Here is a 57,671-nt window from a genome sequence, read left to right on the forward strand (position 1 = left end):
TATCCGGCACCCGCGAGCTCGTCGAGGAGCTCCTGCACGAGCTCTTCGGGCACCGAGGCGCCGCTGGTGACGCCGACCGTCTCGACCCCGTCGAGCCACTCCTGCTTGACCTCGCTGGCGTAGTCGACGCGATACGCGGCCTTGGCGCCGTACTCGAGCGCGACCTCGACGAGGCGCACCGAGTTGGACGAGTTCGAGGATCCGACGACGATCACGAGGTCGGCGTCGCGCGCCACCTTCTTGATGGCGACCTGGCGGTTCTGGGTGGCGTAGCAGATGTCGTCGCTCGGCGGGTCCTGAAGGTTCGGGAAGCGCTCGCGCAGGCGGCGGACCGTCTCCATCGTCTCGTCGACCGACAGCGTGGTCTGCGACAGCCACACCACCTTGTCCGGGTCCTTCACGACGACGGTGTTGACCTCGTCGGGCGACCCGACGAGTGTCACGTGATCGGGTGCCTCCCCCGCGGTCCCCTCGACCTCTTCGTGGCCCTCGTGGCCGACGAGCAGGATCTCGAAGTCGTCCCGCGCGAATCGCACGGCCTCGCGGTGCACCTTGGTGACGAGCGGGCAGGTGGCGTCGATGGCGTGCAGCCCGCGGTCCGCGGCGCCCTGGACGACGGCGGGCGAGACTCCGTGGGCGCTGAAGACGATGTGCTCGCCCTGCGGCACCTCGTCGACCTCGTCGACGAAGACGGCGCCCTTCTTCTCGAGCTCGGTGACGACGTGGATGTTGTGCACGATCTGCTTGCGCACGTACACCGGCGCACCGTAGTGCTCGAGGGCCTTCTCGACCGCGATGACCGCCCGGTCGACGCCGGCGCAGTAGCCGCGGGGCGCGGCCAGCAGCACCCGCTTGGAACCGGTGACGGGGGTGTCGACTAATCTGTTCCGCGAATCGGGCCCGCTCGTGACGCCGGAATCCGGTGCAGCCGTCGCCGGGACGCGCGGCATCCCGAGTCCGATCGTGGCGTTGCTCACCCCTCGATTGTAAGTGCCGTGGGTGATGAGCAGCCTGGCAACGACAGTCGCCCCGCACGGGGCGCTCACGAGAAAGCGGCACCGATGACCGACGCCCCTCCCACCGCCGACGCCCCGTGGCCGGTCGGCCTGCTCGCCGCCAAGCTCAAGGGCTATCTCGACCGGCTCGGCTCGGCATGGGTCGAGGGCGAGATCACCCAGTGGGGCATCTCGGGCGGCAACGTCTACGGCAAGCTGAAAGACCCCGACGCCGACGTGACCGTCGGCTTCACGATCTGGTCGTCGGTCAAGTCGCGCATCCCGTCGGACCTGAAGCAGGGCGACCGGGTGGTGGCGCTGATCAAGCCGAGCTACTGGCTCAAGGGCGGCAGCCTCACCATGCAGGTCTTCGACATGAAGCACGTGGGGCTCGGCGACCTGCTCGAGCGGCTCGAGCGCCTGCGCGCCACTCTCGCGGCGGAAGGGCTTTTCGCGGCGGAGCGCAAGAAACCGCTGCCTTTCCTCCCCGGCGTCGTGGGCCTGGTCACGGGTCGCGACTCCGACGCCGAGAAGGACGTGCTGCGCAACGCGCACCTGCGCTGGCCCGCGGTCACCTTCCGCACCGTCTACGCGGCGGTGCAGGGCGATCGGTCGGCGCGCGAGGTCGCGGCCGCCGTCCGCCGCCTCGACGCCGATCCCGAGGTCGAGGTCATCATCGTCGCGCGCGGCGGCGGCGACTTCCAGAACCTCCTGCCGTTCAGCGACGAGGCGCTGATGCGTGCGGTCGCGGAGTGCTCGACGCCGGTGGTCAGCGCCATCGGTCACGAGGCCGACCGTCCCCTTCTCGACGAGGTCGCCGACCTTCGCGCTTCCACGCCGACCGACGCGGCGAAGCGGGTCATCCCCGACGTCTCGGAAGAGCTGGCGCGTGTCGAGCAGGCGCGGGCACGCATCCGCAGCCGCGTCACCCACCGCGTGTCCATCGAGGTCGACCGCATCGCGGCCCTCCGCTCCCGCCCCGCGCTCGCGCGCACCACCTGGATCGTCGACACGCGCGCCGACGAGCTGACCCGTTGGGTGGCCCGCGGCTCCGAGCTCGCTACCCGCGCGATCGAACGAGCCGACAACGTGACGAGCGAGCTGAAGGGCCGCCTCACCGCGCTCTCACCGCACAGCACCCTCGCGCGCGGCTACGCCATCGCTCTCACCGACGAGGGGCACGTGGTCCGCGGGGTGTCCGACGCACCGGCCGGGGCGGCCCTGCATCTGCGACTCACCGACGGCACGATCGGCGCGACCAGCACGGGCGCCGTCGACAGCGGCTCGGCGACCGACGCGGCGCAGGCCGGCGTCGGTGGCGCTCGTTAAGATGGAGGCCATGCCCGCAACGCCCCCGGTTCCCGTCGAACAGCTCAGCTACGAGCAGGCGCGCGACGAACTCGTGCACGTGGTCGGCGAGCTCGAGCAGGGCGCCGAGACCCTCGAACGCTCCCTCGAACTGTGGGAGCGCGGCGAGGCGCTCGCGCGCCGGTGCGAGGAGTGGCTGATCGGTGCGCGTCAACGCCTCGACGCCGCTCGCGCCGCGCAGCAGGGCACCGGTTCCGGAGACGGTCGCTGATGAGCCGCCGCGAGCGTCCGCCGGCCATCGTGGCCGAGCTCGGTCGCCCTGAGACTCCCGACGAGACCGCTGCGCGCAAGGCGCAGAACAGCCGCAACCACCGCGATCGCCAGACCACTCGCAATCTCGTCCTCGCGTTGGTCGCGAGCCTCGGCATCGTGGTCCTCCTGGTACTCATCGTGCCGCGCGGCGATGTCGAACAGCTCCGCGATGTCGACTATCGGGCGACGGCCGAGCAGGCTTCGGCCGATGTGGGCGAGCCCCTCGTCGTGCCCGACGTGCCCGACACGTGGTCCTCGAATGTGGCAGAGCTGCGCACCGGGGCCGCCGACGGCGTGACGAGCTGGTACGTCGGCTTCATCACGGCCGAGCGCGACTTCGTGGGATTCTCGCAAGGCCTCGACGCGAACCCGAGTTGGCTGTCGGCGGTGCTCGACGGCTCCCTCGCCACCGGCACCACCGACATCGGCGGCGCCGAATGGACCGTGTACGACCACCGAGACGAAGACGGGCGCGGCAACCTCGAGTACGCACTCGCGCTCGAAGACGGCGGCGACGTGTTCGTCATCTACGGAACCGCAGACCCATCCGAAGCCGAGGAGCTCGCAGAAACCGTGACGAAGCAGGTGCGCGCATGACCAAGCCCACTCCCGCCGACGCGTGGACCCAGATGAAGTCGGGCAACGAACGATTCGTCGACGGCGTCCCCGCGCATCCGCGTCAAGACGTCGAGCGCCGCACCGAGATCGCCGTGGCACAGACACCCGCAGCGGCTCTGTTCGGGTGCAGCGACTCGCGGCTGGCGGCCGAGATCATCTTCGACCTCGGACTCGGCGACCTCTTCGTCGTCCGCAACGCGGGACAGGTCATCTCGAGCTCGGTCATCGGCTCGCTCGAGTACGCGGTCGCCGTGTTGCAGGTGCCGCTCATCGTCGTGCTCCGTCACGACGAGTGCGGGGCGGTCCGCGCCGCTGTCGACTCGCAGGGGCCGAACGCTCCCCTGCTGCCGGCGCACATCAAGAGCCTCGTCTCCGAGATCGTGCCCGCCGTGAGGGCGGTCGGCGTCACGGCCGAAGACGGCACCATCGACATCGAGCACCTCGACGTAGACCTGGTCGGCCGCACCCACCTGCGCGACACCGTCGCGGCACTCCTCGCCGGGTCCGAGCTCATCTCCGAGGCGGTCGCCGCCGGTACCCTTGCCATCGTCGGAGCCGACTACCACCTGGCCGACGGCCGGGTGGAAGCCGATGTCGTGCTCGGCGACGTCGCCTGAAACAGCCCCCTCACGAAAGGCCACACAGTGGTGGATTCCCAGTACCGCATCGAGCACGACACGATGGGCGAGGTGCGGGTTCCGGTCGACGCGCTCTACGCCGCTCAGACGCAGCGCGCCGTCGAGAACTTCCCGATCTCGGGTGACCGCCTCGAGGACGCGCAGATCGTCGCGCTCGCGCGCATCAAGCGCGCAGCGGCGCTGACCAACGCCGAGCTCGGTGTGCTCGACCGCGACAAGGCCGACGCGATCGTCGCGGCCGCCGACAAGGTGATCGCGGGCGGGCACTTCGACGAGTTCCCGATCGACGTGTACCAGACCGGCAGCGGCACGTCGTCGAACATGAACATGAACGAGGTCCTCGGCACCCTCGCCACCGCCGGCCTCGGCTCCACGGTGCACCCGAACGACCACGTCAACGCGTCGCAGTCGTCGAACGACGTGTTCCCCACCTCCGTGCACATCGCGGTGACCGACGCGCTGCTGCGCGACCTCGTCCCCTCGCTCGAACACCTCGCAGAGTCGCTCGAGACGAAGACCGCCGCCTGGTCGCAGGTCGTGAAGTCCGGCCGCACCCACCTGATGGACGCCACCCCGGTGACCTTCGGGCAGGAGTTCGGCGGATACGCGCGCCAGATCCGACTCGCGATCGACCGCATCCAATCGGCCGTGCCGCGCGTCGCCGAGGTGCCCCTCGGCGGCACCGCGACCGGCACGGGCATCAACACGCCCGCCGGCTTCCCCCAGCGCGTCATCGCGATCCTCGCCGAAGACACCGGCCTGCCGATCACCGAGGCCGCCGATCATTTCGAGGCTCAGGGCGCCCGCGACGCGCTCGTCGAGGCGTCCGGCGCGCTGCGCGTGCTCGCCGTCAGCCTCACCAAGATCTGCAACGACATCCGGTGGATGGGCTCGGGCCCGAACACGGGTCTCGGCGAGCTGCACATCCCCGACCTGCAGCCGGGTTCGTCGATCATGCCGGGCAAGGTCAACCCGGTAATCCCCGAGGCCGTGCTCATGGTCGCGGCGCGGGTCATCGGCAACGACGCGACCATCGCCTGGTCGGGCGCTTCCGGCCTGTTCGAGCTCAATGTGGCGATCCCGGTGATGGGCACTGCGCTGCTCGAGTCGATCCGTCTGCTCTCGAGCGCGTCGCGCCTGCTCGCCGACAAGACCGTCGACGGGCTGGTCGTGAACGAGGAACGCGCCCGCGCCCTCGCCGAGTCGTCTCCGTCGATCGTCACCCCGCTCAACCGGGTCATCGGTTACGAGGCGGCGGCGAAGGTGGCGAAGCACGCGGTCGCGACGAAGCAGACCATCCGCGAGGCGGTCATCGACCTCGGCTACGTCGAGCGCGGCGAGGTCACCGAGGAGCAGCTCGACAAGTCTCTCGACGTCCTCAGCATGACCCGCCCCTCCTCCTGACCGAGTAGGGCGTTCCGGGCGAGCGCGCACCACACGCTCGCGACGAGATCCGATATTGCGGGCATAAACGCACGTTCCGGCTCGGCGTGTCAGCCGGAACGTGCGTTCTCGTGCATGTCCGAACGCTCACCATCCAGCGGTGCCCGGCTCGCCCTTGAACGGTCCGACGACTCTGTCCGTGATCCAGCCTCCGTAGAACCCGCCCGCTTGCGGTCGGACGACTTCGCCGCCGACCGTGACGCGGTCCACTTTTCCCGGGTACACGGCGACCATGCCTTGCAGCCGTTCGAAGCCATGACTGGGGTCCGGGTACGTCCATCCAGCGCCCGCGGCGACGACGTCACCTGCCACGACGTCGAGATACCCCGCCTCGCCCTTGTATTCGCACCACGAGGCACCGGGCGCCGTCCGGAGCGCCCCGTCGGCGAAGTCGTCGGCGGGGAGGTAGTAGACCGGCGGATGGCTGGTTTCCAGTACCCGGACCGCGCGGTTCGAGCGGGCGACCACCTGGCCGCCGAGAACGATCACGATCTCTTCAGTGGTCGGCTCCACTCGAGGCGGGCGTGGGTAGTCCCAGACGGACTCCTGTCCAGAGCGGATGGGGTCGGGCTTCGGGTGCCGAGTGCGCATGCCGACAGGGTGCCTACTCAAGCTGAAAGTGGCACGGCTCCGTACCCGTCCATCGCGCACGGACGCAATGCGTTACGAGAACGCACGTTCCGGCCGACACGCCGTGCCGGATCCCTCGCCGCGAACGGGCGACGAGGGGCCCAGTGCGTTCATGCCCGCAATATCGGATCTCGGCGGTTAGTTGAGTTCGTTCTGCTCCAGCATCTCCGTGACCAGGGCGGCGATCGCCGAGCGCTCACTGCGCGTCAGGGTGATGTGACCGAACAGCGGGTGCCCTTTCAGGGTCTCGATGACGCTCGCGACACCATCGTGGCGGCCGACCCGGAGGTTGTCGCGCTGCGCGACGTCGTGCGTCAGCACCACGCGCGAGTTCTGGCCGATGCGCGACAGCACCGTGAGCAGCACATTGCGCTCGAGCGACTGAGCCTCGTCGACGATGACGAACGCGTCGTGCAGCGAGCGTCCGCGGATGTGCGTGAGGGGAAGCACCTCGAGGATCCCCCGTTCGACGACCTCCTCGAGCACGTTCGGCGACACCAGCGCACCGAGGGTGTCGAAGACCGCCTGACCCCAGGGGTTCATCTTCTCGCCCTGGTCGCCGGGCAGGAATCCGAGCTCCTGGCCACCGACTGCGTAGAGCGGGCGGAACACCATGATCTTGCGGTGCTGCTGCTTCTCGAGCACCGCCTCGAGGCCGGCGCAGAGCGCGAGCGCCGACTTTCCGGTTCCCGCGCTGCCTCCGAGGGAGATGATGCCGATCTCGGGGTCGAGGAGCATGTCGATCGCGAGCCGCTGCTCGGCCGACCGCCCGTGCAGGCCGAAGAGTTCGCGGTCGCCGCGAACGAGCCGCAGCTCGTTCTTGCCGGTGACGCGGCCGAGCGCCGAGCCGCGCTCGGAGGTGATGACGAGTCCTGTGTTGATCGGCTCCCCCATCACCGCGTCGGTGACGAGGGTCTCCTCCTCGTACAGATCGTTGATCTGGCTGCCGCTGAGGTGCAGCCCGGCGAGGCCGGTGTATCCGGTGTCGGGCGCGAGCTCCGCGCGGTACTCCTCGGCGGCGAGGCCGATCGATGCGGCCTTGACGCGCATCGGCAGATCCTTCGACACGACCACGACGTCGAGGCCGTCGTTCTTGAGATTCATCGCGACCGCGAGGATGCGCGAGTCGTTGTCGCCGAGCTGCAGACCCGACGGCAGCACCGCCATGTTGGAGTGGTTCAGCTCCACCCGTATGGTGCCGCCCTGGTCGCCGATCGCCATGGGCAGGTCGAGGCGTTCGTGCTCCACGCGGAGGTCGTCGAGGTTGCGCAGCGCTTTGCGCGCGAAGTAGCCGATCTCGGGGTCGTGGCGCTTGCCCTCCAGCTCGGTGACGACGATGACCGGCAGGACGACCGCGTGCTCCGCGAACCGGTGCAACGCTCCCGGATCGGAGAGCAGCACGGAGGTGTCGAGGACGTACGTCCGCTCCCCCTGCTGAACGCTCGTCGGCGATGAGGCCGAAAGGGAGGTGCCGGACGAAGGACGGGCGATAGCAGCCACTTTTCACTCCCACCCGGGTGCGGAAGAGGCGCACCCGAATCAGCGATCCGGCCACGGTGGGACGTAACGAAACGTACTTATGTGGCCGTTTCGATCAGGTTCCCTACCTGATGGCCACACGCTACGACCGACGCGCCTCGGCGGAGGCGTCTGACACGCGCCCCATTCGTTACGGGGAGGTAAAGAATCGAACAACCCCGCCTGGGGGCGCCGAGCCGTCAGTAGACGCGGACGGTGCTGGCGTAGCTCGTGAACGCGGCCTTCAGCATGTCGAAGGTGTCCTCGGATGTCGCGGCGTGCACGGAGACGCGCACGGTGCCCCCGCGCACCGTCGTCGAGACGCCGTGGTTGAACAGCGACGCGGTGAGCGCCGACAGCTGCTCGGTCGGCGGCTCGAGCACGACGATGCCGGCCCGTTCGCTCTCGTTGCGGGGTGAGACGACGGGCAGCGCGAACTCGTCGGCGATGTCGATGACCCGGCTGACGCCGATGGCGACGGCGTCCCGGATCTCGGTGACGCCGACGCTCGCGATGTCCTCGACGGCCGCGGCGAGGCGCGCGGCGGCGATGGGATCGTGGTTCGAGACGCGGAACGCCATCGGCGAGCGGAGGGGGCCCGGCACCTCATCGAAGATCTGCCCCTCTTCGACGAGTCCGGTGAAACCGGACACGACCGGGGTGAGCCGCTCGATCGCGCGGTCGCTCAGGGCCAGATAGCCGGTACCCCAGCCGGCGCGCAGCCACTTCTGGCCGCCTCCGGCGACGACGTCGGCCAGGGCGAAGGGCGCGTCGACGACACCGGCGCCCTGGATGGCGTCGACGATGAGCAGGCGGTCGCCGATGACCTGGCGGATGCCCTCGATGTCGGCGAGGTAGCCGGTGCGCGAATCGACGAGGCTCACCGCGACGGCGGCCGTCGTGGAGGTCAGCTGATCGCGGATCTGCCCCGGGGTGACCATGCCGTGGTCGGTGCTCAGCCAGATCGGACCGGTGGATCCGAGGGCCTGCTCCGCGCGGACGGCGGCGACCGGAAGACTCGGGAACTCGGCGGGCGAGAGCAGCACGGGCCCGGTGAGACCGAACATCGCGTGCATGAGCCCCATGCTCGTGTTCGGCTGCAGGACGACCTGATCGGCGCGGAACGCCAACAGGTTGGCGACAGCTTCACGTGCACGGCGGTCCTGCTCGAGCAACGCGTCGACGGCGCCGAATCGGGCGCGCGAGACGGAGTTCATCCACCCGTCGCTCTCGGCGGTCACCGCGTCGGAGATCGGACCGAAGGAGGCGTAGTTGAGGAAGCCGGGCTCTTCGGGGAAGCCGGCCGTGAAGCGTTCGAGAGGTTCCATCTGACTTCTGAGCCTACGGCGCGTCGCCCGCCACGGCTGGGAACACGGCGGATTCGGGGCCGCGGATTCAGTGCTCGGTCGCGCGTTCCGGACGCGACGAAGGCACCGAGAACGCACGTTGCGGGCTTGTGCGCCCGCCGGAACGTGCGTTCGTGCCCGCAATATCGGATCGTGGGTGGAGCGTCCTTGTGGTCAGCCGCCGTAGCGGCGGTGGCGCTTGGCGTAGTCGCGGAGGGCGCGGAGGAAGTCGACCTCGCGCAGGTCGGGGCCGAGGGCCTCGACGAAGTAGAGCTCGCTGTGCGCGCTCTGCCACAGCATGAAGTCGGACATCCGCTGCTCGCCCGAGGTGCGGATGACGAGGTCGGGGTCCGGCTGACCACCGGTGTAGAGGTGCTCGCTGATCAGCTCGGGAGTGAGCACGGCGGCGAGGTCCTCGATGGTGCCGCCCTGCAGGTGGTGGGCTTCGACGATCCTGCGCATCGCGTTCGCGATCTCGTGCCGACCGCCGTATCCGACTGCGAGGTTGATGTGCAGCCCCTTCTTTCCCGCGGTCCGCGCCTCGGCGGCGCTCAATGCCTCGACGAGCTGCTCGGGAAGCCCCTCGTCGGATCCGACGTGCTTCACCCTCCAGTCGCGGTAGCGCGACAGGTCGTCGGCCAGCTCGGCGATGATCTCGATGAGCGCCGACAGCTCCTCCGCATGCCGGGCGCTGAGATTGTCGGTCGACAGCAGATACAGCGTGACGACCTCGATGCCGAGGTCGTCGCACCACACCAGGAACTCGCGGATCTTGTCCGCCCCCGCGCGGTGCCCGTGCGCTGCCGACTCGAGCCCCAGCTGACGCGCCCACCGGCGGTTGCCGTCGAGGATCATCGCGACGTGCTTCGGCAGCGATTGGCCTCGCAGGCTGCGTCGCACCTCGCGCTGATACAGCGAGTACAGCGGGTTACGCGATGAGCTCCTGCGGTCGGTCGACACGTGAACACGTTAGTCGAGTCGAGTCCTCGAAGAACTCGAAGAACCGCCCTCGGGAGGCTGTCGTACGCTGAGCACCGTGACCCCTCGCGACGACACGAACTCCTCCCGGAAGGGCCCGCTCGAGGCGCAGGCGGCGCAGGCCGTCGCCGAGGAGAACGCCGCGTCGGAGGCCGATCGCGAAGACGCCTCGGGCCTTCCGAACATCCCGCTGCTCGACGACGCGATCGATCACCCGACCGAGGTGCGTCCGACGTGGCGCGGATGGATCCACGCCGGCACCTTCCCGCTCGCCATCGCGCTCGGCGTCGTGCTGATCTGCCTCGCCCAGGGCGGTGTGGCGAAGGCGGCGTCGGCGGTCTTCATGGCGACGTCGCTGCTGCTGTTCGGCAACTCGGCGCTCTATCACCGCTTCGACTGGAAGCCGCGGACCAAGCGCCTGCTGAAGCGCATCGATCACGCCAACATCTTCCTGCTCATCGCCGGCACCTACACCCCGCTCTCGCTGCTCGCGCTGCCGCCCGAGAAGGGGCTTCTCCTGCTCGCGCTCGTCTGGGGCGGCGCGCTCGTCGGCATCGGGTTCCGGGTCTTCTGGATCTCGGCGCCGCGCTGGCTGTACGTGCCGATCTACGTGGCGCTCGGTTGGGCCGCGGTCATGTATCTCGGCGACTTGCTCGCCGCGAGCGTGCCGATGATGGTGCTCGTCCTCGTCGGCGGCATCCTCTACACCGCGGGCGCCGTCGTGTACGGCTTGAAGCGACCGAACCCGTTCCCGGGACGGTTCGGCTTCCACGAGATCTTCCACAGCTGCACCGTGCTGGCGTTCGGCTGCCACTGGGTGGCGACGCTGCTCATCGCCCTCGCTCCCGCCTACAACGGGTGACGCGGGGAGCCCACGGCTTCACGCCGGGAACTCCCGCGGGAGCACCCGACTCCGGTGCTCAGCGCCGGTCGGTGTCGCCGCGCTCGGGGCGGTCATCGTTCAGGGGGCGCTCGTTGATGTCGTCGTCCGTCGCAGCATCGGCACCGAGCTGCTCGTCGGCGATCTCGGCGCGGATCTCCTCGCGATACCGCACACGACGCACGCGCCTCGTCATGTCGAGGATCAGCAGCAGCGCGGCGACGGCGAGGACGAAGATGAAGACGAACCCGAGCGGACCGGGGGTCACGAGCGTCTCGTCGAACTCGGTCGTCGGCCCGGGGGTGGGGGTCATCGAGGCGGCGAGAAGCTCAGCGAGAGGCACCGGCGAATTCCTTGTCCCCCGCGTTCGGGCGCGGGTGGGTAGCGTTGAGTCCAGGATAGGCCCGGTCGAATCGAGGAGTGAGAGTGACCACCAGTAGCGGGAGCACCCTCCCGGCTCCCGATCTCGACGAGCGGTACGGCCGCACGCCCGACTCGCGTCGGCGCGGGCGACTGATCGCCTGGGGAGCCGGGATCGCCGTCGCGCTCGTGTTCCTCGCCTGGGTCGTGTGGGCGGGGCTCGACGGCACGGCCCCGAAACTCGAGGTGCGCGACACCGGCTACCAGCTCACCGAGAGCACCGCGACCGCCCGCTTCCAGGTGACCGTCGACCCGGGTACCGCGGTCCGTTGCGCCGTGCAGGCACTCAACGAGCAGTTCGAGATCGTCGGGTGGAAGGTCGTCGACCTGCCCCCGTCCGACGAGCGGACCCGCGGTTTCGTCGAGACGGTGCGCACCACCATGCAGCCCAACACCGGCTTGATCTACCGCTGCTGGCTCCCTTAGTCTGGGCTATCCGCCTCGCGAGCGAGCATGCAGCTGTCCCTGGGGCACTCGCACCAGGAGCCCCGCGGAGGCGACGGAACGACGCACACCGATAGGCGTCGCGAGAACAGCGCCGGACGGCGACCCGCCACCCGACTCGGGTGGCACCTGATCAGTTGAGGAGATGCTTTGTCTCAGGAAACCCCCACGACCTGGCTGACCCAGGAGGCGTTCGACCGCCTCACCGCCGAGCTCGAGCACCTCTCGGGCGAGGGCCGCACCGAGATCGCGAAGAAGATCGAGGCGGCGCGCGAAGAGGGCGACCTCAAGGAGAACGGCGGCTACCACGCCGCCAAGGAGGAGCAGGGCAAGATCGAGGCGCGCATCCGCCAGCTCACCCAGCTCCTGCGCACCGCCGAGGTCGGGCAGGCCGAGGCGAGCGACGTCGTCGGTCTCGGCACCGTCGTGACCGCGGTGATCGCGGGCGACGAGAGCGTCTTCCTCGTCGGCAACCGCGAGATCGCGGGCGACAGCGACCTCGACGTCTACAGCGAGCAGAGCCCGCTCGGCCAGGCGATCCTCGGTCAGAAGGTCGGCTCGAAGACGAGCTACACCGCACCGAACGGCCGCGACATCACCGTCGAGGTCACGAAGGTCGAGCCCTACCAGGCCTGAGCAGCCGGAGTTCCGACCGACCGCACGATCGTCGGCGGTCGTTCACCTTCTTCATAGCGTTCGTCGATACCGTCGTCGGGTGGGATCCAGAACCCTCGCCCGACTGGGCGCCGGTCTTGCCGCCGGTGCGCTCGCTGCTGCCGCCGCACTGACGACCGTCTCGCCCGCGTGGGCCTCGGCGCCCGTCGACTTCGCCGGCTCCGACATCGTCGACTCGGTCGGCGCCATCAGTGGCGACGAGTCGCGTGTACAGGATGCCCTCGACGAGCTGCAGCAGACGACCGGCGTCACCCTGCTCGTCGCCTTCATCGACGAGCCGTCCGACCCGTCGGACTTCGACGCCTGGTTCGACGAGACCGCCGCGAGCAACGGGCTCGGCGCGCGCAACGGGCTGTTCGTCGTCGCTGTCGATGCGCGCGAGTACCGCTTCCAAATCGGCACCGGAGTCGACATCGATGAGAGCGGCTTCGCGTCCATCGAGAACGATCGGGTCATCCCCGCGCTCGGGCAGGACCAATGGGCCGACGCGGCGATCGGTGCTGCAGAAGGCATCGCCGACGAACTCGGCTCCCCGCTCTCGAGCGATGAGGAGGCCGCGGCGGCCGCGTTCAGCTGGGTGCCCGCCGTGCTCATCATCGGCGGGTTCATCGCCCTCGTCATCGTCGTCGTCCTGATCATCCGCGCCCGCAACCGGTCCCGGTCGCGGGCGAAGGCCGCCGAGGAGGCGCGTCGCCTCGACGTCGAGGCGGGCGGGATGCTCGTCGCCCTCGACGACGCGGTCGAGAAGAGCGAGCAGGAGCTCGGTTTCGCCATCGCCGAGTTCGGCGACGAGCAGGCGAAACCGTTCCGAGCCGCGCTCGACGGCGCGAAGGCGAAGCTGCGGCAGGCATTCACCCTGCGTCAACAGCTCGACGACGTCCATCCCGACTCCGACGACGAGCGCCGGGCGTGGACGAACCAGATCATCGAACTGTGTCGCGCCGCCGATGCGGAGCTCGACGACCAGTCCGACGCGTTCGCCGCGCTGCGCGAGCAGAGCAGGAACGCACCCGGCGAGATCGACGCCGCCGCTCGCGAGGCGCAGGCCCTCGAGAGCCGACTGGCGGCCGCTCCCCCGATGCTCGCGGCCGTCACCGCCCGCTACTCCCCCGACGCCGTCGTCACCGTAGCGGAAGCTCCCGAACAGACCCGTGCCCTGCTCGACTTCGCGGGCGAGCGCATCGTCGCGGCGCGGTCCGCGCTCGAGGCGGGTACGGCGGGACTCGCGATCGGCGAGGTGCGAGCCGCGCGGAAGTCGCTCACTCAGGCCGCCGCCCTGCTCGACAAGCTGGACAACATCGGCGGTGAGCTGGACGCTGCGGCGCAGCGCATCGACTCCGCCGCCGACTCCCTCCGATCGGACGTCGCCGATTCGACGAGGCTCGCCGACCCCGCCGACTCCGAGACCGCGGCGCGCACGCGGGAGGCCCAGACCCTTCTCGCCGAGCTGACGCCGTCGGGGCCTCGCCGCTCCGATCCGCTCGGCACACTGTCGGTCCTCGCCGAGACCGAACGACGGCTCGATGCCGCCCTCGCACCGGCACGTCAGCGCGAGGAGCAGGTCGCCCGCGCCCGCGCGACACTCGAACGCAGTCTCGCCAGTGCGCGCGGACAGGTCGACTCGGCGGAGTCGTTCATCGGCGCCCGACGCGGTCAGGTCCGCGATGGTGCCCGTGCCCGACTGTCCGAGGCGAAACGGCACCTCGCCGAGGCATCGATGCTCGCGGCCGCCGATCCCGTCGCGGCGCTCGACGAGGCAGGATCCGCCGCGACCCTCGCCACCAGTGCGATGAACCTCGCGCGCAGCGACGTCACCGACCAGTACTCGGCCGGCTACCCCGGCGGCGGTTACAACACCGGCTCGTACGGCCGTGGCGGATCCTCAGGCGGGGACCTTGCCGGTGCCATCCTCGGCGGCATCATCGGCGGCATGCTCTCCGGCGGCGGACGTTCGAGCGGCGGCTTCGGCGGCGGCGGTTTCGGCGGAGGCTTCGGAGGCGGCGGCGGACGCAGCGGCGGCTTCGGCGGCGGGCGCAGCGGCGGTGGCCGCAGCGGCGGCTTCGGCGGTGGACGGCGTGGAGGCGGCCGGTTCTGACCCGGCACGACAACGACACTCGGATCCAGACGTGCAACACCCAGTGAAAGGTAGGAAGTCAATGACTCAGAAGCAGTCCATCTTCGGCCGTATCGCCCAGCTGGCGAAGGCCAACATCAACGCGCTCCTCGACCAGGCCGAGGACCCTCAGCTCATGCTCGATCAGCTGGTCCGCGACTACTCGAACAGCATCTCCGAGGCGGAGAGCGCCATCGCTCAGACGATCGGGAACCTGCGGTTGCTCGAGGACGACTACCGCGAGGACGTCGACAACGCTCGCGAGTGGGGCCAGAAGGCTCTCGCGGCGAGCCGCAAGGCCGACGAGCTGCGCGCGGCCGGCAACAGCGGCGACGCCGACAAGTTCGACGCGCTCGCCAAGGTCGCGCTGGGTCGCCAGCTGCAGTCCGAAAGCGAGGCGAAGGGGGCCGAGCCGACGATCGCGTCGCAGACCGAGGTCGTCGACAAGCTGAAGTCGGGCCTCGACAAGATGCGCGAGAAGCTCAACCAGCTGTCGGCGAAGCGTGACGAACTGAACGCCCGCCAGAAGACCGCGCAGGCGCAGTCGCAGGTGCACGATGCCCTGAAGAGTATCGACATCATGGACCCGACCAGCGAGGTGAGCCGCTTCGAGGACAAGATCCGTCGCGAGGAGGCGAAGGTGCGCGGCCAGCAGGAGCTCGCCGCGTCGAGCCTCGACGCCCAGTTCGAGAGCCTCGAGGACATCGGTGAGCAGACCGAGATCGAGGCCCGCCTCGCTGCCCTGAAGTCCGGCGGCACCGCCGCAATCACCTCGTAGGGCTACTCCGGCGCGGCGGCGCTCTGGTCTCGATGCGCTTCGCTTACTCGACCCGTTTCGATACGCTCCTCCGTCGCTACTCAACGACCGGGTTGGGTCCCGCTCGTTGAGCGCAGCGATACGAAGGACACGGCTCCCGATTCCGGTCGTTGAGTAGGCGCGCCAGCGCCGTATCAAGACGGCTCGAGTAAGCGAGGAACGAGCGTATCGAGAGCGCACGCGCTGTGGTCTCGATGCGCTTCGCTTACTCGACCCGTCTCGATACGCTCCTTCGTCGCTACTCGACGACCGGTGGAAAGCCCGCCCGTTGAGTGCAGCGATACGAAGGGCACGGTCTCATACCGGTCGTCGAGTAGGCGAAGCGCACCGAGACGGCTCGAGTAGCGAGGAACGAGCGTACCGAGAGCACCGTTGCGGACCTCGGAGCTGTGGTCTCGATGCGCTTCGCTTACTCGACCCGTTTCGATACGCTTCTTCGTCGCTACTCAACGACCGGGTTGGGTCCCGCTCGTTGAGCGCAGCGATACGGAGGGCACCAGCGGACTCCCGGTCGTTGAGTAGGCGCGCCAGCGCCGTATCAAAACGGCTCGAGTAGCGAGGAACGAGCGTATCGAGAGCGCAGTTTCGGACGTCGGAGCTGTGGTCTCGATGCGCTTCGCTTACTCGACCCGTTTCGATACGCTTCTTCGTCGCTACTCAACGACCGGGTTGGGTCCCGCTCGTTGAGCGCAGCGATACGGAGGGCACCAGCGGACTCCCGGTCGTTGAGTAGGCGCGCCAGCGCCGTATCAAAACGGCTCGAGTAGCGAGGAACGAGCGTATCGAGAGCGCAGTTTCGGGCGTCGGAGCTGTGGTCTCGATGCGCTTCGCTTACTCGACCCGTCTCGATACGCTCCTCCGTCGCTACTCGACGACCGGGATACCGCCCCGCTCGTTGAGCGAAGCGATACGAAAGACACGACGCCTGCTCCGGTCGTCGAGTAGGGTCGCCAGGCCCGTATCGAGACGGCTCGAGTAGCGCGGGACGAGCGTAACGAGAGCGCAGTTCGGTTAGTGGCCGGTGCGGGGGTCGTAGCCCTCGGCGCGGAGGCGGTCGATGACCTGCTGCGCGTGCTCGTGTCCGCGGGTCTCGACACTGATCTCGATCTCGACCTCGGTGATCTGCAGGCCCTGACCGTGCCGAGTGTGCAGCACCTCGACGACGTTGGCTCCGGCATCGGCGATGAGCGTCGAGATGATCGCCAGCTGGCCGGGGCGGTCGGGCAGGCCGATGCGGAGGCTGAGGTACCGGTCCCCCGCCGCGAGGCCACGGCTGATGACCCGCTCCATCATGAGCGGGTCGATGTTGCCGCCCGACAGCACCACGACGGTGTTGCCGAGGTTCTCCGGAAGCCGCCCGGCGAGGATCGCGGCGACACCGACGGCGCCCGCCGGTTCGACGACCAGCTTGGCGCGTTCGAGCAGCACCACGAGGGCCTGCGCCGTCTCGTCGTCGGTGACGGTGACGACCTCGTCGACCGCGTCGCGGATGATCGCGAAGTTCAGGATGCCGGGCTTCGCGACCGCGATGCCGTCGGCGATCGTCGGCCGGGTCTCGATGACGGTCGGCTCCCCCGAGGTGAGCGACGGCGGGTATGCGGCCGCGTTCTCGGCCTGCACCCCGATGACGCGGATGTCGCGCCCGTACTCCGCCGCCTGTTGACGGATCGCGCTCGCGAGTCCCGCGATGAGTCCGCCGCCACCGATCGGGACGACGACCGTGTCCACATCGGGCCGCTGCTCGAGGATCTCGAGCCCCAGGGTGCCCTGACCGGTCACCACGTCGGGGTGGTCGAACGGCGGGATCAGCACCGCGCCGGTCTCCTCGGCGTACTCGGCGGCCGCGCGCAGCGGCTCCTCGACGGTGAGACCCTGAAGGCGCACCTCGGCGCCGTAGTTCTTGGTGGCCTGCAGCTTCGGCAGCGGGACGCCGATCGGCATGAAGATCGTCGCCTTGATGCCGAGCTCGCGGGCCGCGAACGCGACTCCCTGCGCGTGATTGCCGGCGGACGCGGCGACGACGCCGCGGGAGCGCTCCTCGGAGGTCAGCTTCGACAGGCGGTTGTAGGCGCCGCGGATCTTATACGACCCCGTTCGCTGCAGGTTCTCGCACTTCAGATAGACGGGGCTGCCGAGCACATCGGCGAGATACCGCGAACTCTCGAGCGGGGTGACTTCCGCCGCCGAGGCGACCACCTCGCGTGCCGCGACGAACTCGGCGAGAGTCGGGCCGGCGAACGCGGGCGCGCGCGTCGTGGCAGCGGTGTCAGTCATTCTCGTACGACGTCCTTGAGCGTGGGATTCGGGTTGGTCCTCCACCGGCCTTCGACGATGTACTTGATCATCACGTTGGCGACGGCGACAACGGGCACCGCGAACAGAGTCCCGGGGATGCCCGCCAGTATTGCACCGCTTCCGACCGCCAGCACAACCGCGAGCGGGTGCACCTTCACGGCGGTGCCCATGATGAGCGGCTGCAGCACATGACCCTCGATCTGCTGCACGAGCAGGACGACGCCGAGCATGATGACGGCGGGCCAGAGGCCGTTGTAGACGAGGGCGATGAAGACGGCGAGCGCGCCGGTCACCACTGCACCGAGCACGGGCACGAACGAGCCGAGGAAGACGAGCACGGCGATGGGGATCGCGAGCGGCACCTGCAGGATGAAGGCGCCGAGGCCGATGCCGACCGCGTCGATGAATGCGACGAGGATCTGGACGCGCACGAAGTTGCCGAGGGTCAGCCACCCGGCCTGCCCTGCGCCGTCGACCGCGGTGCGGGCGCGCCTCGGGAAGAGGCGCACGATCCACCGCCAGATACCGCGGCCGTCGATCAGCAGGAAGAGGGTGGCGAACAGGGTGAGCAGCACCCCGGTCAGCACGTGGCCGAGCGTCGAGCCGACGGACAGCGCCCCGGAGACGACGACCTGGCTGTCCTGCTGGATCGCCGCGACGATCGACTGCACCCAGTCGTTGATCTGCCCCTCGGTGAGGTGCAGGGGCGAGTCGAGCAGGTACTGCTTCAACTGGTCGTACGACTCGATGGTCTGCTGCCGCAGGTCGTCGAAGCCGCGGATCACCTGGGTGACGACGAGCCAGACGAGCGCGGTGACGGCGGCGATGGTGCCGAGCTCGGCGATCGCGATGGCGAGCCACTTCGGCCAGCGGTGCCGGACGAGGAAATTCACGAGCGGCACGAGCAGCGCCGCGAAGAGCATCGCGATGAGCAGCGGGATGACGATGAGCCGGAGCTGCACGATCAGGAAGGTGACGATCGCGAGCACCCCGGCGATGGCGAGGATCCGCCACGACCACGCCCCCGCGATGCGCACCCCGTCGGGAAGGGTGTCGGGCGGCACCTCACCGGTCGGCTCGTCCGGGGTATCTCCGGAGCGGCCGACCCTGCCTCTGCCTCTCAGCACCATCGGCTCAGTTTAGGAGCAGCGACTGTGCGCGGTGCCCGACCGTTACGCGGGGCGCACCGCCACAGGGGTGCCGCGCAGCGCGACCCGCACCGACTCCCCGACCGCGGGCGACACGGCGACGTCGTGCTGCACCACCAGTTCGACCCCGCCGACCACCGCGACGGTCGTCCGCCGCGACGATCCGAGGAAGCTGCTCGCGACGACGGTACCGTTCCAGCCGGTCGAGCCGAGCAGCAGATCCTCGGGTCGGACGCTCGCGAGCACGGGCCCGTTCGGCTCGGTGGGGTCGATGAGCGGCAGGGTCTCGCCCAGCAGTTCGACCCGGCCGCCGTCGACGATGCCGGGGATGCGGTTGCTGGTGCCCACGAAGTCGGCGACGAACGCGGTCGCCGGCCGCGAGTACAGCTCTTCCGGGGCACCGAGCTGCTCGATGCGGCCCGCGTTCATGACGGCGACCCGGTCGGCGACGGCGAGCGCCTCCTCCTGGTCGTGGGTGACGAAGAGGGTGGTGATGCCGAGCTCGAGCTGGATGAGGCGGATCTGTTCGCGCAGCTGCACGCGCACCTTCGCGTCGAGCGCCGACAGCGGTTCGTCGAGCAGGAGCACGCGGGGACGGGTCACCAGGGCGCGGGCGAGAGCGACGCGCTGCTGCTGCCCGCCCGAGAGCTGGTGCGCGAACCGCTCCCCCTTGTCGCCGAGGCCGACCAGTTCGAGCGCCTCGAGCGCGCGCTGACGTCGCTCGGCCGAGGCGACCTTGCGCATCCGCAGCCCGTACTCGACGTTCGCAATCGAGGTCATGTGCGGGAACAGCGAGTACGACTGGAAGACCATGCCCATGTCGCGCTTGTTCGTGGGGATGCGCGCCACATCGTCGCCGTCGATGAGGATCTCGCCCGAGTCGATGCGCTCGAGCCCGGCGAGGCTGCGCAGCGCGGTCGTCTTGCCGCAGCCGGAGGGGCCGAGCAGGGCGATGAACTCGCCGGGGGCCAGCCGGAGGTCGATCCCGTCGAGCGCACGAGCTGCGCCGTAGGTCTTGACGACGCCGCGCAGCTCGACGGCGGCAGAGCGGCTCTGCGACGGCGCGGCCGAAGGGGTGGGAGTGAGAGTGGTCACGATGTCCTTCGAGAGGTGCGGCCCGCGCCGACGCGGCCGATGACGATGAGGAGGAGGAATGCGAACAGCAGCGCCAGGAGCGTGAAGATCACGGCACCGAACGGATCCTGCTTGCTCACCACGAGCAGCGAGGTCTGCAGGTTGACGCGGCTGAGCAGCGAGGCGAACGTGAACTCGCCGAGCACGACGGCGACGGAGATGAGCGCCGCGGCGAGCACCCCGCGTCGCAGGTTCGGCAGGATCACCCGCAGCAGCGTGGTCACCCACCCCGCGCCGAGCGAGCGCGACGCCTCGGCGAGGGTGGTGACATCGACCGCGTCGAGGTTCGCCTGGATGGCCCGGTAGGAGAACGGCAGCACGAGGACGACGTAGGCGAGCGCCAGGGTCCAGATCCCGGAGCCGAAGGTGCGCGACAGCACCTGGTAGATCGGCGCCAAGCCGACGACGAGCACGATGGCCGGCACCGAGATCGGCAGCAGGCAGAGGAACTCCATGATCGGGCGCACTTTCGGGAAGCGCAGCCGCACGAGCACCATGGTCGGCACGAGAAGCAGCAGCATCACGAGCACCGTGACAAGAGCGAGCACGAGCGAGTTGCCGAGGCCGCGGAAGACCGGCGTGTAGGCGCGCGCCTCCTCCGGGTCGAAGAGCGCGAGCCAGCGGTCGAGGGTGAGACCGCCCTCGAGGCCGCCGCGGAGGGTGAAGGCGATCATCCCGACGATCGGGATGGCGAAGACCAGGCCGACGAGGCCGAGGATGGCGATGCGGGTGACGCGCGAGGGGTTCATCGCTGCCACCTCGACGCCCGGCGCTGCAGCACGGCGTAGAGCGACATGACGATCGCCATGATGACGATCATCCCGAGCGCGAGTGCGCCCGCGAGGTTCGCCCGGCCGAGCAGGACCTCGCTCGACAGGGCTCCACGGATCTGCAACGGCACGATCGGCGATCCCTGGCTGATCAGCGCGGCGGCGGTGCCGTAAGCCGAGAAGGCGTTCGCGAAGAGCAGCAGCAGGCTGCCGAAGAACGACGGGGCGAGGACGGGCATGCCGATCTTCGTCCAGAAGGCGAGACGGGATCCGCCGAGCGTCGCGTTGGCCTCGGCCCACTGCGGCTTCAGCGCCTCGAGAGCGGGGAGGAACGTGATGATCATGAGCGGAATCTGGAAGTACAGGTACGGCAGCACGAGGCCCGGCAGGTCGTAGAGCCAGATGCCGCCCTCGTAGATGTCGAGGCCAGCGTCCCGCAGCAGCAGGGTGAGCACGCCCTGGGCGCCGATGACGGCGATGAAGGCGAAGGCGAGCATGACGCCCGCGAACTGCGCGAGGACACCGGATGCGGCGTCGACGAACGAGCGCAGCGCGCCGGCGGGTCGGGTGCCGACCAGTGCGTAGCAGACGAGGGCGCCGACGATGGCGCCGACGACGGCGGTGACGGCCGAGAGGAGGAGGGTATTCGAGAAGGTTTGGACGATGACCGGGTCACCGAGCGCCGCGACGTTGTCGAAGGTGAAGGCGCCCTCGGCGTCGAAGAACCCGGTGCCGACCGCCAGCAGGGTCGGCAGGGCGAGGAAGATGACCACGTAGGCGCCGAACGGCAGCAGGCCGAGGCTCGCGAGCCAGCCGCGGTTCTTGCGCGAAGCGGGAACGTCCCCGGAGGCGGGGACGTGTGCGGGCGACCCCGAGACGGGGGCGCTCACTGTGAGCACCCCCGCCGCGGTCGCGTCGGTGTTCGACGTCACTTCGTTACTGACCGGCTCGTTACTGAACGGCCGAGGCCCAGTTCTCGCCGAGCAGCGTTGCGGCCGCCTCGGACTGCTCCTGGGTGGGGACGACGGTCTCCTCGGGAACCTCGGGGAGCGCGTCGTAGAGGTCGGAGTCGATCGTGCCGGCCTCGACCATGGCCTCGGCGCGGACGGGACGGGCGCCACCCTTCAGCCAGAGGTTCTGCACCTCATCGCTGTAGAGGAACTCCTGCCAGAGACGCGCGGCCGCGGGGTGCGGGGCGTTCTTGTTGATGGCCTGGTTGTAGTAGCCGGCGTAACCGGTGCCGGGCAGGACCACGACCTCCCAGTTGCGCTGACCCTCGAGCTCGGCCGTGAGACCGGCGTTCAGGTAGTCCCAGTCGAACACGACGGGGGTCTCACCCGAGGTGATCGTCGAGGTGTCGGGGTCGACCTTCAGGAAGTTGCCCGCGGCGTTCAGCTCGCTGAAGAAGTCGATTCCGGGCTGGAAGTCGTCGACCGATCCACCGTTCTGCACCGACGCGAGGCCGACGGCTGCGAAGGCGGAGCCGGCCTGGGTCGGGTCGCCGTTCAGCGCGACCTTGCCCGCGTACTCGGCGCCGAGGAGGTCCTCGAGCGACTCGGGGGCCGGCACGGCGTCGGGGTCGTAGCCGATCGACATGTAGCCGCCGTAGTCGCCGACCCAGAGGCCCGACTGCTCCTTGAGGGCGTCGGGGATGTCGTCCCAGGTCTCTACCTGGTACGGCGCGAACATGTCGGTGTTGGCGAGCGCGACGGCGGCGCCGAGGTCGAACACGTCGGGCGCGGTGTCCTGGCCCTCGAGGTTGGTGGCGGCGTCGATCTCGTCCTGGCTCGACCCGTCGGGGTTCGCCTCGTTGATGGTGATCTCGGGGTACTTCTCGGCGAACAGGTCGAGGATCTCGCCGTAGTTCGCCCAGTTGCGGGGCAGCGCGATGACGTTGAGCGCGCCTTCGGCCTTGGCGGCCTCTTCGAGGGCGGCCATGTCGCCGAAGTCGGCGAGGCTGGTGGCCGTCGCCGCGGCGGTTCCGTCGGTGCCTTCGGCCGGGGTCGCCGAGCAGCCGGCGAGGGTCAGGCCGGCGACACCGAGGACGGCGAGAGAAGCGAGCGCGGTGCGCATGCTCTTCACGGGGTTCTCCATTCTTGGCCGGCGGCTGCCCGTGCTGTGGTCGGGACGCGAACCACCGGCGGACCGAACGTAGGACCGCTCCGCTACGGCAGAGCGACGGAGAGGTGAACACCGGGTGCACGCTGGCGGAGCACTCGAGGCGGGGCGTCAGGGAGCGGTGTCGGGCGTCGGGTCTAGTGTCGAGCGCGATGGCGACCGCAGCGGTGGAGACGATGACGGCGGCTGCCGCGCGGCGCACCGCGCTCGCGGCGCAGGGCTTCGGCAGGCCCTCCGTGCCGCATCCGGGCACCCGTCAACTGAACGGGCTCATCGACCGACTGGGGCTGCTGCAGATCGACTCGGTCAACGTGTTCGAGCGCAGCCACTACCTGCCGGTCTTCGCCCGTCTCGGCGCGTACGACCGCTCCCTGCTCGACCGTCAGCTGTTCTCTCCTCCCGGGCGGTACGTCGAGTACCTCGCCCACGTCGCCTGCTTCGTGCCGGTCACGAGCTGGCCGCTGTTCCGGTGGCGCATGGAGCAGTACCGCGAGAAGCACACGGCGACCGACCCGTGGGTCGCCGCGAACGGGGACATGCTCGACTGGCTGCGCGCCGAACTCGCCGCGAACGGGCCGATGGCGGCCAGCGAGATCGAGCACGACGCGAACAAGCGCCGCGGGCCCTGGTGGGGCTGGAGCGACGTGAAGGAAGGGCTCGAGTACCTCTTCTGGTGGGGCGAGGTCGTCTCCGCCGGCCGCACGCGGTTCGAGCGACGGTACGGACTGGCCGAACAGGTGCTGCCCGCAGACATCCTCGAAGTCGACATCCCCCGCGAGGACGCGTTCCGCGAACTGCTCCGCCGCGCGGCGATCGCCCACGGCGTCGGCACCGCGAAAGACCTCGCCGACTACTACCGGCTCAAGGGTCCGGCCGTGAAGACGGCGCTGCGCGAACTCGAAGACAGCGGCGAGCTGATCCCGATCGCGGTGAAGGGCTGGGAACGCGGCGGCAAGCCGCTCGAAGCCTGGCGTCACCGCGACGCTCGCGTACCTCGACGCATCGAGTCCGCTGCGCTGCTGTCCCCGTTCGATCCCGTGGTCTGGGAGCGCGACCGCACCGAGCGGATGTTCGGGTTCCGGTACCGCATCGAGATCTACACGCCCGAGCCGAAGCGCGAGTACGGCTACTACGTGCTGCCCGTGCTGATCGACGACGAGCTCGTCGCCCGGGTCGACCTGAAGAGCGACCGTCAGGCGGGGGTGCTGCGAGTCCAGTCGGCGTGGAGCGAGAACGGTGCCGCCGAACAGCATGTGGAGCGCATCGCCGCCCTCCTCGCCTCGGCGGCCGAGTGGCAGGGACTCGACCGTGTCGAGGTGATGGGCCGCGGCACTCTCGCCCCGACCCTGGCGACTGTCATCTCCCCCGCCGCCCGCCCCGCGCAGCGATACGAAGGAGCGGTGCCCCCTTCGTATCGCTTCGCGGGGCGGGGCGGCTCGGGCGGGGCTGCTAGAACTCGCCGCCGATCCGGGTGAGGCGCTTGATGCGGTCGGCGAGCGGCGGGTGGGTGGCGAAGAGGCGGGCGACGACACCGGGTTTCATCGGGTCGGCGATCCACAGGTGCGCCATAGACGAGTTCTGCCGCCGCATCGGGCGACCGTACTCCCCCAGCTTCTGCAGCGCGCTCGCCAACGCCTCGGGGTGACGGGTCGTCAGCGCGCCCGTCGCGTCCGCGAGGTACTCGCGCTGACGTGACACCGCCAGCTGCACCAGGCTCGCGACGAGCGGCGCGACGATCATCGCCGCCAGCCCGAAGATGAGCACGATCGGGTTGCTGTTGTTGTTGCGGTTGCCGCCGAAGAACGCCATCCGGGCGAGGAGGTCGGAGAGGATTCCGACCGCGACGACGAGCCCGTAGACGACCATCGAGACCCGGATGTCGTAGTTGCGAACGTGCCCGAGCTCGTGCGCCATGACGCCCTCGAGCTCGGCGTCGTCCATGATGTCGAGCAGCCCGGTGGTCGCCGCGACCGACGCGTGCTTCGGGTCGCGGCCCGTCGCGAACGCGTTGGGGGCCGGATCGTTGACCACATAGACCTTCGGCATCGGGGTTCCCGTGGTGATCGACAGGTTCTCGACGATGCGCCAGAGGCGCGGGTTGTCCGACTTCTGGATCGGCACCGCTCCCGCCATCGACAGCGCTTCACTGCTGGCGAGGAAGTACTGGAACGCCGCGAAGCCGATGGCACCGAGCACGACGAGGATCGCGATCGAGTAGTCGCCGGGGCGCCCGTAGATGTACTGCGCGAGCAGCCCGAGTCCACCGATCAGAACGATGAAGAACAGCAGGATGAAGACCGTGTTGCGTTTGTTCTTCGCGATCGCGCTGTACATGAGTGGATTCTATTGAGGCCGTTCACCAGGGCCGGCCGCCCCCACCGACAAGCGACTCGCCCACTTCACCCCGTCTCGGCGGGCCGGGACGGGGTGAAGTGGGCGAGTGAGGTGTTAGAACTGGACGCGGGGAGGCTCGGCGATGGCGGCCGGCTCGGAGACCTCGAAGAACTCGCGCTCGGTGAAGCCGAGGCTCTTCGCGAACAGGTTGTTCGGGAACACCTTGATCTTCGTGTTCAGCTCGCGGACGCCGCCGTTGTAGAAGCGGCGGGCGGCCTGGATCTTGTCCTCGGTGTCGACCAGCTCGCTCTGCAGCTGGAGGAAGTTCTGGCTCGCCTGCAGCTGCGGGTACGCCTCGGCGACCGCGAAGACGCTCTTCAGCGCGGCCTGCATGTGGTCCTCGGCGACGGAGGCCTGACCGGGGGTCGTCGCGGACAGCGTCTCGGCTCGCGCGGCGGTCACCGCCTCGAACACCCCGCGCTCGTGCGTGGCGTAACCCTTGACCGTCTCGATGAGGTTCGGGATGAGGTCGGCGCGACGCTTCAGCTGCACCGTGATGTCGCTCCACGCCTCGTCGACGCGGACGCCCAGCGTGACGAGCGAGTTGTAGGTCGCCCACAGGTAGATACCTGCGATGACGACGAGCGCGACGACGATGAGGATCGGAATGAGGATCTCCATGGCGTCATCCTAGCCAAGGGACCCTCAGCGACGATCTGCGTCCCACCGCTCTCCCAGAACGTTCCTGGTTTGCGGTGCGCGGCGGTCAGCTGCCGAGAACCTGCTCAAGGTAAGGGTTCGAGAAGATCCGCTGCGGGTCGAGCCGATCGCGCAGCGCGGCGAACTCCTCGAACCGCGGATAGCTCGGCTGCAGCACCTCGGCGGTGAGCGTGTGGTACTTGCCCCAGTGCGGCCGTCCGCCGAGCGCGACGCAGACCTCTTCGACCGCCGCGAAGTACTCGGCGTACGGCTCGCGGAAGTAGCGGTGCACGGCCAGGTAGCCGGTGGCGCGGCCGTTCGCGGGTGACATCCAGATGTCGTCTCCGGCCGAGAACCGGATCTCGAGCGGGAAGGAGATCCGGAAGCCGCGACGGTCGATGACGTCGCGGACCCGCTCCAGCGCCTCGGCCAGGTTCTCGGCGGGCAGCGCGTACTCCTGTTCGACGAAGCGGACGGTGCGCCGGGCGACGAACACCCGGTGGGACCGGTCGGAGTACTCCCGCTGCGCGACGGCGGAGCTCGTGAGGCGGTTCATGGTCGGCACGAGTTGCGGCGCGAGTGCACCCAGCCGGCAGAGCGCGCCGTAGACGGTGTTGCCGAGGAACTCGTCGTCGAACCAGCGCCGCGCGTCGGACGGCGGCCGCACGGTCGAGTGCCCGGGGAGGCGCGTGTTGGTCTTCACCAGGGCGCGTTCGGTATGCGGGAACCAGTAGATGTCGAGGTGGTCCGACTGCAGCGATCGCTCGTGCAGGGCGGGGATCAGCGTCGCCAGCGGCTCGTTCTGCTCTCGCGCGAGGAGGACGAATGCGGGGACGCACTGCAGCGTGACCTCGACGACGATGCCGAGGGCGCCGAGCCCGACGGCGACGGCGTGCAGCAGCTCGGGGTCGGTGCGGCGATCGGCGGTGAGCAGCTCGCCGTCGCCGGTGACGAGGGTCAAGGCCACGACCTGGGTGGCGAGCGCACCGAAACCCGAACCGCTTCCGTGCGTTCCGGTCGAGATAGCCCCCGCGATGCTCTGCTCGTCGATGTCGCCGAGATTCTCCATGGCCAACCCGTGCGGCGCGAGGAGGGCGGGGATCTCCCGCAGCCTCGTTCCTGCGGCGAAGGTGGCCGTGCCCGTCGCCGTGTCGACGGCGAGGAGGCCGCGCAGGTTCTCGAGGTCGACCTGGACGTCGACGGGGACGGCGATGGCGCTGAAGCTGTGACCGGCGCCGATGGGCTTGACCCGGCGCCCCTCGGCGGCGGCGCGGACGACCAGCTCCGACACCTCGGCGATGCTCGAGGGCGTCACGACGCTCGACGCGACGGCTCGCTGATTGCGGGCCCAGTTGGCCCACGGCCGGTCGACCGGCGCCGCGCTCGCTCTCGCCGTCACAGGAACATCTTCCTCTCGCCGCGGTAGGTCGGAACGGTTGCGACGACCACCCCGTCGTCGACGATGCCGAATTCGGTGAGGTGCTCGCCGAGTTCACCGGACTTCGCGTGACGGAACCACACCCGGTCGCCGAGCGCCATCGACCTGGCCGCGGGACCGGCGAGCGGTGTCTGCACTTCACCGGCCTGCTCGTGTCGGGCGTACTCGAGGCCTTCGGGCCAGACCACTCGGGGAAGCCGGTCGGGACCCGGCGGTCCGGAGGCGATCCAGCCGCCGCCGAGGACGGTCACCCGGTCGACGCTCGGTCTCCTGACCACGTCCAACGCCCACGCGGAGGCAGGGGCCGGTTCGAAGTCGGCGAAGGAGTCGAACGTGTGGCCCGCGAGCAGTCCGCTCCCGGCTCCGATCTCGGTCACCGACGGATCGGTGCTCGTGAGATGGAGCGATCCGGTGCCACCGCCGTTGACGAACTCGAGCGGGGCGACGGCGCGCACCGCCTCGACGGCGGCACCGCGTCGCTCGAGTAGCTCGGCGAACGAGCGCTCCTGCATCGAGCGGATCACCGACGAACGCAGAGCGGCACCCCGCACCCGGTTCTGCAGTCCGGCGATCTGCGACTCGTACGCCATCATCCCGACGAGCACGAAGCCCGCGCGCCCGGCGATGGCGCGCGCGAGCACCCGCGCATCGTCCGGATCGTGCACAGGCGACCGCCACACGCCGAGGCGCCCGAGCGTGTGCGAGCGGAACGACGCGTCGAGCTCGATCGCCACCCGGATGGTGGCTCGCTCTCGCGGCGGCAGCACCGAATCGATGAAGTCGAGGTGGTCGACCGAATCGACCATCAGCGTGACCCGCGAGGCGAGCTCGTCCGACGATCCGAGCACGCGCAGTGCACCGCGATCGGCCGTCGGATAGCCGATGACGACGTCGTCGATGCGTCCCGCCAGCCAGATGCCTTCAGCGAGCGTGTAGGCGAGGACACCGGAGAAACCGGGCAGGGCGAGCACCGCGTCGAGCACGGCCCGGACCCGCACCGATTTCGACGCGACCCGGATGGGTGTGCCGTGGGCGCGGTCGATCATGTCGTACGCGTTGTGGGCGAGCGCCTGATGGTCGATGACACCGAGCGGAGTCTCCAGGTGCGCGGTCGCCGCAGCGAGGCTCGACCAGTACTGCGCCGGCTGCTTCCAGGGCGTGGCCGTCGGCCGGACGAGAGGAGGGATCGAGTCGCGCATCAGCGCACACCTTTCACTCGGGCGACGGCGACCGCGCCGAGCACGGACAGCACGGCGGCGGCGCCGAACACGGCCCCGAACCCGCCGGTGAAGGCGACGAGCCCCGCCCCGATCAGCGGCCCGAACGCCTGTGGCACCGCCATCGCGACGTTCATGATGCCGAGGTCCTTGCCGCGCGACTCCGGGTCGGGCAGCACCTGGGTGGCGAGCGCCTGATCGACGGAGAGGAAGGCGCCGTAGCCGATCCCGAGCAGTGCGGCGGCCACGAACGCGGAGGGCAACGACGGCACCGCGATGAGGATCGCCGCGGCGATGCCCTGGAACACCGCGGCGAGCGCCACGAAGAGCCGTCGGCGTCCGAGACGATCGGACATGGCCCCTCCGATGAAGGTCGCGATGACGAGGAAGACCAGGTAGATGAGGCTGAGCAGCACGAGGTGGTCCTCGGCGTCGCGGTCTCCGAGTCCGTAGAGGAGGAAGTAGAGCAGCAGGGTCGTGCCGAGCGCGTTGCCGAGGTTCACCAGGATGCGTCCGGTGAGCGTGAGTGCGAAGTCGGGATGGGCGACGGGGTCGATCCAAAGCCCAGAGAGGAGCTGTCGGACACCGAGCTTCGCTCGCGGCGCGTCGGCAGGGGTGTCCGGCGTGGTGAGGAGGAACGGCAGGACGAGCAGCACGAGCACCGCCGCGACGGCGAGGTACCCGCTCGTCACTCCCGTGAAGATCTCGGTCACGAGCAGGAGCCCGGCGATGGTGCCGACGGCTTGCGGCCCGCCGATCCAGGCGGAGACGCTCCCCCGGCGCTCGACGGGGATGAGATCGCCGATCAGTGCGGTGAGCGCGGAGGACACGACGCAGAAGCCGGTGAGTGCGACGCACCAGGCGATCCCCACCCCGAGCCGGTCGTGCTGGAGCGCGAGGAGCACGAGGCCGGCGGCGAAGATCAGCGTTCCGACGGCGATCCACGGGCGACGACGCCCGAACCGCGACGTCGTGCGATCGCTGAGGGTCCCGGCGAGCGGGAAGGCGACGAGCGCGCAGAGCCCCGCGGCGCCGGAGATGACACCGAAGTCGACGACGCTGCCGAGCCAGCCGCCGCGCGCGTCGGCGTCCGCGTCGATCTGCAGGGGCAGCAGCAGTTGGATCGGGGTGAGCTGCGCCAGCCATACGCCGAGCCAGGCGACCCCGAAGAGCACCGACCACCTCGTGCCGGTGCGGCGTCCCTCGCTCACGAGACCCGTCATCGCGGGTCCACCGCCATCCGCACGATGGCGGACGTCGCCACCGCTGCCATGCGCTGCGCCGTTTCGAGGTCGCGGGTGGCGAGCCAGGCGAGCGCGATGCCGTCGTTCATGGCGACGACCATCTGGGCGATCTCGCGGGTCGGTCGATCCCAGCGTGCGCCCGTGCCGGCCACCAGCGACTCCGCGGCATCCCAGTACCTCTCGTACTGACGCTTCGCGAGAGGCTCGAGCCCCGGGGTGCGCAGCGCGTGGTGCATGAGCTCGAACAGCGCGAGTTCGGTCGTCGGCGCCTCGATGAGCAGACGGATCGACGCGAGGAACGCCTGGTAGACCCGCTCCTCCAGCGGCACCCCCTGCAACGGCAGGTCGGTCTGCACTGCCAGTTCGCGGGCGAGCGCCCGCTCGATGACTTCGGCGAGCAGCGCGTCACGCGAATCGAAGACGTAGTGGAAGCTCGCGAGAGACATCCCCGCCTCCGCCGTGATCGCGCGGGTCGACGCGGCGCCGACGCCTTCGCGGGCGATCAGCGTCATCGCAGCGTCGAGCAGGGCGCTCTTGCGCTCCGTCGCCGCCATGCGCGCCATCCGCGTCTCCCCGACCGATCCGAGAAGTGGGACGAGTGTCCCACTTCTCCGCCATTCTGCTGTGCCCGGGGCGTCGACACCAGGGGCGGCGCGCCGGAGATGTTTGACACTGTCGGGCGCCCCTGCGTGAATAGATCGCAGGTGCCCTCCTTCTTCCGCAGCGTTCTCCGGGGTCCGCTCCGTGGTGGGCGGACCACCGCGGCATGCCGCAACGGTCTCGCCGCGGCGCTCGCCGTCGCCCTGATCGGCGCGGCGGCTCTGCTGAGCGCCCCCGCGGCGGCGCTGGCGGCCGAGCAGGGCGAGGCGCCACCGACCCTCGCCCCGGCCGTTCCGGATGCGGCGCCCGACGAGCAGCTCGAGGTGCCCGACTCGCCGTCAACCGGTGCGCCGCCCGCCGCTCCCACCGTGACCGTCGATGCGCCGCCCGTTCCGCTGACGCTGCCGACCACACTCTCGGGCACCCGGAGCGCCGACAGCGAGGTGCAGGTGCAGATCGACGACGGCTCGGGCCAGCCGCTCTGCATCGCCCCCGCCAGCTCGGACACCACGTGGACCTGCGCGATCAGTACTCTTCCGGACGGACCGGTCCGCCTCCGGATCGTGGCGTTGCTCGACGGAACCACCGCGGTGGAGCGGGTCGACGTCGCGTGGCTCGGCGCCCCGACCATCACGTCCTCGACCCGGGCGACCACGGCGGGCCAGGTCGGTGGATCGGCGTATCCGGGCGCCACCGTGACCGCGCGCGTCACCGGCCTCGACTCCTCGTGCACGATCACCGCCGATCCGACGGCATCGTGGACCTGCATCCTCGCCGAGCCTCTGCCCACCGGCAGCTACAGCGCCACGGCGACGCAGAGTGCCGACTTCTATCCCGGTGGGTCCCAGGTCAGCGCTGCGACGACGGTGCTCATCGACAAGGACGCACCCGCCGCTCCGACGGTCACCGCACCGGGCCGCGGAGCGACGCTCCCGCTGTCCGGGGGCACCGTGTCCGGCCGCGGCGAGGACGGCAACACCGTCATCGTCTTCGCCGGGGTGCACCCCGTCTGCCAGGCCACGGTCTCCGGTGGGACCTGGTCGTGCGTGAGCTCCCCCATCCCGGCGGGCACCTACGAGCTCACGGCGCTCCAGCTCGACCCTGCCGGCAACGCGAGCGAGAAGGCCCGCGTCGCCGGGGTCGTCTTCGACGCGTCCACTCCCAGCCCCACCCCGTCCGCGGCGGGCAGCCCGTCGTCCGCTGCGCCGGTCGCGCCCGGAACCCCGGGCGCGGCGCCGCCGACGAACGGCGCCCCGGGCGGGCAGGCCGCACCGGTCGCGCCGGGCGGACCGTCATCACCGCCCAGTCCGTTCGTTCGCGATCTCCGCGCTCCCACCGCCATCGGATCGGCGCTGCGCCCCCTCGGCGCCGTGCTCGCGAGCGACGTCGCCGCCGCGTTCGCCCTCTCGAGCGGCACGATGCTGCTCGTCGTGCTGCCGGGGCTCCTCGGCGCGCGCACCCTCTCCGGCCGATTCCGTCGCCCTCCGTCGATCACCGGACGCAACCGTCCCCGATACGAGCCGCGCCGCGAGAGCTCCGCGCCCGGACGTCTCGCCCAGGGCGTCGGAGCACTCGGCGTCGCCGCCATGCTCGTCGTCCTCTCGAATCCCGTCCTCGCGCAGTCGAACTACCTTCGGCTCTCGGCGGCGGTGGTGCTCGCCCTCCTCCTGGTGAACCTCGTCGGCACCACCGCGACGGTCTGGATCGGCCGACGCCTCTTCCGACTCGACGCGACCGTGCAGGTCCGACCCGGTCTGCTCGCGGTCTCCGGCGTCGCCGCCCTCCTCAGCCGGATCTTCACCCTCGCCCCGCCGATCGCCTTCGGTCAGGTGCTGGCTCCTCGGTTCGGCGAGTCCGCCTCGGCGCGGAGCCGCAGCACCTTGGCGCTCGGCCAGACCGCGGTGCTCATCGTGCTCGCCATCGGCGGGTGGCTCCTTTACGGCGCCGTCGACTCCCCCGCAACCGCTCTCGAACACTTCGTCACCGAGTTCACCTCGACGGTCACCTTCGCCGCGTCGGGCGCCGCCGCGATCTCGCTCCTGCCCACGGCGAACCTCCCCGGCCGCACGCTGCTCGAGCAGTCTCGGCTGATCTGGGCCGCGACGGCGCTGGTGACGTGGACCCTGCTGTTCACGGTCGTCACGTCGGTCACCGGTGACGGCCATGCGACGACATGGCTCATCGGAGCCGCCGCCGCCGCACTCTTCGCCGCCTTCAGCCTGGGCACCTGGGCATGGGTGCGATTCGTAGAGCCCGCCCTCGGCTCTGCGGAGCGCTAGCCCGAAGCGATCAGCGGGTCCGGACGCCGCCTGGCATTGAGCGCGCACGAAGAAGCGCGGCGGTCCTGATCAGGTGCGATGCACCTCAGCAGTACCGACGCGCCGACGCCGTGCCCCCACGGAGATTCGAACTCCGACTGAAACGATTTTAAGTCGTCTGCCTCTGCCGGTTGGGCTATGGGGGCCCGACCAGAGACTACTTCTCGGCCGGGACGGGCTGCTTCTGCGCGGGAGTCGACGACCCCTTCTGCGGCAGCGGCTCGGAGGCGGGAGCCGCCTTCGGACGCGCGGCGAAGGTCTCGAACACCTCGCGCGGGTGCTCGCGGGCCTCGATCGACGCGATGTCGCGGCCGAGGATGAATCCGAGGACCCAGTTGATGATGACGCGGATCTTGCGCTCCCACGTCGGCATCGCGAGACCGTGGTAACCGCGGTGCATCAGCCATGCGACCCACCCGGTGATGCCGATCTTGCCGGACTGGAAGGCGCCGTAACCGGGGCCGAGGCCCGCGACCGCGCCGAGGCCCTTGTGGATGTAGTCCTTCGGCAGTTCGCCGCGGAGGGTCGCCACGAGGTTCTTCGCGAGGCGCTTTCCCTGGCGGACCGCGTGCTGCGCGTTCGGGACCGTGAAGCCGCCGACACCGCCGCCCGTGAGATCCGGTACAGCCGAGACGTCACCGGCACCCCAGGCGTCGGCGACGATTCCGTCGTCGCCTTCGACCCGGAGGTCGGCGCGGACGCGCAGGCGGCCGCGCTCTTCGAGCGGGAGGTCGGTGTTCTTCAGCATCGGGGTCGCCATGACACCGGCGGTCCAGACGATGACGTCGGACTCGAAGCTCTCACCGGTCGACAGCTCGATGACGCCGTCGACCGCCGACTTGAGCTGCGTGTCGAGGTGGACTTCGGCGCCGCGCTCGGCGAGGTTCTTCAGCACCCAGTGGCTGGTCTTCAGCGACACCTCGGGCATGATGCGGCCCATCGCCTCGATGAGGTGGAAGTGGGTGTCGTCGAAGGTGAGCTGCGGGTACTTCTTCACCAGGTTGCTCGCGAGCGAACGCATCTCGGCGAAGACCTCGATGCCGGCGAAGCCGCCGCCGACGACCACGAAGGTCAGCAGGCGCTCGCGCTCGGGACCGGCGGGCAGGTTCGCCGCCTTGTCGAAGTTGGTGATGATCTTGTCGCGAATCGCGGTGGCCTCTTCGATCGCTTTGAGGCCGATCGCGTTGTCGGCGACACCGGGGATCGGAAAGGTGCGGCTCACGGCGCCGGCGGTGACGACGATGATGTCGTACGCCATCTCCCACGGCTCGCCCACCTCGGGGGTGATCGTCGCGGTCTTGTTCGCGTGGTCGATCTTCGTGACCTTCGCGGTGACGACGGTGGTGGTCTTGAGGTGGCTGCGCAGCGGGACGATCGCGTGACGCGGGTCGACGTTGCCGGCGACGACCTCGGGAAGGAACGGCTGGTAGGTCATGTAGGGCAGCGGGTCGACGACGACGACCTCGGCCTCACCCTTATTGAGCTGCTTCTCGAGCTTCCATGCCGTGTAGAAACCGGCGTAACCACCGCCGACGATCAGGATCTTGGGCACTTGGGAAATTCTCCACTTCGTGGGCTATGGGCGCGATCGGCCCCGACAAGGCTACTACTTGCGCTGCGCGCGCCTCGCCGCACGCACCGTTCCCGCGACGGTCAGTGCCAGAAGGGCACCGAAAACTGCGAACACGGACACCGGCAGCAGCACGCCGGGGAGGAACCCGGTCGTCGGCAGCGCCTGCCGCAGCCAGACGGGGATGAAACCGTACGGGTCGGCGGGCCCCTTCGGCGCGGCGACCGGCGGTGCGCTCTGCTCCGCGGTCGGCTGCGGCGTCGGCGCGTCGGACCGGCGGTAGAGGCGGATCCACTCGGCGAGGTCGTACGGCACGGCCAGCGGGTTCGAGTCGACCGGGGCGACGTCGGCGGTGACCGCGGCGGCCGCGTCGACGAGGCCGTACCCGTAGATCGGGCCGGGGACCGGATCGCCCTTGGGCTTCGCCGTGCGGATGAGGCGCTCGATCACCGAGTCGGCATCGAGGTCCGGATGGGCGGATCGGATCAGGGCGACGACGCCCGCGACGATGGGGGCGGCACCGCTGGTGCCCGACCACAGCACGGGATCACCGCTCGGCGTCACCCCGACGAGCTCCTCGCTCGGGGCGGCGACGGCCAGCGTGATGCCCTGGCTCGAGGCGTCGAAGCTGGCGTCACCCGCGCGGTCGACCCCGGCGACGGCGACGACACCCGGGATCGTGGCGGGCGCCCCGACCTCGACCGTTCCTGCCCCCCGGTTGCCGGCGGCCGCGATGACAACGACGTCGTTCTCGAAGGCGTAGAGGAAGGCGTCGTCCCAGCTCTCGGGCCAGGTGAGCGTGTTGGTCGTCAGCGACATGTTGATGACGGTCGCTCCGTTGTCGACCGCCCAGCGGACCGCGTTCGCGATCTGGTCGTCGGTCGACGCGGCCGCCGCATCACCGAACGCCACCGAGATCGACAGCAGTTCGGCCTCCGGCGCGACGCCGATGACACCCGCGTCGCCGCCGTCGCCGCGCGCGGCGAGGATCGTGCCGACGAGGGTGCCGTGGCTCGACTCCTCGCCGACCGGTTCGCGCCCGTCCGGCGAGCCGATGCCCGACACATCCGTGCCGCCGACGACCGCACCGGCCAGCTCGGAGACGTCGGCCACACCGGTGTCGATGACGGCGATGCGCTGACCGGCCCCGCGCGTGGTCTGCCACGCCTCGCGGATGCCGTAGTCGTCGAGCCAGTACTCGAGGTCGCGCACGTAGTCGGCATGCGCCGGCTGCGCGGCGCCGAACGTCGCCGCGACGACGAGAACGGCCGCGACCGACGAGATGAATCGTCGGCCGCGACCGTTCCGCGTCGCTTCGTTCATTGTTCGATTGTCGCGGACGAAGGAGGGCGGCGCCCCGATCCCCATCGGAGCGCCGCCCTGTCAGGAGGCTCAGTCAGCGGTGCGAGCTGCTGCGCGCCTCCATATGCCGGCGCCGATCAGTAGCGCGATGAGGGCGATCGCGCTGATGGGTCCCCCCTGAACCCCTGTCGACGCCAACCCCGACGGTCCGAACGAGGCACCCGTAGTCCCGTCCTCACCCGCCGGAGTGGTCACCGGAGGAACAGCCGCGAGCGTGTACTCGAAGGCGTCCTCGGCCGTGGTGGTCCCGTCGGGAGTGGTGACGACGACATCCACCGTTCCGACCTGACCGTAAGGAGTGATGACCGTGATCGAGTCGACCAGGGCCATGGGCACGACCTCGCCGGGGACGAACACGGGGTCCGTCGAGTCGACGATCGTGGCCGGAACCCCGCCGAAGGTCACTTCGGAGGCGTCACGCAGGCCCTCACCGGTGATGACGACGGTCGTTCCACCGGTCATCGGGCCGCTGTTCGGCGTGATCGATCCGATGACCGGCGCCACGGGGGCGAGGTACACGAAGGGATCCGCCGCGGTCAGCGACTCCGGACCGAAGGCGACCATCACGACGGCCTCGCCGAGGTCGCCGACGGGCGTCATCACGACGACCGAGGTGCCATCGGCAGCCACATCGAGGATCTCGCCGGCCACGCCGTCGAAGAACACCTCGGTGGTGTCGTGCAGGTACTCACCGGTGATGGTGACGGCGGTTCCACCGTTGATCGAGCCCGAGGTGGGCTCCATCCCGGTGATCGCGCGGTCCTCGAAGGCGATGTACTCGTAGGGCGCCGGAGCGGTCACCGTGGTGCCGCCCTCGAAGCCGACCACCACGGGCACGCTGCCGGTACCGGCAGGGGTCGTGACCACGATGGACGAGCCGTCGTCCGCGATGTCCTCGATCACGGCGGGCACGCCGCCGAACTCGACCGTGGTGGCCGTGCCGAAGCCCGAGCCGCCGATCGTCACCGTGGTGCCGCCGATCTCCGAGCCGGCGGCGGGAGTCATCCCGGCGATGGCCATGTCGACGAACACGTACGGTGCGGCCGCCTCGAAACGCTCACCCGACGCGTTGAGCAGCGCCAGGCTGACGGCTCCCGCCGGGTGGGCGGGCGAGGTCACGACGATCTCGGTCGCCTCCTCGTTCATCGCGACGATCGTTCCGAGCGCTCCACCGAAGTCGACGGCGGTGATGTCGTCGAATCCGTCACCGGTGATGACGACGGTGGAACCGCCCGCGGCCGGCCCGACGCCGGGCGTGAACCCGTCGATGACGCGATCGGCAGCGGTCAGGTACTCGAAGTCGACCGGAGAGGTGAGCACGGTGCCACCGGCGAGGATGACCTCGACGTCGGCGATGCCGAGACCCGCCGGGGTGACGACGGTGACGGAGGATCCGTCCTCGGCGACATCCACGAGGGTGCCCGCGACGCCGTCGAACTCGACGGACTCCGCGGTGGCGAGGCCTTCGCCGTCGATGACGACCGTGGTGCCACCGAGCGACGAGCCCGCGACCGGTGCCAGGTCGAACACCTCGGTGTCGACGTAGACGAACTGGTCATCCGCCGTGAGGGTCTCCCCACCGCTGAAGGTCACCGTCACGTCGACCGCTCCCGCAGCCGCGGCGGGTGCCTCGACCTGGATGCTCGAGCCGTCGTCCGCGACCGCGACGATGACGCCGGGGACGTCACCGAAAACCACGTCGGTCGGGTCGTTCAGGCCCTCACCGTCGATGGTGACGATGGTGCCGCCGAGCGTCGAGCCCTGAGCCGGAGCCAGGCCGTCGATGCCGCGGTCCTCGATCGCGAGGTAGGTGAACGGGGTGGCCGAGGTCAGGCTCGGGCCGCCGTCGACCGCCACGACGACCGGGACGATGCCCGTGCCGGCGGGGGTGAAGACGGTGATCGACTCGCCATCCGGAGCGACGGTGAGGTCGGTGCCGGAGACTCCGCCGAACAGCACGGCGGTGGCCGCGTCGAGTCCTTCACCGGTGATCTGCACCAGCGTGCCGCCGAGCTCGGAGCCGGCGTTCGGCACCATGTCGGTGATCGCGGTGACCACATAGTCGAAGTACTCGTCGGCGACGATCGACTCGCCACCGCTGAAGGTCAGCGTGACGGGAACGGCCGCGGCGTCGTGAGCCGGGGTCAGGACGGTGACGGCGGTGCCGTCGGCCTCGACAGCGGTGATCGTCGCGGGGACGCCTCCGAAGTCGACGGTCGTGATGTCCTGCAGGCCTTCGCCCTCGATGGTGACCGTGGTGCCGCCGAGCGTCGAGCCGGCAGCCGGCAGGAGTTCATCGGCGTCGCGGTCGTCGAGCGCGAGGTACAGGTACGGCGCGGGGGCGACGAGCGCCGGGCCACCGGCGAGGTTCACCGAGACGGCGACCTCTCCGACACCCGCGGGAGCGGTCGCGACGACGTACGCGCCGTCGGGGCCGATCTCGGTCACCGGGACGGTGACGCCGCCGAAGTCCACGCTCTCCGCCGTCTGCAGGCCGGTGCCGTCGATGCGGACCACCGTTCCGCCGAGCTCGGAGCCCGCGGTCGGGGTGAACGCGGTGAGCGCGGTGTCGACGTACAGGTAGTCGGTCGGCGACACGATGTCACCGCCACCCGTCAGCGACAGCACGATGTCGGCAGGACCGGCGGGGTTCGCCGGGGTGGTCACCACGACCGCGCCGGGCGTCACCGAGGTGATGGTGCCGGGCACTCCCCCGAAGGTCACCGTGGCGGCGTCCTCGAGGTTCTGGCCGGTGAGCGTCACCGAGGTCCCGCCGTCGCTCGAGCCCTGCAGAGGCGCGATGCCGGCGATGGCCGACTCGACGTAGACGTAGCTGCCGACGGCGGCGCCGGCACCGTTCGCGATGTCGATCGTCGTCGGTCCGGCGACACCCGGAGGAGTGACGACCGTGATCGCCGTTCCGGTCGGGTCGATCGCGACAACCTCGGCGGGCACGCCACCGAAGGCCACGGTGGTGTCCGGGGTGAAGCCGGTGCCGGCGATGGTCACCGTCTGGCCGCCCACGGTCGGGCCGTCACCGGGGGTGACGGTCGCCGCGGCGACGGCGACGAGCGGACGCTCGCAGTCGGCCTGTGCCAGCGTGATCGTGCCGGCGTCGGTCGAGAGCAGCGGGATGCCGGCGACGGTTCCCTCGATGGCGATCGACAGCTGCAGCGCCGACGAGATCGCCGAGGTCGCGGTGGTCGCTTCGACCTGCTCGAGGACGATGTCCGCCGTCACGGTCGCGAGCGGCCCCAGGTCGAGACCGATGTCGGTCAGCACCGTGGGAGTGTCCGCGTCGACGGTGACCGCCTGGCCGAGAACGGTGAGGCCCGCGAGTTCCGCATCCGCGGTCGGAGCGGCTCCGACCGGGCAGCTCGCGAACGCGCTCGCCGCTCCGACCGAAAGCAGGTCGAGACCGAGCAGGTTCACGTCGATGTCCGCGACCTCGCTCGACGCGCTGGCGCCGGTGAGATCGGACGCCGACGCGAGATCGATGACGCCGGCGGTCGCATCGGCTCCGAGGAGCCCTGCCACGTCGACGTCGGCGAGCGTCTCGGCGTCGTTACCCGAGACGGCGCCGACATCCGCAACGGCGTCGACCTCCAACAGGCCGAGGACATCGAGACCGAGATCGATACTCAGACCGCTGGCATTGGCGTCCCCTGGTGCCGCCGCGGCGGGTGATACATAGAGCAGGGTGCTGGCTGCTACCAGACCTGCCGCTGTGGCGAAACCCGCCACACGTGTTCGTCGCAACATGGCGAACGATCCCCCAATCGTTTTCCGGCCACCTCGTCGGGCCGTGGTTGGAGGACCATAGGAAAACCAAATGTCGTCGCAAAGGTTTATCTCCCAGCGAAGCCGCGAATGAGTGCATCACTGGGTAAGAGGCTGACCACAGCCTGAGTGGCGGTCAGTAGACCGATCAGTGCACTGAACGGACGCCTCTACCCCGAACGGGGGTCACTGAAACCGGGCGACGATCAGGCTTTCGCCGTGGGCGCGTCGTCTTCGGGGGCCCAGGAAGCGGCTTCGAGTGCCAGATCTCCGATGGGATTGACGCCGGGACCGGCGGCCAGAGAGTGCGCGACGAGGGCGTGCAGGCACTTCACGCGCACCGGCATACCGCCCGCACTGATCCCGGCGAGCTCGGGCACATCGCCGACGCTCTCGCGGTCGGCGAGGTACGCCAGGTGGGCGCGCTCGTAGGCGGCGCGCAGTTCTGCATCCTCGGCCAGCCGGTCGTTGTACTCGCGCATGAGCCCGTCGGCCTCGAGCGCGGACACCGCGGCGGTGGCCGCCGGGTGCGACAGGTAGTAGAAGGTCGGGAACGGGGTGCCGTCGCTGAGGCGCGGTGCGGTGGCCACGACGGTGGGCGCTCCCCCGGCGGTGCGCGCGGCGATGCCGAGCACGTCGCGCGCGGGGCGGCCGAGCTGATCGGAGACCGCGGCGATGTCGGCGGGCTCGGGGGCGGGGTACGGCGGGGTTGTCATCAGCCCTCCTCGGGCGGCGGGGCGTCACTCAGCCCCGCGGAGAGATAGGACGAGTAGAGCGAAGCGGCCCAGTCGACCTGCGTGGTCTGCAGGTCGGCGGTCGCCGGGGCGGCTCCCTGGCCGGCGTCGAGCGGGACGTCGTCGATGATCAGGTAGGGGTATTCGCCCGGCATCACATAGAACAGGCGATCCCGCGCCTGCGCGCGGATATAGGCGGGATCGTCCCAGCGGGCGCGCTGCTCGCGGAGGTCCTCGACGTTCTGCTGCTGCTGGTCGACCGCGGCCTGCAGGTCGGCGATCTGCTGACGCTGCTCGAGCAGGGTGCGCAGTCCGGGCGCGAGCACCACGATGAAGAGGACGAGGATCACGAGGACGAGCCCCGCGAATCCCGACATGCGGATGCTGCGCAGCCACGACTGCGACTGCGACTCCTCGGGCAGCGCGACCGGGACCCGGATCTTGCGCGGTGCGCTCGGCTTCGCGGGTTTCGACGGCATGAGCGCCACCCCTCAACGACGGTAGGTGCGTCGCCGAGGCGGTGGCGCCTCAGCTACGTCTTACGCGGTGAAGCGGGGGAAGGCACTGCGGCCGGCGTAGACCGCCGCGGTGTCCAGCTCCTCTTCGATCCTCAGCAGCTCATTGTATTTCGCGACCCTCTCGCTGCGAGCGGGCGCGCCGGTCTTGATCTGACCGCAGTTGGTCGCGACCGCGAGGTGCGAGATGGTGACGTCCTCGGTCTCGCCGGAGCGGTGCGACAGGATCGCGGTGTAGCCGCTGCGCTGCGCGAGCGAGACGGCGTCGAGCGTCTCGGTCAGGGTGCCGATCTGGTTGACCTTGACGAGGATCGAGTTGGCGATGTGCTCCTCAATGCCGCGCGCGAGACGCTTCGGGTTGGTGACGAACAGGTCGTCGCCGACGATCTGCACCTTCGAGCCGAGCTCGGCGGTGAGGGCCGCGTAGCCCTCCCAGTCGTCCTCTGCCAGCGGGTCCTCGATGGTGACGAGCGGGAAGTTCGCGACGAGGTCGGCGAAGTAGGCGGTCATGTCGGCGGCGCTGCGGGCGGTGCCCTCGAACTGGTAGGCGCCGTTCTCGTAGAACTCGGTGCTCGCGACGTCGAGGCCGAGCGCGATGTCGGTGCCAGGCGTGAATCCGGCCTTCTCGATGGCTTCGAGGAGCAGGTCGAGCGCGTCACGGTTGCTGGCGAGCTCGGGAGCGAAGCCGCCCTCGTCGCCGAGGCCGGTGGCGAGACCCTTGCTCTTCAGCAGGCCCTTGAGGGTGTGGTAGGTCTCGACGCCCCAACGGAGGCCCTCGGAGAAGGTCTCGGCGCCGTGCGGGACGAGGAAGAACTCCTGGATGTCGACGCCGGTGTCGGCGTGTGCGCCACCGTTGATGACGTTCAGCAGCGGGACGGGCAGCACGTGCGCGTTCGGTCCGCCGAGGTAGCGGTAGAGCGGGAGATCGGACGAGTCGGCGGCGGCGCGGGCGACCGCGAGGCTCACACCGAGCAGGGCGTTCGCGCCGAGGCGCTGCTTGTTCTCGGTGCCGTCGAGGTCGATGAGGGCCTGGTCGACGATGCGCTGATCGGTGGCGTCGAGGCCTTCGATCGCGGGGCCGACCTCGTCGAGGACGCCGTCGACGGCCTTCTGCACACCCTTGCCGAGGTAGCGGCCCTTGTCGCCGTCGCGCAGCTCGTACGCCTCGAAGGCGCCGGTGGAGGCACCGGAGGGGACGGCGGCGCGGGAGACGGTTCCGTCGTCGAGGAGCACCTCGACCTCGACCGTGGGGTTGCCGCGCGAGTCCAGGATCTCGCGTGCTCCAACTGCCTCGATTGCGGCCACAGCCTTCTCCTTCTTGCGGTTCTCTCGGGTTCGGAAGGCACGCGTCGCGTGACCCCACAGAGCATCCTACTGACCCGCTCGCCGCGCTCTCGTGGCAGGAACGTCCTGTAGTCCGCCCGTTCACCTGGCGGTCGCCGGGCACTTCCCGCGCGGCGACGGGCGGTGCAGGATGGGCCGGGACGGCGGGCGCGACGAGGCAGGAGAGGCGGATGACGCATCCGATCATGTACGTCGAGGGCGACTTCGGTCTCGATCGGTTGCGCGAGATCTGCCTCGGCTTCCCCGAGGCCACGGAGCGGGTCTCGCACGGACGCCCCTGGTTCTTCACGAACACCGGTTTCGCCGTCTACGGCGGTGGCACGCGCGGACCCGACAAGGTCCGGTACGACAACGCGGTGCTCGTCAAGGTGGAGGACGGACACGACGAGGCCCTGCTGCAGGACTCCCGCTTCTTCCTGCCCGCCTACCTGGGCCCCGCCGGCTGGGTCGGGCTCGACCTGACAGCCGCCGAGGTCGACTGGCAGGAGGTCGCCGAACTGGTGGACGAGTCCTACCGCCTGACCGCGCCGAAGCGCTTGGTCGCGACCCTCGACCGCGACGGCGGCCCCGCCGACCGCGCCACCTGACCCTGACTCCCTGCTTTCGGCTCTCGGCTCTGCCCCTCTCGGCCGGATCACTGACCGAATCAAGGAAAAAACGGGGTCGAGTCACACATCCATGCCGATCCGAGCCCGCCGCGCCCGAAATCTCCTTGATTCGGTCAGTGACCTGGCCGCATCACGGCGGGCGTCTGACCGAATGCAGGAGAGATTGCGCTGAGGTGCCCGAAATGGCCCCGTTTCAGCCCCCGCAGCGAAGAATCTCCTGCATTTGGTCAGAGACGCACGGCGTGCGGCTCGCGAAACCGGGCCGTACTTACCAAATCAAGGAAAAAGCAAAGTCGAGTCACACGTTCATGCCGATCCGAGGCCGTGGCGCTCGAAATCACCTTGATTCGGTCAGTGACCGGGCCGAGTCACGGCCTGTCTCTGACCGAATGCAGGAGAAAATGCGGCGGGAGGGCCGATTCGGGCCCATTTCGGGCTCCGACGAGCAAAATCTCCTGCATTCGGTCAGGAACCGGGTCGTTGGGGCAGAGACGAGGGGTCAGCCGAGCTGTTTGGCCTGGCCCACGGTGCCGTCGGCGCTGACCGTGGCGAAGTGGGTCCAGCCGTCGGCGGCGAGGGTGTCGAGGAGTTTGCCCAGGTTGCGCGGGCGACGCTCGAGTCGCACCCGCCCCGCCGTCTCGAGGGCCTGAGACTTGGCCCGCACCACCAGCGCCGGGTCGAGGTCGGCGTCGTAGACGAGCACGAGCGCGTCCTCGGCGTCGGCACCGGCGTCGGGCAGCAGCTCGAGGATGCGTTCGAAACCGATCGAGAAACCGACCGCGGGGACGTCCTGGCCGAGGAAGCGGCCGATCATGCCGTCGTAGCGTCCGCCGCCCGCGACCGAACTGCCCGACCCGGGGTGGGCGACCTCGAAGATCGTGCCCGTGTAGTACCCCATGCCGCGCACCAGAGTCGGGTCGAACACCATCTCGGCGGACGGCACGGCGTCGCGCAGCGCGAGCAGGTGCCGGTAGGCGTCCCGGTCGAGCCATGCCGGTGGCATATCACCGTCGAGCAGCTCCCACCCGGCGGAGGTGATCTCGTTCAGCGAATCCGCGATGCCGGCAGTCTCGAAGCCCAACTCCCCCAGCTCGGCGACAACCCCGTCGACACCGACCTTGTCGAGCTTGTCGATCGTGATCAGGGCGCGCTCGCCGAGGTGCTGCGAGATGCCCCACGACGCGAGCAGGCCGGCGAGGATGCGACGGTCGTTGACCCGCACGCTCGCGCCCTCGATGCCGACGGCGGCGAGCGCCGCGGTCGTCGCCGTGATGAGCTCGATCTCGGCGAGCGGCGAGGCGTCGCCCAGGATGTCGATGTCGCACTGCACGAACTGGCGGTAGCGACCCTTCTGCGGTCGCTCGGCCCGCCACACCGGACCGGTCTGCAGTGAGCGGAACACGGACGGCAGTTCGGCGCGGTGGCTCGCGTAGAACCGGGCGAGCGGCACCGTCAGGTCGTATCGCAACCCGAGGTCGGCGAGCTGCAGTGCATCGCCCGCCTCGGTCGCCGCGCGCAGATCGTCACCGTCGATGCCGCGCTTCAGGATGCTGAACGAGAGCTTCTCGTTGTCGCCGCCGAGCCCAGCGTGCAGGCGGTCGAAGTCTTCGACGACCGGCGTCTCGATCTCGTCGAAGCCGTGCTGGGCGTAGACCCGCTTGATGACGGCGAGGACGCGTTCGCGGCGCGCCTTGTCGGCGGGAAGGAAGTCGCGCATGCCGCGCGGCGGATTGATGGGTGCAGCCACGAGGAAGCATTCTCCCAGACCGGGGCGTCTGCGCGCGGACCGGGGGCGTGCCGATAGCGTGGCCGCATGACCGATTCCGCCATCGAGGTCACGGGGGTCGCGCGCAGCTTCGGAGCCGTGCACGCGGTGCGCGACGCGACCTTCACCGCCGCATACGGGTCGGTGACCGCCCTGATCGGGCCCAACGGCTCGGGCAAGACGACGCTGATGCTGATGCTCGCCTCACTGCTCACGCCCGACGCGGGCAGCATCCGGATCGCCGGCCACGACCCGGTGACGGATCCTCGCGCGGTGAGGGCTGCGATGGGGTGGATGCCCGACGTGCTCGGATCGTGGGCGTCGCTTCCCGTGCGCAAGACCCTCGAGATCACGGGGCGCCTGCACGGTCTCAGCGCACCTGCTGCCGCCGCGAGGGCCGCTGAGCTCATCGACCTGACCGGCCTGCAGCCGCTCGCCTCCCAGCCGACCCGCGTGCTCTCGCGCGGCCAGAAGCAGAAGCTGAGCCTCGCCCGCTCGCTCGTGCACGACCCGAAGGTGCTGCTGCTCGACGAACCGGCGAGCGGACTCGATCCCGCCGCCCGCATCGAACTGCGTCTGCTCGTGCGTCGCCTCGCCGACGAGGGGCGCTCTCTTTTGATCTCGAGCCACGTGCTCGCCGAACTCGACGAGATGGCCGACGCCGCCGTCTACGTCGAGGCGGGCGCCACCGTCAGCGCCGAACGGGTGGGCCGGGCGAAGACCAGCCTCCGACAGTGGCGGATCCGCGCCGTCGACGCCGCCACCGTCGTGCCCGCCCTCGAAGCGCGCGGCATCGAACGCGACCGGATCGGCCGCGACCATCTCGGAACGCTGGTCGCCGTCGCCTCCGAGACGGAGGCCGCCGCGGTGCTCACCGCGCTCGTCGGCGCCGGAGTCGCGGTGTCGAGCTTCGCGCCTGTCGTCGGCGACCTCGAACACACCTTCCTCGACCTGACGCGCGGCGGGGCTGGAGCTCAACCCGTCGCCGACGACACGGAGACCCTGTCATGAGCGCGTTCCTCCGCGGCATCGGCACGGTGCTCGGTCTCGAGTTGCAGCAGCGTGTGCGCACCCGCGCCTGGTACATCCTGCTCGGCGTCTTCTTCGTGGTGGTCGGTTTCGTCACCCTGCTGCTCACGGTGGCCCTCGGCGCGTTCGGCGCCGACACGGCGGGGGCCGGGATCCTGTCGACGATCATCTACTTCGTGCTGCTGCTCGGCACGCTCGTCACCCCGGCACTGTCGGGCAACGCGATCAACGGCGACCGCGCCGAGGGGACGCTCGCGACGACCCAGGTCACCCAGATCGGCACCTGGCAGCTCGTCCTCGGCAAGTTCCTCGCGGCGTGGATCGGCGCGCTCGCCTTCCTCGCGGTGTCGCTGCCCTTCATCGCGCTCTGCACGGTGCTCGGCGGCGTCCGCGTCGACACGGCCCTCGTCTCGCTGCTCGTACTCATCTTCGAGCTCGGCGTCGTCGCCGCCGTCGGCGTCGGTCTCTCCGGTCTGCTGGCCCGCCCGCTCTTCTCGATCGTGGTCACCTACCTCGTCGTCGCGGCGCTCAGCATCGGAACTCTCATCGTCTTCACCCTCGCCGGGATCGCCACGCAGAGCACGGTCACGACCACCTCCCGCTATCCCGACTACTCGCAGGCGGACCCCATCACGGGCGAGTTCGACGAGGCGTCGTGCTCGGAGTGGGAGACGACGACCTACCCGACTCCGCGGTTCGACCCGTACTGGGGCGTGCTGGCCGCGAACCCGTACGTGCTGCTCGCCGACGCGACTCCAACGCACTTCGACGCGAACGGCAACCCGGACGATCTGTTCGGCTTCGTGAAGACCGGGATCCGGCAGGCGCAGATCCCGCCCGAGCTGGAGCAGACCTACGACGGCTGCTCGAACGAGTTCACCGACTTCGACACCCCTGAGGAGATCATCGCGAAGACGGTGCCCGGGTGGTTCGTGGGGGCGCTCATCCACCTCGTGCTCGCCGGTGGCCTGCTCACCGCCGGGTGGTCGGCGACGAGGACTCCGGCGAAGCGGCTCGCGAAGGGCAGCCGCGTCGCCTGATCGGGCGGGAGGCGGAGGTCAGCCGCCCGCGCGCCGACGCAGCAGCCCGGCCGGCATTGTGAGTCGGCGTTGGGCGAAGAGGATGCCGATGAGCACGAGCACCGCGCCGACCGGCTCGTGCCAGCTCAGCGTCTCGCCGAGCACCAGCACGCCGAGGAGCACCCCGACGACGGGCGTGAGGTAGGTCACGGTGCTCACCGCGGTGGGCCCCCAGGCCATCAGGACGTCGATGTTCCAGAGGTAGGCGACTCCGGTGCCGAGCACGCCGAGCACGAGCAGGCTGAGGACGATGCCCCAGTCGAGCTCGACGGGGCTCGTGACGACCCACGGCGTGAACACGAGCACGATGACGGCGCCCGCGAAGATCTGCATGAACGCCGTCGTCCGCGCGCTGACGCCGGTCGGTGTCACGAACTTGCGCAGGTACGAGAAGGTGACGCCGTAGCAGAGCGCGGCCAGCACGCACGCGATTTGCCCCGCGAACTCGGTGAGCGGCGCGGCGGCCTCGGTGCCCGCGAAGCGCCACGGCCCGATGATGACGATGACACCCACGACCCCGAGACCGATGCCGAGCACCTGCTCGCGGGTGAGGCGTTCCACCTTGAACGCGAGGGTCACCATGAGCGCCGTCATGATCGGCGTCGTCGCGTTGAGGATGCTCGCGATGCCGGAGGTGACGTACTGCTCGGCCCACGCGAAGAAGCCGTACGGCAGCACGCAGCCGACGAGACCGACGACGGCGAAGTGCCCCCACATCTTCGGGCTGCGCGGCAGCGGGCTGCGCGTCACCAGCATGACCGCACCGAGGGCGAGGGCCCCGAGGACGAGACGCGTCCAGAAGACCTGGACGAAGGTGGTGCCCTCGAGCGCGACCTTCATGAAGAGGAAGCTGGCACCCCAGATCAGCCCCATGCCGACGAACTTCGCGGCGGTCGCCACGCCTCGGGTCGGCGTGGGCGTGGTGGTGGTCATCCGCCCATCATGGCCTGCGCCGCCGACACGCTGGAGCCCTCTCCGGCGGGCGTCCCCGACCCGGCCGGATATCGTCGGCGGATGACCGAAGAGCGACGCGCGCAGCCCACCGTCGTCGCGGTGAGCGCGGACGGCGGTCACCGTTTCCGCAAGCGCCACCGCGACGTCGTCAACCTCATCGCCGGGTGGGGTGTCGCGGGCGACGCGCACGCCGGACGCACCGACCAGCATCGCTCTCATGCCCGCCGCGACCCTTCGCGCATCAACCTGCGCCAGGTGCACCTCATCCACGCCGAGCTCCTCGACGACGTCGCCACGCGCGGCTTCGACGTCGCTCCGGGCGAGCTCGGCGAGAACCTCACCACGCGCGGTATCGACCTCCTCGCCCTGCCCCGGGGCGCACGCCTCGCCATCGGCGGCGCAGTGCTCGAGATCACCGGGCTGCGCAATCCGTGCAAACAGATCAACGGACTCGAGTCGGGCCTGCTCGCCGAGATGGTGACCCGTGGCGCCGACGGCGGCATCGAGCGACGCTCGGGCGTGATGAGCGTCGTCGTTCAGAGCGGAACGGTCCGTCCCGGCGACGCGATCGAGATCCGACTCCCCGAGACGCACGAGCCGCTGCAGCCGGTCTGATCCACCGTCCCGGCGCGGCGGACGGCTTAGCGGCCGCCCTCGGCGGAGCGGACGGCCCGGTCGAGGCCGCGCAGTGCGTCGCGGAGGGAGCGTTCGGCGTCGAGCCCGTTCTTCCGCGCGGTCACGACGAGCGCGAGAAGCTCGCGCCCGAGCGCCGCCTCATCGGCGATGTCGACGGACGCGGTCGGCAGCGCGACGTCGATCCCGGCGCTGCGCTTCAGCATCTTGTCGGCAAGCGACAGGCTCGGCATGCCCTTCGGGATGCCGTCGAGCACGCTGGTGCGCTGCGACTTCTCCACCTTCTTGATCGCGTCCCACTGAGCCGTGATCTCGGTCGTCGTGGTGGCGTCCGAGTCTCCGAAGACGTGCGGGTGACGGGAGCGCATCTTCTCGGCGGTCGCCGCCGCGACGTCGTCGATGTCGAATCCCTCACCGGGGGTGGCAGCGGCGAGATCCGCGTGGAAGAGCACCTGATAGAGCACGTCGCCGAGCTCCTCGCGCATCTCCTCGGTGTCGCCGGCCTCGATCGCGTCGACGAGCTCGGCGCTCTCTTCGATCAGGTAGGGCACGAGCGATGCGTGGGTCTGCTCCGCGTCCCACGCGCACTCGCGGCGCAGCCGGTGCATCACCTCGACGAGCTCGACCAGGCCGCTCCCCCGCTCAGACGGTCCCGCTGCGCCCATCCGCGTCACCGCCACCGCTAGCGGGAGACGGGAGCCGACAGAAGGGCGACGATGACGCGGCCGCCCTTCGTCTCCTGCTCGCCGATCCGCTCGAAGCCCATGCGGCCGTGGAAGGCGAGCGACTCGGGATTCGGCGGCTCGATGTTGACCTCGCAGGTCACCTCGTCGCGACCGTCCGCCGCGGCCCGTTCGAACGCCGCCTCGTAGAAGCGGCGGCCGAGTCCTGCGCCGCGCGCGGCCTCGTCGATGACGATGCGGTCGATGTAGAGGCTGCTGCGCCCCGTCGAGGCCGCACGTTCGGAGAAGTACAGGTAGTTCTCGCTGGCGTAGTCCGCGCCCGGGTCGAGGGCGAGGAGGAAGCCGTGGGCCAGCCCGTCGTCGTCGGCGGCGACGAGGGCGAGGCTCGACAGCGCGATGAGTCCGTCGAGTTCGCTCTGTCCGACGATGGGGACCGCGGGGTAGGCGGCGTTGTTGAGGTCGACGAGGCGGGTGAGGTCGGCCTCAGCGTAGGGACGCAGGGTCAAAGGCACGCGCCGAGAATACCGCCCCCGAATCGGCACTTCGACTCGGCTAGGATTGTCAGCCGGTGCGTCGGGAAGTCTGGTCGACATCCGTTCGACCGACCTTGGGAGCCTTGTGCAGTTCGCCCGTTCCGACCGTTTCTCCGCCTTCCTGCTGCTCGGTGCCGCGGCCCTCGCGCTCGTCGTCGCCAACTCGCCGATCGGGGACGCCGTTCTCGCGGCGAACGACGCCCACCTCGCGATCCCGTGGCTGGGGCTCGACCTCTCGGTGGGTCACTGGATCAGCGACGGGCTGCTCGCGATCTTCTTCCTCCTCGTCGCGATCGAGTTGAAGCACGAGCTGACCCGCGGCGAACTGGCGAGCCCGAGCCACGCGATCGCTCCCGCGGTCGCCGCCCTCGGCGGCGTCGTCGTCCCGGCGCTCATCTACGTCGCGCTGACCGCCGGGAGCGGATACCAGGAGGGGTGGCCCATCCCCACCGCCACCGACATCGCCTTCGCCCTCGGAGTCCTCGCGGTCTTCGGCCGCGGACTGCCCGGCCGGGTGCGCGCGTTCCTCCTGGCCCTCGCGGTGCTCGATGACCTCGTCGCCATCCTGATCATCGCCGTCTTCTTCACCACCGACCCGCAGTTCGGCCTGCTGCTCGCCGGCGCCGCCGCGGTCGTCGGCTTCGGTCTGCTGAGCCGGGTGCGCCGCGGCCCTCTGACTCCGCTGATCATCGCGGCGATGATCGTCCTCGCGGTCACCGCCTGGTACTTCGTCCTGCAGTCCGGTGTGCACGCCACCATCGCCGGGGTCGCGCTCGGTCTCGCCATGAAGCGGGACCCGGCGGGGCGCCTGCGTCACGCGGTCGAACCGTATTCGAACGCCATCATCCTGCCCCTGTTCGCCTTCTCTGCGGCCCTCGTCCCACTGCCGCAGGTCTCGGTCTCGGAACTGGCCCCGCCCTTCTGGGGAATCCTCGTCGCGCTCCCGGTCGGCAAGCTGGTCGGCATCACGCTCGCCGGGGCAATCGTCACGGCGGTGGTGCGCCGGCGGTCGCGGACGGGATTGTCCACCCTCGAGCTGCTGACCGTCGCGGCGCTCGGCGGCATCGGCTTCACCGTCTCGCTGCTCATGAACGAACTCGCCTTCGAGAACTCGGCGGAGGTCGCCGACGAAGGCACCCTCGCGGTGCTGCTCGGCTCGTCGATCTCGATCGTGCTGTCGGCGGTGCTCGTCACCCTGCTCGCCCGCCGACACCGGCGCGGGCGGGTGACTCAGCCGCCGACCGGCTGAACACCGGTATCCTCGGTGCCCGGCACGGAAAGGCGGGCGGCATGAGCGGCAGTCCTGTGTCGTCGTCGCCGTACGAGGTCCTCGGAGTGCCCCGGTCGGCGTCCGACGACGACCTGCGCAGGGCGTACCGTCGCCTGCTGCGCGAAACCCACCCCGACACCGGGGGCGACTCCGCGCGCTTCGTCGCCGTGCAGCTGGCGTGGGAGCAGATCGGTACCCCCGAAGCGCGCGCGAGCTACGACCGGGGCACGGTCACCGGCCCGGCCGGCGCGGCTCCCCGCAGCTGGGCGCCTCCCCCGCCGCGGGCCTCGGCATCGGGGTCGCGGCCGACCGCCCGCAGCTACGGGCATCCGGGCGGATGGCGACGCGAACGCTACCTGCGCCTGATGCAGGAGTGGGTGGGCCGCGGCGTTCCCCTCGACGACCCGTACGCCCCCGAACTCGTGCATGGCGCGCCTCGCGAGCTGCGGCGGCAGCTCGCCGACGCACTCGCCGAGGAGGCCACCGCGAAAGCGCTCAGTTCGCTCGGCCTCGGCTACACCGTCTGGCACGACGTCGCGACCGGCGACCCCGACGAGAAGATCGACCACATCGTGCTCGGTCCCACCGGCCTGTTCGCCCTCCTGTCGGAGGACTACGGCGGGCCGGTGCGGGTGCGCAAGAACGAGCTGATCGGCGACGCCGTCGACGGCGAGCGCCCTCGCGACGGGCTCGCATCCCGGGCGAAGCGAGTCGCGCGGCGCAGCCGGGTGAAGTTCAGCGGACTGCTGATCGTGCTGCCCGACGAGCACCTCGACGAGCCCGTGGTATCCCTCGGCTCCGCGTCCGGCGCCCTGGTCGCCGCGGTCCGCCGGTCGGTGCTTCCCCGCCTCATGCGCGACGGACTCGACGGGGCCCGTCCGATCGGGGGCACCGAGATCTTCGACCTGCGGAGCAGACTGCAGGCGAACATCGACCACGTCGACTGAGGGCGAGTCGTCGCTTTAGGCTGAGCCGGTGACTTCGGCGACCGTGTGCATCCCCTGGCGGCCGCAGCCCTCGAGGATCGACGCGTTCGAGCGGGTGCAGGAGCACTACCGGCGCGTCCTCCCCGGCGCGAGCATCGTCCCCCTCGACACCGGTCACGTCCCGTTCAACCTCGCGGCCTGCCGCAATGAGGCGGTGCGCCGGTTCGGAGCCGACGGTGGGGTCGTGGTTCTCACTGACGCCGACACGATGCCCGAGGAGGAGCCGCTGCTCGCGGCCATCGACGGCGCCCGGACGTCGGGCCGGGTCCACCTGCCCTATGACGAGTACCACTGGCTCGGCAGCGCGGGATCGGCGCAGTTCGCGGGCGGAGTGCCCCTCGCCGCCTGCGAGTACGAGCTGGTTCGCGGCGCCTGCTCCGGCGTCTACGTGACCACCGCCTCGACGTGGGCGGCGCATGGCGGGCAGGACGAGCGCTTCCGAGGCTGGGGCTACGAGGACGCGGCGTGGAACGTCGCGCACACGACCCTGCTCGGCGCGCCGATCCGGCACACCGGCAGCGTCTACGCCCTGCACCACGTCGCGGAGACCCGCGCCGGAGTGCACTTCGACGCGAACGCGGCGCTGATGGAGCGCTACCGGGCGGCGAGCGGCGACCCGTCGGCGATGGCGTCGCTGCTCGACGAGCGCAGCGCCGAGAACGCCCTCTCCGCACCGGGCTTCTGAGCCGCGGCGAGTCTCGTCGCGTCGAGCACCGGCCGGTCGCGATCGGCGAGCAGCCGCTGCACCGCGTCCGCGATGCGATCGACCGACGCGGAGTTCGGGTCGAGGCTGAGTCCCGCACCCGACCGCTCGACCGCCGCCGCCCCGGCGAACTGATCCGTCGAGAAGGGCAGGACGAGCATCGGGACGCCCTTCGCGAGCGACTCGGTGACGGAGTTGTTGCCCCCGTGGGTCACCGAGGCGGCGGCGCGGCCGAGCAACCGCACCTGCGGGAGGAACGCACGCACGAGCCAGTCCGACGGCAGCTTTCCGAGCGCCTCCACGGGAGTCGACCCGGCCGCGATCGCGGCACGCACGCCGATGCGTCGAAGGGCGTCGGCGACACGGCCGAGCACGTCGGCGCGCACCGACAGGAAGCTGCCGAAGCTCACGTAGACGAACGGCGCGTCGTCGCGGAGCCACTCGTCGACCTCCGCGTCGACGGCCTCGTCGCGGATCGCCGAGCCGAGATGCACATGCTCGGGCAGGGCACGCGCGGGGTCGGCGAGCTGCTCGGCGTAGTTGTAGAGCACGACGGGACCATGCGCGGCGAACGCGTCGCGAGTCGTCGCCACCGTCGGATCCAGTTCGCTGATGGCCCGATTCCACTGGTCGGTGAAGTTCGCGGAGACGCTCTCGCACAGAGCCCGAAGCTCGGCGAGACCGGCAGTGTCAGGGCGGAGATCGGCCGGCCACGAGGGCGGGTAGCCGTAGACCTCATCACCCACGGGGAGGGCGGTGGGGTGGCCGAGCACGACGTCGCCGTAATGCGCCCCCGCGACGGTCAGCCCGAGCCGGGCACTGTAGGCGAGGTGGTCGACGAGGATGTCGTCGGGACGGAGACGGTCGACGATGTCGATCAGCTCGGACGCCTTGCCCACCGGATCCCACATCAGGTCGGTGAGCCTCTCGCGAGCCTGGTAGGTGAGGGTCGGCACCATTCCCTCGCGCGTCGCCTCGAAGAAGCCGTGCAGCGACGACGCTTCTTCGGCGACTTGACGCTCGGTGCGCATGACACCGGGGTTCGACCCGCGACCCAGGCTGAGCTCGATCCGCTCGTAGCCGAACGAGGAGACGATGGGCCCGGTGGAAGGGCCCGTCGCGACGACGACTCGCTCGCCGCGATCGCGCCACGCGGTGCCGAGAGTCGCGAGCGGAAGGAGGTGCGACGCGTAGTCCGGGCTGACGATGAGCAGGGTCACGGCAGCAGGGCGCCTTCCGCTCGCAGCGCCCGCTCGGTGCCGGTGACCGACGAGTAGACGCCGCCGAGCGCGCGTCCCATCGCCTCGATGGTGAACCGGTCGGCGACCGTCGCGCGAGATACCGCCGCCCGGGATCCGTCGGTCTCGCCGGTCGAGATCGTGAGCGCCCGCGCCACCCCGTCGGCCAGCCGGTCCTCGTCCCACGTCGCGGTGAGCAGACCCGTCTCGCCGTCGCGCACATAGGTGGCCGGGCCGGCGCCGTCGGGCGCGACGACGAAGAGGCCCGCGCCCATCGCCTCGAGCAGAGCGATGCCGAACTCCTCTTTGAGGCTCGCGCACACGTAGAGACCGCCCGCCGCGTTCACCCCGGGAACCCCTTCGCGCACCAGGGCCAGCCACTGGGCGGCGACGTCGTTGGGGCGGTGGCCCGGAAGGAGCAGACCGGATCGACGCCACGCGACGGGCGGGATCACCTCCCTGATGGCGTCGAGCTGCTCCCGCTCGTCGGCCGACGGCGTCTCGACGTCGCCGCCGACGATGAGGAGGTTGGCCCGCTCACGGAGGTCGGACCGAGCCCACGCCGACACCAGGGTCGCCATCCCCTTCACCCGGTGCAAGCGGCCGACGCTGACGATGACCGGCAGCTCGCGCCGCTCGGGAGGGAGGGTCTCGAGGAGCCGGATGAACTCGGCCTGGGCGGGCGACGCGGCGGCGCCGTCGCGCAGCTGGACGCCCGCGGCGACGGCGGCGTCGAGGACGTCGAGGTCGACGCCTTCGGGGATGACGCTGTGCCGCTCGGCGTGTCTCGTGATGTCGATGCCCACCAGGGAGCGCATGTCCTCTTCGAGCCGCGGCCGTGGGAACAGGACGGTGTGCGACGCGTTGGCGGCCAGCTGTCCGACGAGACCGCAGCGGAACCAGAAGTGCTCGACGAGGTCCGTCTCGCCGAACCCCTCGCGGGTGAGCCGCCCCGAGAGGTCGAGCGACTGGATCACGGCGTGCGGGTCGGGAGCGACCGTGAAGATCACCGGGATGTCGAGCTCGCGGGCGACGTCGGCGGCGGCGAGGCTGCCGACGTCCGCCATCCGCAGGTGGATGAGGTCGACCCGCCCCGCCGCCTTGAGGATGCGGCGGATGCCACGACGCGCGGCGACCCGCAGCCCCCAGGCTTTGGGCGACGGGACCGGCTTGGACAGCAGCGGCACCCGCCCGAACACATGGCCGTCGGCTCCCGACCGGAGACGGGTCAGGTCGTCGGCGGCGTGCACGATCGAGCCGCGCGACAGGGTCAGCACCCGGTCGACCGGGGTGCTCGGGTCGGCGATCAGGGCGTCGCCCAGCCGCACCAGCAGCGTCGCGATGCCGCCGTTGTCCCCCGCGCCGACCGCGGTGAGGCCCGCGTCGATGTCGGCGTGCAGGAACAGTTGGGCGACGGTCAGGCCGGCCGCGTCGTCGCGGTCGTCCAAGTCCGGCAGCGGCAGACCGCCGTGCAGATCGCCGAGCGAGAGCCGGGCGACGTCGGCCAGGTAGTCTCCGCCCATCGACAGTTCGAGCAGCGCCGACTCGACCGCGGCCTCGCCGGGACGCTGTCCGAGCGCCGCGGTCGCCGCCACCCGCACCCGCTCGTGCTCGTCGACGTCGCACGCGACAGCGATGAGCGTGCGCAGCACGATCCGACTGCGGACCAGCCCGAGCGTCTCGACGAGACGCGCCCGCGGACCCGCCGCGCTCACCCCGACCAGCGCCGATTCGAGCGCGACCGCGAGCGAGTCGGACGCCGCCGACGACCACAGCTCGAGGGTGCGCTGCGCGAGCATCCCGGTGAACCCGCCGTCGGCGACGAGGGCGATCAGTCGACCGACCGCCTCGAGGCGGGGAAGCGACGAGCCGAGCGCCCACGCCGCGTGCTCCCGCACGAAGGGGCGCGCGTCGGAGAGGAGGCCAGTGAGGACTCGGCCGGCCTCATCGTCGTGCACCGCGGCGAGGGCATGCACGGCCGAGATCACCGCGACCGTGTCGTCGCCGCGCAGAGCGCGCGACAGCACGCGGATCGTGCGGGGTCCCGGATCGCGCGACGCCTCGAAGGCGAGGTCGTCGGCGAGGCGGAGAGCGTCGACGATGCGGTCGGCCGCGAGCAGCGCGTCGAGCGAGGTCTGTATTCCCACGGTGTGCCCTTCGAACAGGCCGCCCGTGAGCGGCAGTCCCGAGCCTAGCGAGAACGTTCCTGAAAACCAGCTGCAGCTTTTTCGGGTGGGTTATGGTTGCCCGCGGCCGGAGCGGCGACGAACGGAAGGTGCACGATGCGACTCGTGATGATCGGCGACATCGGCGTCCGCGACGAGATGATCCACATCGGCGACGAGGCCATGTTCGAGACGTTCGCGCGCGAGCTCGGGCGGCACGGATTCGACATCACCGCGCTGTCGTCGGCGCCAGAGGAATCGGCGGCGCGGTACGGCGTCGACGCGGTCGCGCGGATCGGGTTCGACCTCAGCCTCGGACGGGACGCCGCGCGCACGCGACTGGGCCAGGTGCTCGACGGCTCCCTCCCCGCGGACGATCCCGCGCACGCCGTGGTCGCGGCCGTCGAGTCGTCGGACGGCGTCGCCATCGCGGGCGGTGGCAACATGGCGTCGACCTGGCCGACGCACATCTACGAGCGCGCCGCGCTCGCCGCACTCGCCGCACGGTCGGGAGTCCCGCTCGTCGTCAGCGGCCAGACCCTCGGCCCCTGGCTTGAGGACGAGGACCGCGAGCTCCTCCGCGGACTGCTCGGCGCGGCCGCACTCGTCGGCGTCCGCGAAGGCGCCTCATTCGCCCTCGCCGGTGGACTGGGGCCGACGGAACGGACGCGGAGGACGGTCGACGACGCCTCCTTCCTCGTCGACTCCCCCGTCGCACGCGAGGACTACGCCCTCGTCAGCCTGTCGACGCATCTCGGCGCCGTCCCGCACGAAGAGGGCGTCTCATCCATCGCCCGCCTGCTCGACCGGGTCGCCCTGACCACCGGGCTCCCGGTGCTCTTCCACGCGCATTGGGCGAGCCTCGACCCCGATCAGGTCCGCGGCGACACCGTCCTGCACGAGGAGGTCCGTGCCGCCATGACCTCGCCGTCGGGAGTCGTCCCCACGCGCAGCTCGGCCCATTCGGCCCGCATCGCCCGGGCCGCATCCATGGTCGTCACCAGCCGCTACCACCCTGCCGTGTTCGCCGCCCCGGCGGGCGTGCCGATCCTCGGCATCCCGGTCGACGACTACACGACGATCAAGCTCACCGGAGCTCTCGGCAACTTCGGACAGGTGGGGGTCGCACCCCTCGCATCCCTCGACGACGCCCCTGTCGCCGACCTGTGGGGTCAGCGTGAGGCCATCGGGGCGCGGGCCGCCGCGATCACCGTCGCCGAGCGGGCGCGCGCCGCCGCGTGGTGGGACCGGATCGCCGGCATCTACGCCGGCTGACCCGATCCGATCCCCGGCTCAGCCGGCGGCGACCTTCGGGGCCTGCTCGGTCACGAAGATCGCCTCGAGCAGGTCGCGGACCCACCCGATCAGATCCTCGTCGGCGGGCGGCTCCCCGTTGATGACGGGCACCGGGATCAGCGCCGTTCCGCTCTGCTGCAGGATGCGCGACTTCGGATACATGCGCTGCAGACGGATCTGCCGCGAGTCGGCCAGCTCGGCTGGCGAGACCCGCAGGTTGGGCCCCACGATGACGACCTCCGACAGCCCCGCCTTCTGAGCGAGCCGCCGCAGCCGCGAGACGGACATCAGCGCGAGCACCTCGGCGGGAGGCTCGCCGTACCGGTCGGTGAGCTCCTCGAGCACCGACTCGAGCGCACCGTCGTCGGCCTTCGGCGCGCTCGCCGCCGACAGCTTCTGGTAGGCCTCGAGCCGCAGCCGCTCGCTGTCGACGTACGTCTCGGGGATGCGTGCATCGACGGGCAGCTCGAGCCGCAGCTCGGTCTGCCCCTCGGCGACATCGCCGCGGAAGTCGCTGACGGCCTCGCCGATCATCCGCAGGTAGAGGTCGAAGCCGACCCCGGCGATGTGACCGGACTGCTCGCCGCCGAGCAGGTTGCCCGCGCCGCGGATCTCGAGATCCTTCAACGCCACCTGGATGCCGGAGCCGAGGTCGTTGTTCGCGGCGATGGTCGACAGACGGTCGTGCGCGGTCTCGGACAGCGGCTTCGTCTCGTCCCAGAGGAAGTAGGCGTAGGCACGCTCGCGCCCACGCCCGACACGACCGCGCAACTGGTGCAGCTGGCTGAGGCCGTACTTGTCGGCCCGGTCGATGATGAGTGTGTTCGCGTTGGGGATGTCGAGGCCGGTCTCGATGATCGTCGTCGAGACGAGCACGTCGAACTTGCGCTCCCAGAAGTCGACGATGACCTGCTCGAGCGTGTGCTCGTTCATCTGCCCGTGCGCGACGGCGACGCGGGCCTCGGGCACCATCT

The 57,671-nt window shown here is 70.2% G+C and carries 51 protein-coding genes and 1 tRNA gene (2 of these 52 only partly in view); 20 read left to right on the forward strand and 32 right to left on the reverse strand.

Translation table 11 applies throughout. The features are described from left to right. Window positions 1-950 carry the 5' portion of a 4-hydroxy-3-methylbut-2-enyl diphosphate reductase gene (locus tag NGH83_RS11720; protein ID WP_251858522.1) on the reverse strand. Its footprint begins 163 nt before the window's first position, so 950 of the gene's 1,113 nt are visible here — the first part of the coding sequence; the start codon lies at window positions 948-950; the stop codon falls past the left edge of the window. A 111-nt stretch (window positions 951-1,061) separates the two neighbouring features. On the opposite strand from NGH83_RS11720, the gene xseA reads away from it, so the two are divergent. The 5 genes from xseA to NGH83_RS11745 are packed head-to-tail and all read left to right on the forward strand — an operon-like array spanning window position 1,062 to window position 5,275. Further along, window positions 1,062-2,324: an exodeoxyribonuclease VII large subunit gene (gene xseA / locus NGH83_RS11725; RefSeq protein WP_251856432.1), complete on the forward strand. Its 1,263-nt coding sequence runs from the start codon at window positions 1,062-1,064 to the stop codon at window positions 2,322-2,324. Window positions 2,325-2,334: 10 nt separating this feature from the next. Then, window positions 2,335-2,574, forward strand: coding sequence for an exodeoxyribonuclease VII small subunit (locus tag NGH83_RS11730; RefSeq protein WP_371872668.1), 240 nt, complete (start codon window positions 2,335-2,337; stop codon window positions 2,572-2,574). Then, complete coding sequence (locus NGH83_RS11735; RefSeq protein WP_251856433.1) at window positions 2,574-3,212, forward strand: DUF4245 domain-containing protein; 639 nt, start codon at window positions 2,574-2,576, stop codon at window positions 3,210-3,212. The genes NGH83_RS11730 and NGH83_RS11735 overlap by 1 nt, the downstream gene beginning before the upstream one ends. Beyond that, entirely contained in the window at window positions 3,209-3,850 is a 642-nt protein-coding gene (locus NGH83_RS11740; RefSeq protein ID WP_251856434.1) for a carbonic anhydrase, read from the forward strand. Before NGH83_RS11735 ends, NGH83_RS11740 begins: the two co-directional genes overlap by 4 nt. Before the next feature lie 27 nt (window positions 3,851-3,877). Continuing rightward, a complete protein-coding gene (locus tag NGH83_RS11745; RefSeq protein ID WP_256470103.1) occupies window positions 3,878-5,275 on the forward strand; it encodes an aspartate ammonia-lyase in 1,398 nt (465 codons plus the stop codon). Between the two features lie 126 nt (window positions 5,276-5,401). Here the strand turns inward: NGH83_RS11745 and NGH83_RS11750 are convergent, their stop codons facing one another. The 4 genes from NGH83_RS11750 to NGH83_RS11765 form a co-directional block, all read right to left on the reverse strand. Beyond that, on the reverse strand, window positions 5,402-5,905 hold the full coding sequence (locus tag NGH83_RS11750; protein ID WP_251856435.1) for a DUF427 domain-containing protein: 504 nt from the start codon (window positions 5,903-5,905) through the stop codon (window positions 5,402-5,404). A gap of 177 nt (window positions 5,906-6,082) precedes the next feature. After that, window positions 6,083-7,435, reverse strand: coding sequence for a PhoH family protein (locus NGH83_RS11755; RefSeq protein ID WP_251858525.1), 1,353 nt, complete (start codon window positions 7,433-7,435; stop codon window positions 6,083-6,085). Window positions 7,436-7,662: 227 nt separating this feature from the next. Then, window positions 7,663-8,790, reverse strand: a complete 1,128-nt coding sequence (locus NGH83_RS11760; RefSeq protein WP_251856436.1) for an aminotransferase class V-fold PLP-dependent enzyme — start codon at window positions 8,788-8,790, stop codon at window positions 7,663-7,665. Window positions 8,791-8,982: 192 nt separating this feature from the next. Beyond that, window positions 8,983-9,768, reverse strand: a complete 786-nt coding sequence (locus NGH83_RS11765) for an isoprenyl transferase (RefSeq protein WP_251856437.1) — start codon at window positions 9,766-9,768, stop codon at window positions 8,983-8,985. 202 nt (window positions 9,769-9,970) lie between these two features. Here NGH83_RS11765 and NGH83_RS11770 point away from each other — a divergent pair, with 202 nt between their 5' ends. After that, on the forward strand, window positions 9,971-10,648 hold the full coding sequence (locus NGH83_RS11770; RefSeq protein WP_251858526.1) for a hemolysin III family protein: 678 nt from the start codon (window positions 9,971-9,973) through the stop codon (window positions 10,646-10,648). 58 nt (window positions 10,649-10,706) lie between these two features. On the opposite strand, the gene NGH83_RS11775 is transcribed toward NGH83_RS11770, so the two are convergent. After that, complete coding sequence (locus NGH83_RS11775) at window positions 10,707-11,009, reverse strand: hypothetical protein (RefSeq protein WP_251856438.1); 303 nt, start codon at window positions 11,007-11,009, stop codon at window positions 10,707-10,709. Window positions 11,010-11,092: 83 nt separating this feature from the next. Between NGH83_RS11775 and NGH83_RS11780 the strand changes: the two genes are divergently transcribed. From NGH83_RS11780 to NGH83_RS11795, 4 genes are all read left to right on the forward strand, one after another. Beyond that, on the forward strand, window positions 11,093-11,512 hold the full coding sequence (locus NGH83_RS11780) for a DUF4307 domain-containing protein (protein ID WP_251856439.1): 420 nt from the start codon (window positions 11,093-11,095) through the stop codon (window positions 11,510-11,512). A 168-nt stretch (window positions 11,513-11,680) separates the two neighbouring features. After that, window positions 11,681-12,166, forward strand: a complete 486-nt coding sequence (gene greA, locus NGH83_RS11785; protein WP_251856440.1) for a transcription elongation factor GreA — start codon at window positions 11,681-11,683, stop codon at window positions 12,164-12,166. 79 nt (window positions 12,167-12,245) lie between these two features. Beyond that, complete coding sequence (locus NGH83_RS11790; protein WP_251856441.1) at window positions 12,246-14,300, forward strand: TPM domain-containing protein; 2,055 nt, start codon at window positions 12,246-12,248, stop codon at window positions 14,298-14,300. 61 nt (window positions 14,301-14,361) lie between these two features. Beyond that, window positions 14,362-15,096: a PspA/IM30 family protein gene (locus NGH83_RS11795; RefSeq protein WP_251856442.1), complete on the forward strand. Its 735-nt coding sequence runs from the start codon at window positions 14,362-14,364 to the stop codon at window positions 15,094-15,096. 1,050 nt (window positions 15,097-16,146) lie between these two features. On the opposite strand, the gene ilvA is transcribed toward NGH83_RS11795, so the two are convergent. Genes ilvA through NGH83_RS11825 form a run of 6 tightly spaced genes read right to left on the reverse strand, consistent with a single transcriptional unit; the run spans window position 16,147 to window position 22,555 of the window. Then, window positions 16,147-17,409, reverse strand: coding sequence for a threonine ammonia-lyase (gene ilvA, locus NGH83_RS11800; RefSeq protein WP_251856443.1), 1,263 nt, complete (start codon window positions 17,407-17,409; stop codon window positions 16,147-16,149). Next, on the reverse strand, window positions 17,406-18,560 hold the full coding sequence (locus NGH83_RS11805) for an AI-2E family transporter (RefSeq protein ID WP_251856444.1): 1,155 nt from the start codon (window positions 18,558-18,560) through the stop codon (window positions 17,406-17,408). Before NGH83_RS11805 ends, ilvA begins: the two co-directional genes overlap by 4 nt. 42 nt (window positions 18,561-18,602) lie before the next feature. Next, window positions 18,603-19,673 carry an ABC transporter ATP-binding protein gene (locus tag NGH83_RS11810; protein WP_251856445.1) on the reverse strand — a complete coding sequence of 357 codons (1,071 nt, stop codon included), beginning with the start codon at window positions 19,671-19,673 and terminating at the stop codon, window positions 18,603-18,605. Next, window positions 19,670-20,461, reverse strand: a complete 792-nt coding sequence (locus tag NGH83_RS11815) for an ABC transporter permease (RefSeq protein ID WP_251856446.1) — start codon at window positions 20,459-20,461, stop codon at window positions 19,670-19,672. Before NGH83_RS11815 ends, NGH83_RS11810 begins: the two co-directional genes overlap by 4 nt. Then, window positions 20,458-21,414, reverse strand: coding sequence for an ABC transporter permease (locus NGH83_RS11820; RefSeq protein ID WP_371872671.1), 957 nt, complete (start codon window positions 21,412-21,414; stop codon window positions 20,458-20,460). The genes NGH83_RS11815 and NGH83_RS11820 overlap by 4 nt, the downstream gene beginning before the upstream one ends. Before the next feature lie 19 nt (window positions 21,415-21,433). Continuing rightward, on the reverse strand, window positions 21,434-22,555 hold the full coding sequence (locus NGH83_RS11825) for an ABC transporter substrate-binding protein (RefSeq protein ID WP_251858528.1): 1,122 nt from the start codon (window positions 22,553-22,555) through the stop codon (window positions 21,434-21,436). Window positions 22,556-22,752: 197 nt separating this feature from the next. Between NGH83_RS11825 and NGH83_RS11830 the strand changes: the two genes are divergently transcribed. Continuing rightward, the gene (locus NGH83_RS11830) at window positions 22,753-24,075 is read left to right on the forward strand and encodes a winged helix-turn-helix domain-containing protein (RefSeq protein ID WP_251856447.1); all 1,323 of its coding nucleotides are present in this window, start codon (window positions 22,753-22,755) and stop codon (window positions 24,073-24,075) included. Here NGH83_RS11830 and NGH83_RS11835 read toward each other — a convergent pair. From NGH83_RS11835 to NGH83_RS11860, 6 genes are all read right to left on the reverse strand, one after another. Beyond that, on the reverse strand, window positions 24,050-24,934 hold the full coding sequence (locus NGH83_RS11835; protein ID WP_251856448.1) for a M48 family metalloprotease: 885 nt from the start codon (window positions 24,932-24,934) through the stop codon (window positions 24,050-24,052). The two genes, NGH83_RS11830 and NGH83_RS11835, sit on opposite strands and share 26 nt — an antisense overlap. A 114-nt stretch (window positions 24,935-25,048) precedes the next feature. After that, window positions 25,049-25,615, reverse strand: a complete 567-nt coding sequence (locus NGH83_RS11840; protein WP_251856449.1) for a LemA family protein — start codon at window positions 25,613-25,615, stop codon at window positions 25,049-25,051. A gap of 85 nt (window positions 25,616-25,700) precedes the next feature. Continuing rightward, complete coding sequence (locus tag NGH83_RS11845) at window positions 25,701-27,032, reverse strand: D-arabinono-1,4-lactone oxidase (protein WP_251856450.1); 1,332 nt, start codon at window positions 27,030-27,032, stop codon at window positions 25,701-25,703. Then, entirely contained in the window at window positions 27,029-28,270 is a 1,242-nt protein-coding gene (locus NGH83_RS11850) for an amino acid deaminase/aldolase (protein WP_251856451.1), read from the reverse strand. Before NGH83_RS11850 ends, NGH83_RS11845 begins: the two co-directional genes overlap by 4 nt. Further along, on the reverse strand, window positions 28,270-29,511 hold the full coding sequence (locus NGH83_RS11855) for an MFS transporter (RefSeq protein ID WP_251856452.1): 1,242 nt from the start codon (window positions 29,509-29,511) through the stop codon (window positions 28,270-28,272). The genes NGH83_RS11850 and NGH83_RS11855 overlap by 1 nt, the downstream gene beginning before the upstream one ends. Beyond that, window positions 29,508-30,086 (reverse strand): TetR/AcrR family transcriptional regulator, encoded by a 579-nt coding sequence (locus NGH83_RS11860; RefSeq protein ID WP_251856453.1) that lies wholly within the window; start codon window positions 30,084-30,086, stop codon window positions 29,508-29,510. Before NGH83_RS11860 ends, NGH83_RS11855 begins: the two co-directional genes overlap by 4 nt. Window positions 30,087-30,236: 150 nt before the next feature. On the opposite strand from NGH83_RS11860, the gene NGH83_RS11865 reads away from it, so the two are divergent. After that, complete coding sequence (locus tag NGH83_RS11865) at window positions 30,237-32,411, forward strand: hypothetical protein (protein WP_251856454.1); 2,175 nt, start codon at window positions 30,237-30,239, stop codon at window positions 32,409-32,411. A gap of 111 nt (window positions 32,412-32,522) precedes the next feature. Here the strand turns inward: NGH83_RS11865 and NGH83_RS11870 are convergent. The 7 genes from NGH83_RS11870 to eno all read right to left on the reverse strand — a co-directional run bounded on the left by NGH83_RS11870 (window position 32,523) and on the right by eno (window position 41,716). Continuing rightward, window positions 32,523-32,596: transfer RNA gene (locus tag NGH83_RS11870), tRNA-Leu, on the reverse strand. Between the two features lie 11 nt (window positions 32,597-32,607). Then, complete coding sequence (locus tag NGH83_RS11875; protein WP_251856455.1) at window positions 32,608-34,002, reverse strand: NAD(P)/FAD-dependent oxidoreductase; 1,395 nt, start codon at window positions 34,000-34,002, stop codon at window positions 32,608-32,610. A gap of 54 nt (window positions 34,003-34,056) precedes the next feature. Next, a complete protein-coding gene (locus NGH83_RS11880) occupies window positions 34,057-35,343 on the reverse strand; it encodes a S8 family serine peptidase (RefSeq protein ID WP_251856456.1) in 1,287 nt (428 codons plus the stop codon). Between the two features lie 69 nt (window positions 35,344-35,412). Then, complete coding sequence (locus NGH83_RS11885) at window positions 35,413-39,126, reverse strand: IPT/TIG domain-containing protein (protein ID WP_251856457.1); 3,714 nt, start codon at window positions 39,124-39,126, stop codon at window positions 35,413-35,415. 242 nt (window positions 39,127-39,368) lie between these two features. Next, entirely contained in the window at window positions 39,369-39,878 is a 510-nt protein-coding gene (locus tag NGH83_RS11890) for a DUF501 domain-containing protein (protein WP_251856458.1), read from the reverse strand. Next, window positions 39,878-40,375, reverse strand: coding sequence for a septum formation initiator family protein (locus tag NGH83_RS11895; RefSeq protein ID WP_251856459.1), 498 nt, complete (start codon window positions 40,373-40,375; stop codon window positions 39,878-39,880). Before NGH83_RS11895 ends, NGH83_RS11890 begins: the two co-directional genes overlap by 1 nt. Before the next feature lie 60 nt (window positions 40,376-40,435). Continuing rightward, window positions 40,436-41,716, reverse strand: a complete 1,281-nt coding sequence (gene eno, locus NGH83_RS11900) for a phosphopyruvate hydratase (RefSeq protein ID WP_251856460.1) — start codon at window positions 41,714-41,716, stop codon at window positions 40,436-40,438. A 209-nt stretch (window positions 41,717-41,925) separates the two neighbouring features. Here eno and NGH83_RS11905 point away from each other — a divergent pair, with 209 nt between their 5' ends. Further along, entirely contained in the window at window positions 41,926-42,342 is a 417-nt protein-coding gene (locus tag NGH83_RS11905; RefSeq protein WP_251856461.1) for an MmcQ/YjbR family DNA-binding protein, read from the forward strand. Window positions 42,343-42,862: 520 nt separating this feature from the next. On the opposite strand, the gene hisS is transcribed toward NGH83_RS11905, so the two are convergent. Further along, complete coding sequence (gene hisS / locus NGH83_RS11910; RefSeq protein ID WP_251856462.1) at window positions 42,863-44,110, reverse strand: histidine--tRNA ligase; 1,248 nt, start codon at window positions 44,108-44,110, stop codon at window positions 42,863-42,865. A 66-nt stretch (window positions 44,111-44,176) separates the two neighbouring features. Between hisS and NGH83_RS11915 the strand changes: the two genes are divergently transcribed. Both NGH83_RS11915 and NGH83_RS11920 read left to right on the forward strand, forming a co-directional pair. Then, window positions 44,177-45,139, forward strand: coding sequence for an ABC transporter ATP-binding protein (locus tag NGH83_RS11915; protein WP_251856463.1), 963 nt, complete (start codon window positions 44,177-44,179; stop codon window positions 45,137-45,139). Next, complete coding sequence (locus NGH83_RS11920; protein ID WP_251856464.1) at window positions 45,136-46,197, forward strand: ABC transporter permease; 1,062 nt, start codon at window positions 45,136-45,138, stop codon at window positions 46,195-46,197. The genes NGH83_RS11915 and NGH83_RS11920 overlap by 4 nt, the downstream gene beginning before the upstream one ends. A gap of 18 nt (window positions 46,198-46,215) precedes the next feature. On the opposite strand, the gene NGH83_RS11925 is transcribed toward NGH83_RS11920, so the two are convergent. Next, on the reverse strand, window positions 46,216-47,169 hold the full coding sequence (locus NGH83_RS11925; protein WP_251856465.1) for a DMT family transporter: 954 nt from the start codon (window positions 47,167-47,169) through the stop codon (window positions 46,216-46,218). Window positions 47,170-47,250: 81 nt separating this feature from the next. Between NGH83_RS11925 and NGH83_RS11930 the strand changes: the two genes are divergently transcribed. Continuing rightward, on the forward strand, window positions 47,251-47,805 hold the full coding sequence (locus NGH83_RS11930) for an MOSC domain-containing protein (RefSeq protein WP_251856466.1): 555 nt from the start codon (window positions 47,251-47,253) through the stop codon (window positions 47,803-47,805). A 26-nt stretch (window positions 47,806-47,831) separates the two neighbouring features. Here NGH83_RS11930 and NGH83_RS11935 read toward each other — a convergent pair whose 3' ends face one another. Continuing rightward, complete coding sequence (locus NGH83_RS11935; RefSeq protein WP_251856467.1) at window positions 47,832-48,488, reverse strand: MazG family protein; 657 nt, start codon at window positions 48,486-48,488, stop codon at window positions 47,832-47,834. Between the two features lie 17 nt (window positions 48,489-48,505). Then, window positions 48,506-49,018 (reverse strand): GNAT family N-acetyltransferase, encoded by a 513-nt coding sequence (locus NGH83_RS11940; protein WP_251856468.1) that lies wholly within the window; start codon window positions 49,016-49,018, stop codon window positions 48,506-48,508. A gap of 106 nt (window positions 49,019-49,124) precedes the next feature. Between NGH83_RS11940 and nhaA the strand changes: the two genes are divergently transcribed. The 3 genes from nhaA to NGH83_RS11955 are packed head-to-tail and all read left to right on the forward strand — an operon-like array spanning window position 49,125 to window position 51,980. Then, entirely contained in the window at window positions 49,125-50,288 is a 1,164-nt protein-coding gene (gene nhaA / locus NGH83_RS11945) for a Na+/H+ antiporter NhaA (RefSeq protein ID WP_251856469.1), read from the forward strand. 41 nt (window positions 50,289-50,329) lie between these two features. Further along, window positions 50,330-51,256, forward strand: coding sequence for a DnaJ domain-containing protein (locus tag NGH83_RS11950; RefSeq protein ID WP_251856470.1), 927 nt, complete (start codon window positions 50,330-50,332; stop codon window positions 51,254-51,256). A gap of 28 nt (window positions 51,257-51,284) precedes the next feature. Then, complete coding sequence (locus NGH83_RS11955; RefSeq protein WP_251856471.1) at window positions 51,285-51,980, forward strand: hypothetical protein; 696 nt, start codon at window positions 51,285-51,287, stop codon at window positions 51,978-51,980. Here NGH83_RS11955 and NGH83_RS11960 read toward each other — a convergent pair. Next, a complete protein-coding gene (locus NGH83_RS11960; protein ID WP_251856472.1) occupies window positions 51,890-53,218 on the reverse strand; it encodes a glycosyltransferase in 1,329 nt (442 codons plus the stop codon). The two genes, NGH83_RS11955 and NGH83_RS11960, sit on opposite strands and share 91 nt — an antisense overlap. Continuing rightward, on the reverse strand, window positions 53,215-55,383 hold the full coding sequence (locus NGH83_RS11965; RefSeq protein WP_251856473.1) for a glycosyltransferase: 2,169 nt from the start codon (window positions 55,381-55,383) through the stop codon (window positions 53,215-53,217). The genes NGH83_RS11960 and NGH83_RS11965 overlap by 4 nt, the downstream gene beginning before the upstream one ends. Window positions 55,384-55,518: 135 nt before the next feature. On the opposite strand from NGH83_RS11965, the gene NGH83_RS11970 reads away from it, so the two are divergent. Then, entirely contained in the window at window positions 55,519-56,676 is a 1,158-nt protein-coding gene (locus tag NGH83_RS11970; protein WP_251856474.1) for a polysaccharide pyruvyl transferase family protein, read from the forward strand. Between the two features lie 18 nt (window positions 56,677-56,694). Here the strand turns inward: NGH83_RS11970 and mfd are convergent, their stop codons facing one another. Further along, a protein-coding gene (gene mfd / locus NGH83_RS11975; protein ID WP_251856475.1) for a transcription-repair coupling factor crosses the window boundary here: on the reverse strand, window positions 56,695-57,671 show its 3' portion. The gene runs 2,593 nt beyond the window's last position; 977 of the gene's 3,570 nt are visible here — the last part of the coding sequence; its start codon lies off the right edge, out of view; the stop codon is at window positions 56,695-56,697.

This window comes from Herbiconiux sp. L3-i23 (assembly GCF_023734115.1).
Lineage (GTDB): Bacteria > Actinomycetota > Actinomycetes > Actinomycetales > Microbacteriaceae > Naasia.

Excerpts from the sequence above, each read along its gene's own strand:
- NGH83_RS11920 (WP_251856464.1), top strand. The coding sequence starts at position 45,136 with ATGAGCGCGTTCCTCCGCGGCATCGGCACGGTGCTCGGTCTCGAGTTG.
- NGH83_RS11735 (WP_251856433.1), top strand. The coding sequence starts at position 2,574 with ATGAGCCGCCGCGAGCGTCCGCCGGCCATCGTGGCCGAGCTCGGTCGC.
- NGH83_RS11730 (WP_371872668.1), top strand. The coding sequence starts at position 2,335 with ATGCCCGCAACGCCCCCGGTTCCCGTCGAACAGCTCAGCTACGAGCAG.
- NGH83_RS11740 (WP_251856434.1), top strand. The coding sequence starts at position 3,209 with ATGACCAAGCCCACTCCCGCCGACGCGTGGACCCAGATGAAGTCGGGC.
- NGH83_RS11860 (WP_251856453.1), bottom strand. The coding sequence starts at position 30,086 with ATGGCGGCGACGGAGCGCAAGAGCGCCCTGCTCGACGCTGCGATGACG.
- NGH83_RS11930 (WP_251856466.1), top strand. The coding sequence starts at position 47,251 with ATGACCGAAGAGCGACGCGCGCAGCCCACCGTCGTCGCGGTGAGCGCG.
- NGH83_RS11905 (WP_251856461.1), top strand. The coding sequence starts at position 41,926 with ATGACGCATCCGATCATGTACGTCGAGGGCGACTTCGGTCTCGATCGG.
- NGH83_RS11805 (WP_251856444.1), bottom strand. The coding sequence starts at position 18,560 with ATGGTGCTGAGAGGCAGAGGCAGGGTCGGCCGCTCCGGAGATACCCCG.
- NGH83_RS11855 (WP_251856452.1), bottom strand. The coding sequence starts at position 29,511 with ATGACGGGTCTCGTGAGCGAGGGACGCCGCACCGGCACGAGGTGGTCG.
- NGH83_RS11880 (WP_251856456.1), bottom strand. The coding sequence starts at position 35,343 with ATGAACGAAGCGACGCGGAACGGTCGCGGCCGACGATTCATCTCGTCG.
- NGH83_RS11825 (WP_251858528.1), bottom strand. The coding sequence starts at position 22,555 with ATGCGCACCGCGCTCGCTTCTCTCGCCGTCCTCGGTGTCGCCGGCCTG.
- NGH83_RS11850 (WP_251856451.1), bottom strand. The coding sequence starts at position 28,270 with ATGCGCGACTCGATCCCTCCTCTCGTCCGGCCGACGGCCACGCCCTGG.
- NGH83_RS11840 (WP_251856449.1), bottom strand. The coding sequence starts at position 25,615 with ATGGAGATCCTCATTCCGATCCTCATCGTCGTCGCGCTCGTCGTCATC.
- xseA (WP_251856432.1), top strand. The coding sequence starts at position 1,062 with ATGACCGACGCCCCTCCCACCGCCGACGCCCCGTGGCCGGTCGGCCTG.
- ilvA (WP_251856443.1), bottom strand. The coding sequence starts at position 17,409 with ATGACTGACACCGCTGCCACGACGCGCGCGCCCGCGTTCGCCGGCCCG.
- NGH83_RS11935 (WP_251856467.1), bottom strand. The coding sequence starts at position 48,488 with ATGGGCGCAGCGGGACCGTCTGAGCGGGGGAGCGGCCTGGTCGAGCTC.
- NGH83_RS11925 (WP_251856465.1), bottom strand. The coding sequence starts at position 47,169 with ATGACCACCACCACGCCCACGCCGACCCGAGGCGTGGCGACCGCCGCG.
- NGH83_RS11950 (WP_251856470.1), top strand. The coding sequence starts at position 50,330 with ATGAGCGGCAGTCCTGTGTCGTCGTCGCCGTACGAGGTCCTCGGAGTG.
- NGH83_RS11750 (WP_251856435.1), bottom strand. The coding sequence starts at position 5,905 with ATGCGCACTCGGCACCCGAAGCCCGACCCCATCCGCTCTGGACAGGAG.
- NGH83_RS11795 (WP_251856442.1), top strand. The coding sequence starts at position 14,362 with ATGACTCAGAAGCAGTCCATCTTCGGCCGTATCGCCCAGCTGGCGAAG.
- NGH83_RS11830 (WP_251856447.1), top strand. The coding sequence starts at position 22,753 with ATGGCGACCGCAGCGGTGGAGACGATGACGGCGGCTGCCGCGCGGCGC.
- NGH83_RS11760 (WP_251856436.1), bottom strand. The coding sequence starts at position 8,790 with ATGGAACCTCTCGAACGCTTCACGGCCGGCTTCCCCGAAGAGCCCGGC.
- NGH83_RS11970 (WP_251856474.1), top strand. The coding sequence starts at position 55,519 with ATGCGACTCGTGATGATCGGCGACATCGGCGTCCGCGACGAGATGATC.
- NGH83_RS11835 (WP_251856448.1), bottom strand. The coding sequence starts at position 24,934 with ATGTACAGCGCGATCGCGAAGAACAAACGCAACACGGTCTTCATCCTG.
- NGH83_RS11815 (WP_251856446.1), bottom strand. The coding sequence starts at position 20,461 with ATGAACCCCTCGCGCGTCACCCGCATCGCCATCCTCGGCCTCGTCGGC.
- NGH83_RS11890 (WP_251856458.1), bottom strand. The coding sequence starts at position 39,878 with ATGACAACCCCGCCGTACCCCGCCCCCGAGCCCGCCGACATCGCCGCG.
- NGH83_RS11915 (WP_251856463.1), top strand. The coding sequence starts at position 44,177 with ATGACCGATTCCGCCATCGAGGTCACGGGGGTCGCGCGCAGCTTCGGA.
- NGH83_RS11895 (WP_251856459.1), bottom strand. The coding sequence starts at position 40,375 with ATGCCGTCGAAACCCGCGAAGCCGAGCGCACCGCGCAAGATCCGGGTC.